The sequence below is a fragment of the Falsiroseomonas sp. E2-1-a4 genome, assembly GCF_051433165.1.
Classification (GTDB): domain Bacteria; phylum Pseudomonadota; class Alphaproteobacteria; order Acetobacterales; family Acetobacteraceae; genus Falsiroseomonas.
On record NZ_JBHMFS010000015.1, the window covers coordinates 57,499 to 111,404 of the forward strand.

General features: G+C 69.7%; 57 protein-coding genes and 1 pseudogene (2 of these 58 only partly in view). 36 read left to right on the forward strand and 22 right to left on the reverse strand.

Annotation, left to right across the window (positions count from 1 at the left end):
• From ACFHNC_RS16585 to ACFHNC_RS16600, 4 genes are all read left to right on the forward strand, one after another.
• On the forward strand, positions 1-994 hold the end of the coding sequence (locus tag ACFHNC_RS16585; protein WP_437170342.1) for an SDR family NAD(P)-dependent oxidoreductase. The gene continues 6,329 nt to the left of window position 1, outside the view; 994 of the gene's 7,323 nt are visible here — the last part of the coding sequence; the start codon falls outside the window, past its left edge; its stop codon occupies positions 992-994.
• 35 nt (positions 995-1,029) lie between these two features.
• The gene (locus ACFHNC_RS16590; protein ID WP_437170343.1) at positions 1,030-2,352 is read left to right on the forward strand and encodes an aminotransferase class I/II-fold pyridoxal phosphate-dependent enzyme; all 1,323 of its coding nucleotides are present in this window, start codon (positions 1,030-1,032) and stop codon (positions 2,350-2,352) included.
• On the forward strand, positions 2,349-3,464 hold the full coding sequence (locus ACFHNC_RS16595) for a hypothetical protein (RefSeq protein ID WP_437170344.1): 1,116 nt from the start codon (positions 2,349-2,351) through the stop codon (positions 3,462-3,464). The genes ACFHNC_RS16590 and ACFHNC_RS16595 overlap by 4 nt, the downstream gene beginning before the upstream one ends.
• Before the next feature lie 128 nt (positions 3,465-3,592).
• The gene (locus ACFHNC_RS16600) at positions 3,593-4,882 is read left to right on the forward strand and encodes a capsule biosynthesis protein (RefSeq protein ID WP_437170345.1); all 1,290 of its coding nucleotides are present in this window, start codon (positions 3,593-3,595) and stop codon (positions 4,880-4,882) included.
• Positions 4,883-5,114: 232 nt separating this feature from the next.
• Here the strand turns inward: ACFHNC_RS16600 and ACFHNC_RS16605 are convergent, their stop codons facing one another.
• Complete coding sequence (locus tag ACFHNC_RS16605; protein WP_437170346.1) at positions 5,115-5,900, reverse strand: SDR family NAD(P)-dependent oxidoreductase; 786 nt, start codon at positions 5,898-5,900, stop codon at positions 5,115-5,117.
• Complete coding sequence (locus ACFHNC_RS16610) at positions 5,897-7,537, reverse strand: capsular polysaccharide export protein, LipB/KpsS family (protein ID WP_437170347.1); 1,641 nt, start codon at positions 7,535-7,537, stop codon at positions 5,897-5,899. The genes ACFHNC_RS16605 and ACFHNC_RS16610 overlap by 4 nt, the downstream gene beginning before the upstream one ends.
• A gap of 183 nt (positions 7,538-7,720) precedes the next feature.
• Between ACFHNC_RS16610 and ACFHNC_RS16615 the strand changes: the two genes are divergently transcribed.
• From ACFHNC_RS16615 to ACFHNC_RS16650, 8 genes are all read left to right on the forward strand, one after another.
• The gene (locus tag ACFHNC_RS16615; protein WP_437170348.1) at positions 7,721-8,137 is read left to right on the forward strand and encodes a hypothetical protein; all 417 of its coding nucleotides are present in this window, start codon (positions 7,721-7,723) and stop codon (positions 8,135-8,137) included.
• Positions 8,134-8,985: an ABC transporter permease gene (locus ACFHNC_RS16620; RefSeq protein ID WP_437170349.1), complete on the forward strand. Its 852-nt coding sequence runs from the start codon at positions 8,134-8,136 to the stop codon at positions 8,983-8,985. Before ACFHNC_RS16615 ends, ACFHNC_RS16620 begins: the two co-directional genes overlap by 4 nt.
• Positions 8,985-9,635, forward strand: coding sequence for an ABC transporter ATP-binding protein (locus ACFHNC_RS16625; RefSeq protein ID WP_437170350.1), 651 nt, complete (start codon positions 8,985-8,987; stop codon positions 9,633-9,635). Before ACFHNC_RS16620 ends, ACFHNC_RS16625 begins: the two co-directional genes overlap by 1 nt.
• 19 nt (positions 9,636-9,654) lie before the next feature.
• A complete protein-coding gene (locus tag ACFHNC_RS16630; protein ID WP_437170351.1) occupies positions 9,655-10,818 on the forward strand; it encodes a capsule biosynthesis protein in 1,164 nt (387 codons plus the stop codon).
• A gap of 106 nt (positions 10,819-10,924) precedes the next feature.
• The gene (locus ACFHNC_RS16635) at positions 10,925-12,712 is read left to right on the forward strand and encodes a polysaccharide biosynthesis/export family protein (protein ID WP_437170352.1); all 1,788 of its coding nucleotides are present in this window, start codon (positions 10,925-10,927) and stop codon (positions 12,710-12,712) included.
• A 131-nt stretch (positions 12,713-12,843) separates the two neighbouring features.
• The gene (locus tag ACFHNC_RS16640) at positions 12,844-13,827 is read left to right on the forward strand and encodes a tripartite tricarboxylate transporter substrate binding protein (protein ID WP_437170353.1); all 984 of its coding nucleotides are present in this window, start codon (positions 12,844-12,846) and stop codon (positions 13,825-13,827) included.
• A gap of 60 nt (positions 13,828-13,887) precedes the next feature.
• Complete coding sequence (locus ACFHNC_RS16645) at positions 13,888-14,817, forward strand: hypothetical protein (protein WP_437170354.1); 930 nt, start codon at positions 13,888-13,890, stop codon at positions 14,815-14,817.
• Between the two features lie 53 nt (positions 14,818-14,870).
• Positions 14,871-15,863 carry a CorA family divalent cation transporter gene (locus ACFHNC_RS16650; RefSeq protein WP_437170355.1) on the forward strand — a complete coding sequence of 331 codons (993 nt, stop codon included), beginning with the start codon at positions 14,871-14,873 and terminating at the stop codon, positions 15,861-15,863.
• On the opposite strand, the gene ACFHNC_RS16655 is transcribed toward ACFHNC_RS16650, so the two are convergent.
• A complete protein-coding gene (locus ACFHNC_RS16655; RefSeq protein WP_437170443.1) occupies positions 15,864-16,289 on the reverse strand; it encodes a nucleoside deaminase in 426 nt (141 codons plus the stop codon).
• A 101-nt stretch (positions 16,290-16,390) separates the two neighbouring features.
• Between ACFHNC_RS16655 and ACFHNC_RS16660 the strand changes: the two genes are divergently transcribed.
• The 7 genes and pseudogenes from ACFHNC_RS16660 to ACFHNC_RS16690 all read left to right on the forward strand — a co-directional run bounded on the left by ACFHNC_RS16660 (position 16,391) and on the right by ACFHNC_RS16690 (position 23,315).
• Complete coding sequence (locus ACFHNC_RS16660; protein ID WP_437170356.1) at positions 16,391-17,107, forward strand: gamma-glutamyl-gamma-aminobutyrate hydrolase family protein; 717 nt, start codon at positions 16,391-16,393, stop codon at positions 17,105-17,107.
• A pseudogene (locus tag ACFHNC_RS16665) lies at positions 17,104-17,898 on the forward strand (pseudouridine synthase); the annotation flags it as partial. The gene ACFHNC_RS16660 and the pseudogene ACFHNC_RS16665, both read left to right, overlap by 4 nt.
• A gap of 136 nt (positions 17,899-18,034) precedes the next feature.
• On the forward strand, positions 18,035-18,655 hold the full coding sequence (rsmD, locus tag ACFHNC_RS16670; RefSeq protein WP_437170357.1) for a 16S rRNA (guanine(966)-N(2))-methyltransferase RsmD: 621 nt from the start codon (positions 18,035-18,037) through the stop codon (positions 18,653-18,655).
• 84 nt (positions 18,656-18,739) lie between these two features.
• Entirely contained in the window at positions 18,740-19,504 is a 765-nt protein-coding gene (locus tag ACFHNC_RS16675) for an EAL domain-containing protein (RefSeq protein ID WP_437170358.1), read from the forward strand.
• A 97-nt stretch (positions 19,505-19,601) separates the two neighbouring features.
• Positions 19,602-20,699 carry an ABC transporter ATP-binding protein gene (locus tag ACFHNC_RS16680; RefSeq protein WP_437170359.1) on the forward strand — a complete coding sequence of 366 codons (1,098 nt, stop codon included), beginning with the start codon at positions 19,602-19,604 and terminating at the stop codon, positions 20,697-20,699.
• 1 nt (position 20,700) lies between these two features.
• Positions 20,701-21,666, forward strand: coding sequence for an ABC transporter substrate-binding protein (locus ACFHNC_RS16685; protein ID WP_437170360.1), 966 nt, complete (start codon positions 20,701-20,703; stop codon positions 21,664-21,666).
• The gene (locus ACFHNC_RS16690; RefSeq protein WP_437170361.1) at positions 21,666-23,315 is read left to right on the forward strand and encodes an ABC transporter permease; all 1,650 of its coding nucleotides are present in this window, start codon (positions 21,666-21,668) and stop codon (positions 23,313-23,315) included. The genes ACFHNC_RS16685 and ACFHNC_RS16690 overlap by 1 nt, the downstream gene beginning before the upstream one ends.
• Positions 23,316-23,317: 2 nt before the next feature.
• On the opposite strand, the gene ACFHNC_RS16695 is transcribed toward ACFHNC_RS16690, so the two are convergent.
• From ACFHNC_RS16695 to ACFHNC_RS16715, 5 genes are read right to left on the reverse strand one after another with little or no spacing between them, the layout of a single operon-like run.
• Positions 23,318-24,115 carry a sulfite exporter TauE/SafE family protein gene (locus ACFHNC_RS16695; protein ID WP_437170362.1) on the reverse strand — a complete coding sequence of 266 codons (798 nt, stop codon included), beginning with the start codon at positions 24,113-24,115 and terminating at the stop codon, positions 23,318-23,320.
• 36 nt (positions 24,116-24,151) lie between these two features.
• Positions 24,152-25,045, reverse strand: a complete 894-nt coding sequence (locus ACFHNC_RS16700) for an MBL fold metallo-hydrolase (RefSeq protein WP_437170363.1) — start codon at positions 25,043-25,045, stop codon at positions 24,152-24,154.
• A 26-nt stretch (positions 25,046-25,071) separates the two neighbouring features.
• Positions 25,072-25,527 (reverse strand): DUF6691 family protein, encoded by a 456-nt coding sequence (locus tag ACFHNC_RS16705; protein WP_437170364.1) that lies wholly within the window; start codon positions 25,525-25,527, stop codon positions 25,072-25,074.
• A gap of 8 nt (positions 25,528-25,535) precedes the next feature.
• Positions 25,536-25,964, reverse strand: a complete 429-nt coding sequence (locus tag ACFHNC_RS16710; RefSeq protein ID WP_437170365.1) for a YeeE/YedE family protein — start codon at positions 25,962-25,964, stop codon at positions 25,536-25,538.
• Between the two features lies 1 nt (position 25,965).
• Complete coding sequence (locus ACFHNC_RS16715) at positions 25,966-26,184, reverse strand: YgaP family membrane protein (protein ID WP_437170366.1); 219 nt, start codon at positions 26,182-26,184, stop codon at positions 25,966-25,968.
• Between the two features lie 128 nt (positions 26,185-26,312).
• On the opposite strand from ACFHNC_RS16715, the gene ACFHNC_RS16720 reads away from it, so the two are divergent.
• A complete protein-coding gene (locus ACFHNC_RS16720; protein ID WP_437170367.1) occupies positions 26,313-26,756 on the forward strand; it encodes a hypothetical protein in 444 nt (147 codons plus the stop codon).
• A gap of 175 nt (positions 26,757-26,931) precedes the next feature.
• Here the strand turns inward: ACFHNC_RS16720 and ACFHNC_RS16725 are convergent, their stop codons facing one another.
• Complete coding sequence (locus ACFHNC_RS16725; RefSeq protein WP_437170368.1) at positions 26,932-27,918, reverse strand: NAD-dependent epimerase/dehydratase family protein; 987 nt, start codon at positions 27,916-27,918, stop codon at positions 26,932-26,934.
• Positions 27,919-27,920: 2 nt separating this feature from the next.
• Positions 27,921-28,694, reverse strand: a complete 774-nt coding sequence (locus ACFHNC_RS16730; protein ID WP_437170369.1) for an SDR family NAD(P)-dependent oxidoreductase — start codon at positions 28,692-28,694, stop codon at positions 27,921-27,923.
• A 354-nt stretch (positions 28,695-29,048) separates the two neighbouring features.
• Here ACFHNC_RS16730 and ACFHNC_RS16735 point away from each other — a divergent pair, with 354 nt between their 5' ends.
• Together ACFHNC_RS16735 and ACFHNC_RS16740 are read left to right on the forward strand one after the other, a co-directional pair.
• Positions 29,049-29,531, forward strand: a complete 483-nt coding sequence (locus ACFHNC_RS16735) for an ureidoglycolate lyase (protein WP_437170370.1) — start codon at positions 29,049-29,051, stop codon at positions 29,529-29,531.
• Positions 29,528-30,451 (forward strand): polysaccharide deacetylase family protein, encoded by a 924-nt coding sequence (locus ACFHNC_RS16740; protein WP_437170371.1) that lies wholly within the window; start codon positions 29,528-29,530, stop codon positions 30,449-30,451. Before ACFHNC_RS16735 ends, ACFHNC_RS16740 begins: the two co-directional genes overlap by 4 nt.
• Positions 30,452-30,466: 15 nt before the next feature.
• Here ACFHNC_RS16740 and ACFHNC_RS16745 read toward each other — a convergent pair whose 3' ends face one another.
• The 3 genes from ACFHNC_RS16745 to ACFHNC_RS16755 all read right to left on the reverse strand — a co-directional run bounded on the left by ACFHNC_RS16745 (position 30,467) and on the right by ACFHNC_RS16755 (position 34,760).
• Complete coding sequence (locus ACFHNC_RS16745; protein WP_437170372.1) at positions 30,467-32,461, reverse strand: TRAP transporter permease; 1,995 nt, start codon at positions 32,459-32,461, stop codon at positions 30,467-30,469.
• A gap of 27 nt (positions 32,462-32,488) precedes the next feature.
• Positions 32,489-33,466 (reverse strand): TAXI family TRAP transporter solute-binding subunit, encoded by a 978-nt coding sequence (locus tag ACFHNC_RS16750; protein WP_437170373.1) that lies wholly within the window; start codon positions 33,464-33,466, stop codon positions 32,489-32,491.
• 79 nt (positions 33,467-33,545) lie between these two features.
• Positions 33,546-34,760 (reverse strand): MFS transporter, encoded by a 1,215-nt coding sequence (locus ACFHNC_RS16755; protein WP_437170374.1) that lies wholly within the window; start codon positions 34,758-34,760, stop codon positions 33,546-33,548.
• Between the two features lie 205 nt (positions 34,761-34,965).
• Here ACFHNC_RS16755 and ACFHNC_RS16760 point away from each other — a divergent pair, with 205 nt between their 5' ends.
• From ACFHNC_RS16760 to arsB, 7 genes are all read left to right on the forward strand, one after another.
• Positions 34,966-36,597: a peptide chain release factor 3 gene (locus tag ACFHNC_RS16760; RefSeq protein WP_437170375.1), complete on the forward strand. Its 1,632-nt coding sequence runs from the start codon at positions 34,966-34,968 to the stop codon at positions 36,595-36,597.
• Positions 36,594-36,956, forward strand: coding sequence for a TraR/DksA family transcriptional regulator (locus ACFHNC_RS16765; RefSeq protein ID WP_437170376.1), 363 nt, complete (start codon positions 36,594-36,596; stop codon positions 36,954-36,956). Before ACFHNC_RS16760 ends, ACFHNC_RS16765 begins: the two co-directional genes overlap by 4 nt.
• Before the next feature lie 156 nt (positions 36,957-37,112).
• Complete coding sequence (locus ACFHNC_RS16770; RefSeq protein ID WP_437170377.1) at positions 37,113-37,496, forward strand: DUF6165 family protein; 384 nt, start codon at positions 37,113-37,115, stop codon at positions 37,494-37,496.
• Between the two features lie 15 nt (positions 37,497-37,511).
• Positions 37,512-38,474: a glycosyltransferase family 9 protein gene (locus tag ACFHNC_RS16775; protein ID WP_437170378.1), complete on the forward strand. Its 963-nt coding sequence runs from the start codon at positions 37,512-37,514 to the stop codon at positions 38,472-38,474.
• 4 nt (positions 38,475-38,478) lie between these two features.
• Positions 38,479-39,225 (forward strand): FkbM family methyltransferase, encoded by a 747-nt coding sequence (locus tag ACFHNC_RS16780; RefSeq protein WP_437170379.1) that lies wholly within the window; start codon positions 38,479-38,481, stop codon positions 39,223-39,225.
• 76 nt (positions 39,226-39,301) lie between these two features.
• On the forward strand, positions 39,302-39,664 hold the full coding sequence (locus tag ACFHNC_RS16785) for an ArsR/SmtB family transcription factor (protein ID WP_437170380.1): 363 nt from the start codon (positions 39,302-39,304) through the stop codon (positions 39,662-39,664).
• Positions 39,665-40,756, forward strand: coding sequence for an ACR3 family arsenite efflux transporter (gene arsB / locus ACFHNC_RS16790; protein ID WP_437170381.1), 1,092 nt, complete (start codon positions 39,665-39,667; stop codon positions 40,754-40,756). It abuts the gene before it with no gap.
• Here the strand turns inward: arsB and ACFHNC_RS16795 are convergent.
• From ACFHNC_RS16795 to ACFHNC_RS16815, 5 genes are read right to left on the reverse strand one after another with little or no spacing between them, the layout of a single operon-like run.
• On the reverse strand, positions 40,732-43,173 hold the full coding sequence (locus tag ACFHNC_RS16795) for a heavy metal translocating P-type ATPase (RefSeq protein ID WP_437170444.1): 2,442 nt from the start codon (positions 43,171-43,173) through the stop codon (positions 40,732-40,734). The two genes, arsB and ACFHNC_RS16795, sit on opposite strands and share 25 nt — an antisense overlap.
• A 43-nt stretch (positions 43,174-43,216) precedes the next feature.
• Entirely contained in the window at positions 43,217-43,453 is a 237-nt protein-coding gene (locus tag ACFHNC_RS16800) for a thioredoxin family protein (protein ID WP_437170382.1), read from the reverse strand.
• Between the two features lie 12 nt (positions 43,454-43,465).
• Complete coding sequence (locus tag ACFHNC_RS16805) at positions 43,466-44,155, reverse strand: permease (protein WP_437170383.1); 690 nt, start codon at positions 44,153-44,155, stop codon at positions 43,466-43,468.
• Entirely contained in the window at positions 44,092-44,508 is a 417-nt protein-coding gene (locus ACFHNC_RS16810; protein ID WP_437170384.1) for a permease, read from the reverse strand. Before ACFHNC_RS16810 ends, ACFHNC_RS16805 begins: the two co-directional genes overlap by 64 nt.
• Positions 44,505-44,801: an ArsR/SmtB family transcription factor gene (locus ACFHNC_RS16815; protein WP_437170385.1), complete on the reverse strand. Its 297-nt coding sequence runs from the start codon at positions 44,799-44,801 to the stop codon at positions 44,505-44,507. Before ACFHNC_RS16815 ends, ACFHNC_RS16810 begins: the two co-directional genes overlap by 4 nt.
• Positions 44,802-45,006: 205 nt before the next feature.
• On the opposite strand from ACFHNC_RS16815, the gene ACFHNC_RS16820 reads away from it, so the two are divergent.
• Together ACFHNC_RS16820 and ACFHNC_RS16825 are read left to right on the forward strand one after the other, a co-directional pair.
• Positions 45,007-45,825, forward strand: a complete 819-nt coding sequence (locus tag ACFHNC_RS16820) for a tellurite resistance TerB family protein (RefSeq protein WP_437170386.1) — start codon at positions 45,007-45,009, stop codon at positions 45,823-45,825.
• The gene (locus ACFHNC_RS16825; RefSeq protein ID WP_437170387.1) at positions 45,822-46,889 is read left to right on the forward strand and encodes a mandelate racemase/muconate lactonizing enzyme family protein; all 1,068 of its coding nucleotides are present in this window, start codon (positions 45,822-45,824) and stop codon (positions 46,887-46,889) included. The genes ACFHNC_RS16820 and ACFHNC_RS16825 overlap by 4 nt, the downstream gene beginning before the upstream one ends.
• Here ACFHNC_RS16825 and phnE (ACFHNC_RS16830) read toward each other — a convergent pair whose 3' ends face one another.
• Genes phnE (ACFHNC_RS16830) through phnD form a run of 4 tightly spaced genes read right to left on the reverse strand, consistent with a single transcriptional unit; the run spans position 46,890 to position 50,332 of the window.
• Positions 46,890-47,708 (reverse strand): phosphonate ABC transporter, permease protein PhnE, encoded by an 819-nt coding sequence (gene phnE, locus ACFHNC_RS16830; protein WP_437170388.1) that lies wholly within the window; start codon positions 47,706-47,708, stop codon positions 46,890-46,892.
• Positions 47,708-48,526, reverse strand: a complete 819-nt coding sequence (gene phnE / locus ACFHNC_RS16835; protein WP_437170389.1) for a phosphonate ABC transporter, permease protein PhnE — start codon at positions 48,524-48,526, stop codon at positions 47,708-47,710. Before phnE (ACFHNC_RS16835) ends, phnE (ACFHNC_RS16830) begins: the two co-directional genes overlap by 1 nt.
• Positions 48,523-49,323: a phosphonate ABC transporter ATP-binding protein gene (phnC, locus tag ACFHNC_RS16840; RefSeq protein WP_437170390.1), complete on the reverse strand. Its 801-nt coding sequence runs from the start codon at positions 49,321-49,323 to the stop codon at positions 48,523-48,525. Before phnC ends, phnE (ACFHNC_RS16835) begins: the two co-directional genes overlap by 4 nt.
• A 13-nt stretch (positions 49,324-49,336) precedes the next feature.
• The gene (phnD, locus tag ACFHNC_RS16845; RefSeq protein WP_437170391.1) at positions 49,337-50,332 is read right to left on the reverse strand and encodes a phosphate/phosphite/phosphonate ABC transporter substrate-binding protein; all 996 of its coding nucleotides are present in this window, start codon (positions 50,330-50,332) and stop codon (positions 49,337-49,339) included.
• A 183-nt stretch (positions 50,333-50,515) separates the two neighbouring features.
• On the opposite strand from phnD, the gene ACFHNC_RS16850 reads away from it, so the two are divergent.
• The 5 genes from ACFHNC_RS16850 to ACFHNC_RS16870 form a co-directional block, all read left to right on the forward strand.
• The gene (locus ACFHNC_RS16850) at positions 50,516-51,589 is read left to right on the forward strand and encodes an AI-2E family transporter (RefSeq protein WP_437170392.1); all 1,074 of its coding nucleotides are present in this window, start codon (positions 50,516-50,518) and stop codon (positions 51,587-51,589) included.
• Between the two features lie 212 nt (positions 51,590-51,801).
• Positions 51,802-52,302, forward strand: coding sequence for a hypothetical protein (locus ACFHNC_RS16855; protein WP_437170393.1), 501 nt, complete (start codon positions 51,802-51,804; stop codon positions 52,300-52,302).
• Between the two features lie 117 nt (positions 52,303-52,419).
• Complete coding sequence (locus ACFHNC_RS16860) at positions 52,420-52,605, forward strand: CsbD family protein (protein WP_437170394.1); 186 nt, start codon at positions 52,420-52,422, stop codon at positions 52,603-52,605.
• 90 nt (positions 52,606-52,695) lie between these two features.
• Positions 52,696-53,613, forward strand: a complete 918-nt coding sequence (locus ACFHNC_RS16865) for a PRC-barrel domain-containing protein (RefSeq protein WP_437170395.1) — start codon at positions 52,696-52,698, stop codon at positions 53,611-53,613.
• 78 nt (positions 53,614-53,691) lie between these two features.
• Positions 53,692-53,906, forward strand: the 5' portion of a protein-coding gene (locus ACFHNC_RS16870) for a hypothetical protein (protein WP_437170396.1). The gene runs 187 nt beyond the window's last position; the window shows 215 of its 402 coding nt (coding positions 1-215); its start codon is at positions 53,692-53,694; its stop codon lies beyond the right edge, outside the window.

Below are 53,906 nucleotides of genomic sequence, written 5' to 3' on the forward strand. Positions count from 1 at the left end.
GCTGCGCGAGCTTTCGGCGCTCGGCGCCCGCCCCGCATTGCATCTGTGCGATGCGGCGGATGCTGAGGGGCTTGGGGCGGCACTGACGAAAATACGGGCGGCGCGGCCGATTGGGGGCGTGGTGCATTGCGCGGCGGTGCTGGATGATGGCGCCGCCACGGCGATGAATGCCGCCCGGTTCCGCCAGGTTCTGGCGCCCAAGCTGCGGGCGGCGGAGAATCTGGACCGGCTGACCTCGGGCGATCCGCTCACGCTGTTCCTGCTGTTCAGCTCCGCCACCACCACCTTCGGCAATCCCGGCCAGGCCAATTATGTGGCCGCCAATGCGGCGCTGGAGGCGCTGGCCCGACGGCGCCGTGCCGCCGGCCGCCCGGCGCTGGCCATCGGCTGGGGCCCGATCGCCGATGTCGGCATGCTGGCCGCTGACCGGGAGAAGGCGGAGAAGCTGAACCGCCGCCTCGGCGTGACGGGCATGACCGCGGCCGAATCGCTGGCCGCGCTGCCGGCTTTGCTGGCCGCCGCCGATGCCGCGCCGCTGCTGGTGCGCCTGTCCAATGGCGAGGGCCGCATCGCCCTGCCGATCATGGCCGAGCCGATGCTGGGCGCGCTGGCCGGCGTGGAGGCGCCCGCCTCCTCCGACGATCTGCGCGCCCGCCTGCCCACCCTGCCACGGGCGGAGGCGGAGGCGCTGATCCTGCGCCTGGTGACGGAGGAGATCGCCCGCATCCTGCGGCTTCCGGCGGAAGCCGTGGCGGCGGATGCGGCGGTGACCGGGCTGGGCCTCGACAGCCTCGGCGCGCTGGAGTTGCGCGGCGGGCTGGAACAGCGCCTCGGCATGCAGGTGGCGCTCGCGGCGCTCACGGAGGAGTTGACGGTGGGGGGCCTGGCGCGGCAGATCGCGGAGGCGGCACTGGCGCCAGCGGGCGACGAGGCGACCATCTCCATGCTGATGGAATCCTTCGAACCCAGCGCCGGGGTGCGCGCGGCCGAATAGCGGCCGGCGAAGCAGTCAGGGATCAGCACCACAGCATGAGTCGCGGTCAGGGATTCGGTCTATCCAACGCCGCGCGACTTGCGCTGGTCCAACGCTTGGCACGGCGGCGGGAAGGGCAGGATGCCCAGGCGGCCTCGGACCAGAAGGGCTTCGGCGCCATCCAGGGCCTGCGCGATTTCGGCCTGATGCAGGAAGCGATGGGCGCGCTGTCCATCGAAAGCCCGTTCTTCCGCGCGCATGAGGGCAGGGCCGGCGCGCACAGCCTGATCGGCAACCGCGACACCATCAATTTCGGCTCCTACGATTATCTTGGGCTGAACGGCGATGCGCGGCTGCACAAGGCGGCTGCCGCTGCGATGGCGCGCTACGGCATTTCGGCCAGCGCATCCCGGCTGGTGTCCGGCGAAAGGCCGGTGCATGGGGAGCTGGAGCGGCGGCTGGCGGCGCATTACGGCCAGCAGGCGGCACTCGCCTTCGTCAGCGGCCATGCCACCAACGTAACTGTGATCGGCCATCTGATGGGGCCGCGCGACGTCATCGTGCACGACGCCGCCATCCACAATTCCTGCGTCGAGGGTGCCAAGCTGTCCGGCGCGCGGCGCGTCTCCTTCGCCCATAACGATGTTCGCGCGGCGGAGCGCGAGATGGCCGCCGTGCGACGCAGCGCCGGGCGGGCGCTGCTGCTGGTGGAGGGGCATTATTCCATGGATGGCGACGTGCCGGACCTGGCTGCGCTGGTCCGCATCGCCCGCAAGCATGATGCCTGGCTGATGGTGGATGACGCGCACGGCCTCGGCTGCGTCGGCGCCACCGGCAAGGGGGTGTTCGAGGCCGCCGGCGTCGATCCCGCCGAGGTCGATATCTGGATGGGCACCCTGTCCAAGACGCTCTGTGCCGCCGGCGGCTACATCGCCGCCCGCGCCGACCTGATCGACTGGATGCGCCATACCGTGCCGGGCTTCGTCTATTCGGTGGGCCTGTCGCCGATGCTGGCGGCCTCCGCCGCCGCGGCGATGGATGTGATGGCGGCGGAGCCTTGGCGGGTGACCAAGCTCCAGGCGAATTCGACGCTGTTCCGCGACCTGTGCCGGGCGCGCGGCTTCGATACCGGCACCTCGGAGGGCCTCGGCATCGTGCCGGTGGTGCTCGGCAGTTCCGTGCGCGCCATCCGGGTTTCGGCGGCCCTGCTGGACCATGGCGTGAACGCGCTGCCCATCGTCTTCCCGGCGGTGCCGGAAAAGCTGGCGCGGCTGCGCTTCTTCATCTCCGCCGAGCATTCCGAACAGGATGTGCGGGACGCCGTGGCCGCGCTGGTGGCGGCGACGGATGGCGTCGCGCCGGCCGACCTGGCCGGGTGAGCCTGCACACCCGACCCGTTTCCACGCCCGCGGAGGCGCGTGCCTTCCACGCCCTGCCGGCGCGGTTGCGCCACCTCGGCTGGTCCGTGCCGCTGCGGCGGGAGGAGGCGCGGATGTTCGATCCGGGTTTTTTCCAATTCCTGGCCGATCATCACGTGGCGCGCTTCCTGGCCTGGCGGGGCGGCACGCCAGTCGGGCGCATCGCCGCCTGCGTGCCCCATGATGCCACCGCGCCCGCCACCTTCGGGTTCCTATGCGCCGAGCGTGACCCGGCGGTGCTGGCGGCGCTGCTGGACGCTGCGCGCGGCTTCATCCGCGCGCAGGGCCGGGATGCCCTGACCGGGCCGCTCTCCTTCACCATCAACCACGAGGTCGGCGCCCAGGTCGGCTTCCATGACCGCCCGCCGATGCTCCGCATGCCCGGCACGCCGGATTGGCTGCCGGCGATGCTGGACGCTGCCGGGTTGGCCCCGGTGCAGGATGTGCTGGCCTGCACGCTGGCGGTGGCCGCCGAACGCCATTCGGCGCGCTTCGCCGCGCTGGCGCTGAGGCGCCCGCAGGACGTGGCGCGACTGCGCCTGCGGCTGATGGACCGGCGCGATTTCGCCGGCGAGGTCCGCCGGATCGCCGATCTCTACAACGATGCCTGGGGCGCCAATTGGGGCGCGGTGCCGCTGCGCCCGGCGGAGGTGGAAAGCCTCGGCCGGCTGCTGCGGCCACTGCTGTGGTCGGGCGAGGTGGTCTTCGCCGAGTGGGACCGCACGCCGGTCGGCCTCGTCGCCGTGGTACCGAACCTGGCCGCCGCCATGCCGGCGGATGGCAGGCTGCTGCCCTTCGGCTGGCTGCGCCTCGCGGGTGCGCTGGCCGGACGTGTGGGCTCGGCGCGGGTGCCGATGCTCGGTATCACCCAGGCCTTCCGCGGCCACCCGGCCAGCGCACTCGCCATGGGTGCCTTGCTGCGGGAAGCGATCAGCCTGGCCGGGCGGCGCGGCTGGGGGCAGCTTGAGATTTCCTGGATCCTCGAAGGCAATGCGGCGATGCGGAACGCCATGGCGCGGCTGCCCGCGCCGGTGACCGGGCGTTGGCGGCTGTGGCAGGGCACGGTGGTGTGAAGCAGGTTGAAACCGTCCCGGGTCCCGGCGGCATTGACAGTTTCGCCACTGGTGATGGCTATGGGACCCGCATGCTGCCGCCTCCCTCTCACGCAACCCCGCCGGACCGGACCGCGGACACCCACACCGTGGGCTCCCCACCGGGGCCGCGCACCGGACCCAGGCCAGGACCCCGTCGCTTCCTGTTCCTGCAAGGCCCGATCAGCCCGGTCTTCTTCGAGGTGGCGGGCGGGCTGGCGCGGCTTGGCCATGTTGTGCACCGCATCAACCTCTCGCTCGGCGACCGGCTGTTCTGGCGGCAGATGCCGGGCGTGCGGCAGGCCGTGAACTTTCAAGGCAGGCCTGCGGCCTGGCCGGATTTCATCGCCGCCTACCTGGATCAGCACGGCATCACCGACATCCTGCTGCTGGGCGAACAGCGCGCCTACCATCGCGCCGCGATCGCCGCGGCGCAGCGGCGCGGCGTTGCGGTGGCGGTGACGGATTTCGGCTATTTCCGGCCTGACTGGGTGACCCTGGAACGCGACGGCATGGGCGGGGACAGCCATTTCCCGCGCGACCCCGCGGCGATTCGCGCCCTGGCCGAGGGCCTGCCGCCAGCCGACCTGACGGAACGCTTCCGCGACGATTTCAGCCTGCAGGCGCGATGGGACGTGGCCTACCACCTGGCCAACCTCGCCCCCTGGCCGTTCCGCCACTACGCCAGCCACCAGCTTCATCACCCGATCTCCACCTATTTCGGCATCGCGCGCCGGCTGCTGCGGCGCCGCGCCGAACATGCGGAGGGGCTGCGCGCGCTGGAGGCCATCGGCACCGCGCCCTTTTGGCTGTTCGCCATGCAGATGGAGACGGATTTCTCCGTCCGGGCTTACTCTCCCTATCCGGACCTCGACACCCCGATCACGGAGGTGCTGGACAGCTTCGCCCGTCTGGCCCCGCCGGATGCGCATATGCTGGTGAAGGTCCATCCGCTGGACCCCTGCGTGAAAAGCTGGGGCCGCCGCGTCGGCGCCATGGCGCGGCGCGCCGGGGTGGAAGACCGGGTGCATGTGGCGCATCACGGACCACTGGATGCCATGCTGCTGCGCGCCCGCGGGCTGATCACGATCAACAGCACCGTGGGGCTGCGCGCCCTGGCGCTTGGCCGCCCCTCCAAGGCGTTGGGCCAGGCGGTGTGGGACGTGCCGGGCCTGGCCCACCAGGGACCGCTCGACCGCTTCTGGTCCGAGGCCGCGCTGCCGGACCTGGCGCTGCGCGACGCCTTCCTCGCGGCGCTGCAAGCCACCACCCAGCTCCGCGGCGTGTTCTACGCCATCGAAGGCCGCGCCGCCGCCGTGCAGGCCATCGTCGAAACCCTCCACGCGGACCGCGTCGGCCCGCGCCTGCCGGCGGCGGCTTGCCAGGTGTCGGCGGGGTAGGCGCTGGTGATTGCAGGGGGGCGTCGGCCCCCCTGCACCCCCGACCAGAGGCCTCGGGCCCCTGGACCGCGAGAACCTGAGTGAAGGTGGCGGAGGGGCCTTTGGTCGCTCGACGCCAGCGGTGGTTTTGGCCCCTCCGCCACCTTCACTTGACGACTCACCGGGGTCCAGGACCCGGGTCCTGGCGGGGAGGTGCAGGAGGGGCAGCGCCCCTCCTGCAAGCCACCAGCGCCTACCTCTCCGGACTCACCCGGAACCGCATCCGCCGGCTGGCCCAATCGCCGAGGCGGGGTGGCAGCAGGGCGAGCAGGCGCAGCGTCAGGGCCAGGGGCCAGGGGAAGGCGGCGCTGGGGCGGCCGGTGCGGAGGGCGTGGTGGACTCGGTCGGCGGCCTGGTCCTGGGTCAGCAGGAACAGGCGGGGGCCGTGGAAGCGCTCGCCCATGGCGCTTTCGAAGAAGCCGGGGGTGATGATCGTGACGCGCAGGCCGCGCGGGCCTTCGGCGGCGCGCAGGCCCTGGCCCCAGGCGATCAGCCCGGCCTTGCTGGCGCAGTAGGCGGGGAAGTCGGGCAGGCCGCGGAAGCCGGCGACGGAGGCGATGAGGCCGATGCGCCCGGCGCCGCGCGCCCGCATGCCGGGCAGCAGCGGGCCTATCAGGTTGATGGCGCCGATCAGGTTGACCGCGACCTGCCGGGCGGCGGCGGCCGCATCCTCCGGCGTGCCATCCGGCGCGGTGCCGGCGGAGGTGCCGGCATTGGCGATGACCAGGTCGACGGGGCCGGTGGCCTCGAAGGCGGCCAGGGCGGCGGCGATGCCGGGGGCGTCGGTGATGTCGCGTGGTGCGGTGGTCACGCTGGCGCCGCGCGCGCGGCACTCCTGTGCCACCGCCTCCAGCGCGGCGGCGGACCGCGCGGTCAGCAGCAGGCGGGTGCCGGGCGCGGCGAAGCGCCGGGCCAGCGCGGCGCCGAGGCCGCGGGAGGCGCCGCTGATGACGATGCTGTTGATGGAGGCGTCCGTCATCGCCAGCCGCGCAGCCAGGCGAGGCTGCGCGTGACCAGGCCCTGGAAGGCGCGCAGCCGGGCGCGGCGGCCGGGGGGGAACAGGTCGGGGCGGTCCATGCGCTCCAATAACACCTCCGGCGGGCAGGGCAGGCGGGTCAGCGGGTCGATGCAGCGCGGATAAAGGATCAGCGCGGCGGCGACCAGTTCGTCCAAGGTCAGATGGCGGGTGCGGGGCGGGGCGGCGGGCGGGCCGCGATCCTCCGTCAGGCCCCAGCCGGCATAGAAGGGCGTGCCCCAGCAGGTGACGGGCAGGCCGCGCAGCAGCGCCTCGAAGCCGGTGAGCGAGGTGATGGTGTGGACCTCATCGACCAGCCCGAACAGGGGCGCCATCGGCACGCCGCGCAGCACCTGGTCGGCCAGGCCTTCCAGTTCCGATTCGGCGATTCGGCCGCGGCGGAAGCCGGCCTCGATGTCCGGGTGCGGCTTGTACAGAATGAAGGCGTCCGGCGCGGCGGCTCGCACGGCGCGCAACAGATGCAGGTTGCGGCGGACCCGGCCGGCACCTTGGCGGATGGAGGCATCATCCTCCACCTGGCCCGGCACCAGGATGCGGCGGCGGCCCGGCGGCGCGGCGATCTCCGGCACGGTGCCGCCGAGGTTGTATTTGGTGACCCCGCGCGCGACCACGGCCAGGCGCAGCGCCCGCGCACGCTCCAGCAGGGCGGGTGGGAAATCGGCGGTGGCCAGCAGCCGGGCCAGGTCACTTTCCCGAGCCGGATCATAGTAGGGGCCGCGCGAATCCAGCGCGAAGGACGCCCCGGCCCGAAAGGCGGCGCCGAGACCGGCGGAGCGGATGAAGCCATCCTCCATCCAGCGCAGTTCCACGCCGGCGGCGGCGCAGCGGGCCGGCAGATCCTCCGGCGCGCTGGCGGACCAGGCGAGCAGCGCGCCGCCACGCCGGGCGGCCAGCGCCACGGCGCGGCCCGGACTGCCCGTGAAGGTCGGCTGCGGCGCGTCCGAGGCCAGCAATTCCCGCACCCTGTCCCGCTTGTAGGGGTGAATGCCGAGGCAGGTGGCGATGCCGCGCCCCTCCGCCTGCCGCGCCCACCACAGGGCCAGGATGTCCAGACCGTGCTCGATGCCGCAGGGCGTGTTGTGGAAGGGGTCGGTCGCGTGGGTGGCAGACAGGATCGCGGCCCAGGTCTCGGCGGCGTCGGCGCCGGCAAGCGGGCCGTCAGCGAGCGGCACGCCGGCGGCCAGCGCCAGCAGCGCAAGGTCGCGGCTGGCGCCGTGCAGCGTCAGGTCGAGGTCGAGCAGGCACCAGGGGTCGATCGGCGGCAGGCTGCCGGGCAGAACCGGAGCGCCCTCGGCAAACGGATCCTGCACCAGCAGCACCGGCGCACCCGCCGCCTCAAGCGCGCGCAGCGTGTCCAGCGCCGCGCCGCGCCGCGCCGGATCGCAGGGGTCGAGCATGATGTGGCGCGCGGCGCCGGCTGCGGGGGGGTGCCGGCGCATGTCGGGTGGCGCGCCGATCCGGCCGGCCGCCATCGCCGCCATCACGCGGCGCGCCAGCGGCAGGTCCGGCGCGCTCGGCGGCGTGGTGAGCGCGTTGCCCACCGGATCCGGACCGCTGCCCACAACCAGCAGCACCGGCACCTGGCGCGCGCCAAGCCGTGGTGGGCGAAACGGGCCTGGGGTGCCGTGGCACGCTGCCTGCGGCAGCCGAACGGGCGGCAGCGCGGGATCGGCCGGTGGGCGCGCGGGGCGCCCGGCTTGCATGGGTCGCTGCATACATTTGCATTTTGCCTAAGGCGGGGCCTTCGGCTAGTGTCCGGCGCCATGATGCATCGCACACAGGCGCCGGCCATGCCGGCTGGCTCGTCTTCCGGTCCCGTGCTCCTGCGTGCCACGGTTGTGCTGATCGGCGTACTTGCCTTGGCCGGTTGTGCCCGGCTGGGGCCGCAAGGCATGGCTGGCCGTGCGGCGCCGGCCGCAGGCCCCCCCGCCTCGGTGGACCCTTTGGTGGTCTGGGCCGGGCGGGCACAGCCCGGTGCGACGGACCGGCTGACGCTGGCGAATGGGCAGATGGCGCAGGTGCGCATGGTGCGCGCCTACAATGCGGCCAGCGGCCGCGAATGCCGCGAACTGTTGGTCGGCTCCGGCATGGTGGAGCGATCCCGGCTGGTCTGCGCGGTCCCCGGTGGCTGGGTTGAGGCCCGGCCGCTGCTGCGCGGTGGCGGGGCGCCCAGACCGTGAGTGCCGCGGCTGGCGGCCCAGGCGGCCTGCCCAAGGGGCTGCCGGATGGCCTGCCGGCGGCGCGGAGCCAGTTCGAGCAGACACTCGAGGGGTTTCGGGTCCAGGGGCGGGTCATTCACGCCCTGCTGCTGCGCGAATTGCAGACCCGCTTCGGCCGCGGCCATCTGGGCTTCCTGTGGCTGTTCCTGGAGCCGCTGCTGCTGGCCAGCGCGATCGGCCTCCTCAAGTCGCTGTTGAGCCCGGGTGGTACGGGCACGGTGCCGACCTTCCTGTTCGTTGTCGTCGGCTACGCGCCCTATTTCGCCTTCCGCGCCATCATCAACCGCGCCACCACCGCCTTCCAGGCCAATATGACGCTGATGTACCACCGCCAAGTGCGGCTGCTCGACATCATGCTGGCGCGCAACCTGCTTGAGATGGCAGCCGTCACCTGCGTGCTGCTGCTCGTGATCGCCGGTACGTCCTGGATCACGGGCTTTGCGCCGCATAACCTGCCGACGATGGTGTTCGGGCTGCTGCTGTTGTTCGGCTTCGCCAATGGCCTGGCGTTGCTGGTCGCTGCGGGTGCGGCGCGGTGGGAGGTGGTGGACCGTATCGTCCACCCGGTGACCTATATCTCACTGCCCTTTTCCGGCGCGCTGTTCGCGCTGCACTACATGCCTCGCCATTTCCGAGAATTGTTGCTGTGGAACCCGCAGGTCCATGTGCACGAGATGATGCGCGACGGAATGTTCGGCGACCTGATCCCTGCCTACTACAACGTGCCGTATCTGCTGGGTTGGGTGCTGGTGTTGAATCTGCTCGGCATGGCTGCGGTGCGTGCGGTCCGCACCCGGCTCGAATTCTGATGATCTATTTCGATAGGGTCTCCAAGCACTACGATGTGCGCGGCGGCGGCAAGAAGCATGTGCTGCGCAACGTCTCCGGCATCATTCGGCCCGGCGATGCGCTGGGCATCCTCGGTCGGAACGGTGCGGGCAAATCGACACTGGTGCGGATGCTGGCCGGGGTGGAACACCCGACATCCGGGCGAATCGAGCGCAGGATGACCGTGTCCTGGCCACTCGCGCATGGCGTCGGGCTGCAGAACTCGATGTCGGGTGCCGACAATGCCCGCTTCATCGCCCGCATCTACAACCAGCCGGTCAAGCGGGTGCTCGACTTCGTCGAGGATTTCGCCGAACTCGGCCCGTACATGAACATGCCGGCCAAGACCTATTCCGTCGGCATGATGGGGCGGTTGCTGCTCGGCCTGTCCTTCGCGGTCGATTTCGACTGCTACCTGATCGATGAGGTGACGGCGACCGGCGACCAGCGCTTCGTGCAGCGCGCGCAGGAATTGCTGGCGGAAAAGACCCGCGGCCGATCCCTCGTGCTGGTCAGCCATGTGCCGGAACACCTGAAAATTTATTGCCGCTCCGCCGCGGTGCTGAATGAAGGCAGCCTGACCTTCTTCGAGGATGTCGATGAAGCTGTCGCCACCTATAAGGCCCTCTGAGGCCGCAACCACCTCCGGCATGGATGCGCCGCTGGCGCAGGCGCGTGCGCGGCCGAAGCGCAGCCTGTTCGCGCGGTTGCGGCCGAAAAGCGTGCTGGGCTGGTATGTCGTGCTGGTGCTGCTGCCGACGGCCATCGTCGCGGGCTACTACATGACCTATGCGGCCGATCTGTACGAGGCGGAGGCCCGCATCCTGGTGCGCGGCCGCCCGGGCGCCAGCGGTGGCGGCGGGGCCGGCGGCATCGCCAGCATCCTCGGTGCTTCCGCCGGCGCGCTGCGGCCCGGGGCGGAGGAGGCACAGGCGGTCACATCCTTTGTCGACAGCCTGGACGCGGTGGCCGGGCTGAGCCGGCAGTTCAACCTGGCCGAGATCTGGCGCCGTCCGGAGGCCGATATCGTCTCCCGCCTCTGGTACGATGACCCGGAGGCCGAGCGGTTGCTGCGCTACTACCGTCGCCGCGTCACCGCCACCTATGACCTGGAGACCAGCATCGTCACCCTGAAGGTGCTGGCCTACCGGCCGGACGATGCGCGCGGGATCGCCGAGGCGCTGCTGGGGCTGTCCGAGGACCTGGTCAACCGCTTCTCCGCCCGCACCTCCGAGGACACGCTGCGCGTCGGGCGGGAGGAGGTTGCGATCGCGGAGCGGCGCGTGGTCGAGGCCCGGGCGGCCCTGACCGCCTTCCGGGAGCGGGAGCAGACGCTGGACCCGACGGCCGCCGTCGGCTCCGCGGTGCAGACCATTGGCCGGCTGGACGCAGCACTGTCCGCCACGCGGGCGGAGCTGCAGGAAAAACAGGCCTTCATGCGGCGCGACAATCCTCAGATCCAGGTGCTGAACAACCGTATCGCCGCGCTTCAGGCGCAGATCGCGACGGAACGGCAGCGACGGACCAGCGGCGACGAGACCTTGACCCAGCAGCTTTCAGGCTATGAGCGCCTGCAGCTCGAGCGGGAGTTTGCCGAGCGGGTGTATTCCTCGGCCATCGGGTCCATGGAGGCGGCGCGCGCCGATGCCCAGCGCCAGCAGGTCTTCCTGATGCGCGTGGTCGAGCCGAACATGCCGGAACGCTCCACCTTCCCGAAGGCGATGTTCAACACCATCACGTTGCTGGTGGGGTTGACGGTGCTGTTCGCGATTGGCTGGCTGATCATGGCGGGTGCCCGCGAACACGCGAGCTGAGACGGCTGCGGCGACAGGGCCTTGTCGCCGCAACCTGGACAACTCGACCACTGGGTTCAATCGCTGGCCGACCTCGCGCCGGCCCCATCCACGGATTTCGCCCGACATGTCAGACTTCGCCCGCCGCCTGACCCAACACAGCTTCCGCCGGATGGCACCCAGGCTGGCCCTGCTGCTGGGGCTGCTGCTGCCGGCGTTGCTGTTGCCAGGGCTGGCCGGCGCGCAGATCCAGGCGCCGGGGATGCCGAATGTGGGCCAGGCGATGCGCGGCCCCGCGGTGGGCAGCCTGCCCGCGCTGCTCGGCACGACCGGCGACACGATCAGCACGGCCCGTGCCGGCACCTCCACCGCGGCGGAGGGTGGGCCTGTGGCCGTCGGCCCGATCGGCGACCCGGCGCGTGCCGCCGGCCCGGCCACCGTGGTGTTCGGCGCGGCGCTGTTCACCCGCGCGCCGCCCTCCGCCACCGATACGCCCAATCCGAACTACGTGATCCGGCCAGGCGACCGCGTTTCCGTCACCATCTGGGGCTTCATCGAGGCCTCGGTCGTCGGTGTCGTGGACCCGGAGGGTAATCTGTTCCTGCCGCAGATCGGCCCGGTCCGGCTGGCTGGCAGCCGTGCGGGCGACGTGCAGCGCGTGGTGGAAGCCGAGGTGCGGCGCGTCTATTCGCAGCAGGTGCAGGTCTATGCCGTGCTGCTGAACGCCAGCCAGGTGGGCGTCTTCGTCACCGGCTATGTGCGCCTGCCGGGCCGCCATTTGGGCGCCGGTTCCGACAGCATCCTGGACTATCTGACCCGCGCCGGCGGCGTGGACCCCGGCCGCGGGTCCTATCGCGACATTGTCGTGAACCGCGGCGGCCGCACCGTGGCGCGGGTGGACCTGTATCGCTTCCTGCTGACCGGGCAGTTGCCCAACATCACGATGCAGGAGGGTGACACCGTGGTGGTGGCGCCGCAGGGCGCCATGGTCGGCGCCGATGGCGCGGTCCGCAACAATTTCCTGTTCGAGGTCAATGGTCGTTCGATGCCGGGGCGCGAATTGCTGGCCCTCGCCTCGCCCTTGCCGGCCGCGACCAATGTGGTGATCCGCGGCACCCGCGGTGGCCAGCCCTTCGCCCGCTACGTCACGGTGCGGGAATTGGGCGGCATGCAGGCGATGGACCAGGACACCGTCACCTTCATCACCGATTCCCCGGCACCCACCGTGCGCGTCTCCGTCGAGGGCAGCCGCATCGGTCCCTCCGTCCTGATCGCGGATCGGGACACCTCGCTCTGCACCATGCTCGACCATGTCGCGGTGGATCCGGTGCTGGCCAACCCGGCCGGCGTGTTCCTGCTGCGCCCCTCGGTCGCGGCGCAGCAGGTGCGCGTGATCAATGAGGCGCTGGACCGGCTTGAGCGCCAGCTGTTCATGACCGTCTCCTCCACCACCGGCGTGGCCGAGATTCGCGCGGTGGAGGCCAATCTGGTGGCCTCCTACATCCAGCGCGCCCGCCGCACCCGGCCGGAAGGCCGCCTGGTGGTGATGGACCGCACCGGCCGCTGCGCCGATGTGCGGCTGGAGGATGGCGATGTGATCGTCATCCCGGAACGGGTGCAGACGGTGCTGGTCTCGGGCGAGGTTTCGGTGCCGCAGGCGGTGGTCTGGCGCCCGGATATGCGGATTTCCGACTATGTGCGCGCGGCCGGCGGCTTCGCCGAACGCGGCACGGAAAGCCAGGTGATGATCCGCAAGGCCTCCGGCGAGCTGATCCTGGAGCCGACGGAAGGCCCGTCTCCGGGCGATGAGTTGATCGCCCTGCCGCGGCTTGATCCGAAGAACTTCCAGATCGCGCGCGACCTGTTGAACCTGATCTTTCAGTCCGCCCTGTCCGCGCGCGTTTTCATGAACTGAGAGCCCGCGCGGGCGTGATTTCACGGTGATGCCGCGCCGCGCGGCAGAGATTGCGGCGCGGCGCAGGGCGCGATACCTGTTCAGGCGATGACCGGCCGAAGGCCGGCACCTGGCAGGGAGGCCGCACCACAGTGACCAAGACCATGATTTCGTCCATCGGCCGCCGCAGCGCACTTGGCCTCGGTGCAGCGCTGCTTTCGGCCCCCACCGTCTGGGCGCAGGACCGCTTCCCGAGCCGGCCGATCCGCCTGCTGGTGCCCTGGGCGGCCGGCGGCACCACCGATATCCAGATGCGCGCCCTGGCCGACCAGGCCTCGAAGCGCTTCGGCCAGCCGGTTGTGGTTGAGAACCGCGCCGGTGCCGGCGGCATCCTGGCGCCGCAGCAATTGCTGAATGAACGGCCGGATGGCTACGTGCTGTCGCAGATGCCGATCAGCGTCTTCCGCCATCCGCAGATGGCCCAGCGGGCGCTGTTCAACCCGCTGGAGGATTTCACCTACGTCATCCACCTGACCGGCTACCTGTTCGGCATCGTGGTGAATGCGGAAAGCCCCTGGCAGACGCTGGAGGAGTTCCTGACTTATGCGAAGGCCAATCCGGGCAAGGTGAATTACGGCACGCCGGGCGTCGGCACCTCGCTGCACATCACCATGGAGCAGATCGCCGGCCAGCGTGGCGGCATTGACTGGACGCATGTGCCGTTCCGCGGCTGGGCGGAGAACAGCCAGGCGCTGCTCGGCAACCAGATCCAGGCGAGCGCCGATAGCTCCGGCTGGGCGGAACTGGTGCTGGCCGGCCGCCTGCGGCTGCTGACGACCTGGACGGCGGAGCGCGCCAAGCGCTTCCCCAACGTGCCGACGCTGAAGGAAAGCGGCATCGACATCGTCTCGGCCTCTCCCTACGGGCTGGCCGGGCCGAAGGGGATGAACCCGGACCATGTGAAGGTGCTGCACGATGCGTTCCGGGAGGCGCTGTTCGACCCGGCCCATATCGCCATCCTGGACCGCTTCGACATGGCGCCCTTCCACCTCGGCCCCGACGAATACGCCGCCTTCGCGCGCCAGCAATACGCCGAGGAAGGCGCGATGATCCGCCGCCTGGGCCTGCGCCTGTGATCTGAGACGTCCGCCCGGCCGGTCTGGCCGGGCGGGCGGGGCTGTGGCATCGGTGGGGGCATGACCTCCACCGCCCATATCCGCTGCGGCGATGATCTGCGGGATCTGCTGCCCCGCGCCGGCCATGACGGAGCCTATCTGCCGATTGCCGACCCGGTCTGCGTCGGGGCCGTCTCCGATGATGATCTGATGGCCTATCTCGGCCTGCGTGCCCGGGTGGTCGCCCTGCATGCCGGGGTGGATGGGCAGGAGGCGCGGCTGCGGCTGGGCCGGGACTACATGGCGCTGAACACCCTGGCGCAGTTCGACCGGGTGCTGCTGTGGTTCGAGCATGATCTGTGGGACCAGGCCTGTCTGATCCGGGTGCTGTCCCTGCTGGAGGATCGTGCGCTTGCAGAGGGGGCACCGCTGGCCGGCCGGCTGTTCCTGATGCCGGCCGATGGCAAGCGCCCCTTCGCGCTTCTGCCGCCCGAGGAACTGGCCACGCTGCAGCCGGTGCCGCTCGGCCTACTGCAATTGGCGGCCGGGGCCGAGGCCTGGGCCGCCTTCGCCAGCCCCAACCCGACGGCGCTGGACCGGCTGACCCGCCGCGCATCCCCCCTGCCGCATCTGGCCGCGGCGATGCGCCGGCACCTGCAGGACCTGCCCTGGCGCGCGGATGGGCTGGCGCTGACCGAAAGGCTGCTGCTGCGCGCCGTCGCCGATGGCGCGGCGGACCTTGTGGCAGTGCAGCGCGCCCTGCTGGCGGCCGACCCGGTCTTCCATGTGACCGACCTGATCGTGCGGGATGTGGCGCTGCGCCTGGCCACCGGCCCGCAGCGGCTGATCTCGCGCTCCGCGCCCTGGACCCTGACCGAACGCGGCGCGGCGGTTCTGGGTGGGCAGGCGAAGCACCGCCCGGCGCCGCGGTTCCAGGCTGGGGTGATGGTGGGGCCGGAGCCGATGTGGTGGTGGGACCCGCGCGCGGCGGGGGTGCATCAGGCGGCCTGACGCGGCGGGTTGCGTGGGTCTATAGAGCGGCGGCGCAGCACCAGAGGTTCCTGATGGCCGAAACCCCTGCGAGCCTGCCGCCCTGCCATGGCCTGATCGCGGCCTGGAGGCTGGGCGAGGTGCCGAAGCCGCTGGACCCGCAGGAGGTTGCCGCGATGGCCGCCGCGGGCGCGGCGCCGATCTGGCTGCATTTCGACCTGGTGGATGCCCGGGCGCGGCACTTCCTGCTGGCGCTGCCCGCGCTGCCGCCGGCGGCGCGCGCCGCGCTGGTCGAGGTCGAGGAGGCGACCCGGATCGACGTCTCCGGCGATGCGCTTTTCGGCTGCCTGCCGGATATTCACTTTGATGCCGACGCCGCGGCCGCGCCGCCGATCGGGCTGCTGCATTTTGCGCTGACGGCCAGGCTGCTGGTCACCGCCCGGCGGCACCCGCTGCGCGGCGTGCACCAGGCGCTGCTGGCGCCACAGGTCGCGACACCGGCGGAGGCGCTGGGCAGCGCGTCGCGGCACGCCATGCTCGAATTCGCCCATGTCATTGCCCTGCTCGGCCGGCAGATGGCGCAGATCGAGGATCAGCTTCTGCGCCCTGGCGGCGTCCCGCCACGCGACACGCTGGCCCCGCTGCGGCGGGAGGCGCTGCGCCTGTCGCGCCACCTGGACCCGCTGGCGGAGGCGCTGGAGGATCTGGCAGAGGATCTGGAGGAAGGGCAATTCGTGCCCATGGCACCGCTGCTGGCGCCGCTGCTGGTGGAATCGCGGCGTGTGCGGGCGGCGGTGCGGGGGCTGGCCGCGGTGCTGGAACGCGGCCGCATCGCCCAGGACCAGACCGCATCCCGCGCGGCCGAGGAAACCAACCGCCGGCTGCTGGTGCTGTCCGTGATTTCCGCCGCCATGCTGCCGGCGAGCCTGGTGGCCGGCATCTTCGGCATGAATGTCGGGGGCCTGCCTTGGCTGGAGCATTCCGGCGGCTTCGTGCTGGCACTGGCGCTGATCGGCACCTCCGTCGCCGGGGTGCTGGTGGCGCTGCGGCTTGGACGGATGCTTTGATTATCGAAGCCCCGCAAAAAACCCCCGCAGCAGCGCCGCGGCCTCCGTCTCCCGCACCCCGCCGATCACCTCCGGCGCGTGGTGGCAGGTGGGCTGGGTGAAGATGCGCGGGCCGTGTTCCACGCCGCCGCCCTTCGGGTCATAGGCGCCGAAGACCAGGCGCTTCACGCGAAAGAAGGCGATGGCCTGGGCGCACATGGCGCAGGGCTCCAGCGTCACCCACAGTGTCGCCTGGGGCAGCAGCTTGCTGCTGGCGGCGGCGGCGCGCAGCGCCAGCATTTCGGCATGCGCCGAGGGGTCGCGGCGAGCCTCCACCTCATTGCCCGCCCGGGCCAGCACCTGGCCGGCGGCGTCCGTCACCACGGCGCCCACTGGCACCTCGCCGCGCGCGGCGGCGGCGCGGGCTTCCTCGAAGGCGATCTCCATGGGCGACATGGCGCCTGCTTTGCCCCGGCGGGTGCGGCCGGTCGAGCGGTATTTCGTCGTCGCGGGCGTGGCGGGCGGCGTGGAAGTGCTATAGCGGGGCGATGAACAGACGCCCGGTCATCGGCGTGACCCTGGATGCAGAACCGGCCGGCGGCTGGTCCAAACTGCCCTGGTACGCGCTCCGCCAAAACTATTTCTCCTCCATCATCGCGGCCGGCGGATTGCCCGTCGCGCTGCCGCACCATCCTGAGCTGGCGGTCGAGTATCTCGATGTCCTCGACGGGCTGCTGGTGACCGGCGGGGCGTTCGATGTGGACCCGGCGCTGTGGGGCGGCGGCGCGCCGCATCCGAAGGTGACGCTGAAGCCCGGCCGCACGGATTTCGAACTGGCCGTGACGCGCGCGGCATTGAACCGGGACCTGCCCGTGCTCGGCATCTGTGGTGGCCAGCAATTGCTGGCGGTGGCGCTCGGCGGGACGTTGATCCAGCACATCCCGGACGAGGTGCCCGGCGCGCTGGCGCATGAACAGCCCAACCCGCGTACGGAGCCGGGGCATGAGGTGGCGATCACGCCGGATACGCTGCTGGCCCGCATCGTCGGCAATGGCCGCATGGCGGTGAATTCCGCGCATCACCAGGCGGTGGCCACGCCTGGCGCCGGCGCCGTGATCAACGCGATGGCGCCGGATGGCGTGGTGGAGGGCATCGAGCTGCCCGGCCACCGCTTCGCGCTGGGCGTGCAATGGCACCCGGAATATGGTGTGGACCCGCGCGACCCGGATATTCTTTCGGCCTTTGTCGAGGCAGCCCGCCGATGAGCGACGAACCCGAAGACCTCATCCCCGAGGCTCCCGAAAGCGCCGAGGACACGGCCGAGCGCGGCGAGCGCATCGCGAAGTATCTGGCGCGCGCCGGCATCGCCTCCCGCCGTGATGCGGAAAAGCTGATCGCCGAGGGCGTGGTCAAGCTGAACGGCAAGAAGGTGGACGGCCCCGCCACCTTCGTGAAGCCGGGCGACCGCGTTTCCGTCTCCGGCAAGGCGGTGGCGACGGCGGAACGCACCCGGCTGTTCCGCCACCACAAGCCGGATGGCGTGGTCACCACCCACAAGGACCCGCAGGGCCGCCCAACGGTGTTCGAGCGCCTGCCGCCGGCCATCGGCCGCGTCGTCTCCATCGGCCGGCTGGATCTCACCAGCGAAGGGCTGCTGCTGCTGACCAATGACGGCGCCCTGGCCCGCAAGCTGGAACTGCCGAGCAATGGCTGGCTGCGCCGCTACCGCGTGCGGGTCTTCGGCCATGTCGATGAACGCGCCTTCGCGGCGCTGTCGCGCGGCGTGACGATCGAGGGTGTCGCCTATGGCCCGATCGAATGCGGGCTGGACAGCCGCCAGGGCGGCATCGCCTGGCTCACCGTCAGCCTGAAGGAGGGCAAGAACCGGGAGATCCGCCGCGTGATGGCGCATCTTGGCCTGCAGGTCACCCGGCTGATCCGCACCGCCTATGGCCCCTTCCAGCTCGGCACCCTGCCCAAGGGGGCGGTGGAGGAGGTGCATCCGAAGGTGATGCGCGAACAGCTCGGCATCGGCGAGGCCCCCGCCAAGCGCCGGCGGCGGGAGGAAGTGGCGGCCGAGGCGGCCGCGGCCGCCGCCCCGCCGGTTGAGCCGGCCGAGCCGGTCAGCAAGCGCCCGCCCCGCCCGGGCAATATCCCGCGCGCCCGCAACGCCGAACCGAAGAGGCACCCGCGTGCTCCGACTCGTCGCCGGACTCCACCGCGGACGTAGGCTGGCCGCGCCGCCGGGGGAGACCACGCGGCCGACCAGCGACCGGGTGCGCCAGGCGGTGTTCGACATGCTGCTGCATGCCCCCTCGGCCCAGGGGGCGGGCGGCGAGAGCGCCGTGGAAGGCCAGCGCGTGCTGGACGCCTTCGCTGGGTCCGGCGCGCTGGGGCTGGAGGCGCTGTCCCGCGGTGCCGTCCATGCCTGCTTCCTGGAACAGGACCGCGTGGCGCTCGCGGTGCTGCGGCAGAATGTCGCGACCTTGAAGGAGGAAGGCCGCTGCACCGTGCTGGGCGGCGATGTGCTGCGCCCCCGCGCCGCGCCCGCCCCCTGCGGCCTGGTACTGCTCGACCCGCCCTATGGACGGAACCTGGTGCCGAAGGCCCTGGTGGCGCTGTCCGCCGCCGGCTGGATCGCGCCCGGCGCGCTGGTGGTGGCGGAGACGGGGCGGGAGGAGGCGCTGGAGGCGCCCGGCTTCACTGAGGTGGCGTCGCGCGAGCACGGCGCGGCGCGGGTGATATTCCTGCGCGCCCAGACGGCGCCGCTGCCGCAGCGCCTCAACCCGGAAGCGTCGAACCTGCCGCGCTGAGCCAGGGATTCGGCGGCCGCGTTAACGCGTTTGATGCGACTCTCGCGTATTCAACGGTCAACCAGCGAGAGATTGGCGCGTCCCATGCGTTCCACTTCCACAGCCTGTTTTGCCTGCCGGACAGAGGTTGACCTGTTTCCCTTCACCATGGCCTTCCAGCCGGTAGTGGATGTGGTGGCGGGCCGGATCGTTGCGCATGAGGCGCTGGTGCGTGGGCCGGCCGGGCAGTCGGCGGGCCAGGTGCTGAGCCAGCTCGATGACCAGAACCTCTATGCCTTCGACCAGGCCTGCCGGGTGCGCGCCATCGAGATGGCGGCACGGCTTGGGGTGGACTGCGACCTCAACATCAATTTCCTGCCCTATGCGGTGTATGAGCCGCGCGCCTGCATCCGCCGCACCCTGGAAGCCGCGCGCCGCACTGGCTTCCCGTTGGACCGCCTGACCTTCGAAATCGTCGAGAGCGAGCGCATCGCCGACCTCGACCACATCCAGACCATCATCCAGGAGTACCGCCGTCACGGCTTCCGGATTGCGCTGGACGATTTCTCCACCGGCTATTCCGGCCTGGCGCGATTGGCCGATCTGCGGCCGGACATCATCAAGATCGACCGCGCTTTGGTGCAGGGCTGCGACCAGGACCGTGTGCGCCTGGCCATCATTGCGGCCCTGGTCGGGCTGGGGGCCGAGTTGGGCATCAAGGTGGTGGCCGAAGGCGTGGAACGGGTGGGAGAGGCGGCGGCGCTGCGCGGCACCGGCCTGCGCTTCATGCAGGGCTTCCTGTTCTCGCCCCCGGTGCTGGAGGGGCTGGCCGACCCGGCCCGGGCGCTCGCCCCGCTCCGCCGGGGCTGAAACGCGGCGGCCAGCCTGCATCATGCCGGGTCTGTCATGAAACTATAACCTCCGGGAGTCTCCCTTCAGCCAGGGCCGGCATGGCAATCCCCGGCCCATGCCAGACCGTACCGACCGGACCGGGGAGCCAGACGCGCTCACCCTGACAGACATCGTCCGATCCTTCGGCTCGCGGATTGTGCTGTCAGGCATCTCGCTCTCCCTGGCGAGGGGGGAGGTCGTGGCGCTGCTGGGCGCCTCGGGCTGCGGCAAGACCACGCTGTTGCGGCTGGTGGCCGGGCTGTTGGCGCCAAGCGCCGGCGCGATCGAGATCGCGGGAACCCGCGTCGCATCCGGCGGGCACAGCCTGCCGCCCGAGGCGCGAGGGCTTGGCATGGTGTTCCAGGACTATGCGCTCTGGCCGCATCTGAGCGTCGCCCGCAATGTCGCTTTCCCGCTCGAGATGCGCGGCGTGCAGCGGGCGGAGCGCGACCGCCGGGTGGCGGAGGCGCTGGCGCGGGTGGGGCTTGCAGATCTGGCGGCGCGGCAGCCGGGCACCCTGTCCGGCGGCCAGCAGCAGCGGGTGGCGCTGGCCCGTGCGCTTGTCGCCCGGCCGCCGCTGGTGCTGTTCGATGAGCCGCTGTCGAATCTCGACAAGGAATTGCGCGAAAGCCTGGCGCAGGAAATCGCCACGCTGCTGCGGGAGGAGGGGCTTTCCGCGCTTTACGTCACGCATGACCAGGCCGAGGCCTTCACGGTGGCGGACCGGGTGGTGGTGATGGCCGGCGGGCGCGTCCTGCAGGATGCGACGCCGGAGATGCTGGTGGCGCGCCCGGCCTCCGCCGAGGTGGCGCGCTTTCTCAATCTTGGCGCGCTGCTGCCGGGCGAGGTCCGGGGTGGCCGATTCCGCCATGCCGGGAGCGGCCTGGTGCTGGCGGTGGCAGCCCCCGATGGTCCGGCCGATGCCCTGCTGCCACGCCGCGGGCTGCGCCTCGACCCGCATGGGCCGATCACGGGCGAGGTGGTGGAGCAGCGGTTTCGTGGTGACGACCTGCTGGTGTCCGTGCGGCTGGCCGATGGGGCGCTGCTGTCGCTCAGCGCCGCCGCGCGGCTGCCGCAGGGCGCCGTCCGCCTCACTGTCGATCCCGGCCTGGCGACAGTGTTCGCCGCCGGCGCCGCCCATGCCGTGCTGAACCTGGTTCCCGAGGAGGCCTGATATGCTCGCCCGCCGCACGCTTCTGCTGTCTGCCCTGGCCACCCCCGCGCTGGTCGCATCCGCCCGCGCGCAGACGCCGCTGACGATCTACACGGCAGGGCCGCAGAACCTGATCAACAGCCTGGTCGAGGGCTTCGTCGCCGCCGGCGGCCCGGCCGCCAATGTGTTCCAGGCGACCACCGGCCGCGTGATGGCGCGGCTGGAGGCAGAGCGGGCGAATCCGGTCGCCGATGTGGTGATCTCGGCCTCCTGGTCCTCGGCGCGCGACATGAAGGCGCAGAACCTGCTGCTGCCGCATCTGCCGGCCGGCGCCGCGACGGTGCCGGACAGCCTGAAGGACAGCCATTACGTGGCGCAGGCCATCAGCGGCCTCGGCATCGTCTGGAACACCCGCTCCGGCACGCCGCGCCCGGCGGAATGGGACGACCTGGCCCGGCCAGAATTCCGCAACCTGGTGACGCTGCCCGATCCGGCGCAATCCGGCTCCAACTTCGACCTGATCGCCGGCATGCTGGCGGCACGCGGGGAGGCGGCGTGGGCGCTGTTCGCCGCGCTGAAGCGTAACGGCGCGATCGTCGCCGGCGCCAACCAGCAGGCGTTGAACCCGGTGTTGCAGGGCGCCAAGGCGGCGGTGTTCGGCGCGGTGGACTACATCGCGATGGGCGCCGCGGCGCGCGGTGAGAGCGTGGAGGTGATCTTCCCGGCATCCGGCACCGTGGTCGCGCCGCGCCCGGCGATGATCCTTGCCTCCGCCCGCAACCCGGATGCGGCGCGGCGCTTCATGGATCACATGCTGTCGGAGGATGGGCAGCAGCGCGTGGCACGGCTGTTCCTGATGCCGGCGCGGCCCGAGATTCCGGCGACGCGCCCGACCATCGCGCAGATCAAGATCCTGCCCTTCGATGAGGCCGCGGTGGAGGCCCAGCGCGCCGCGATCCTCGCCCGCTTCCGGCAGGTAATGGCCTGATGCGCGGCGGGGCGGCGATCTCGCTCTGCGCGGTCGCCGCCCTGCTGCTGCTGATCGGCCTGCCGGTCGGCGCCATACTGACGCAGGCCGTGTTTCCGGGGCTGACGCGGGGGGATTTGTCGGCGCCCTTCTCCGGCGTTGCGGCGGCGCTGTCGGAGCCACGGATGCTGGCGCTGATCGGCAATACCTTGGCGCTCGGTGTTTCGGTTTCGCTGGGGTGCCTGCTGATCTCGGCGCCGCTCGGGCTGATTCGCGGGCTGTGCCGCGTGCCGGGGGCGGCGGTGTGGGATGTCCTGTTCCTGATCCCCTTCATGATCCCGCCCTATATCGCCGCACTCGCCTGGATCATGACGCTGCAGCCGCGCGGCTACCTGGCGCAGCTTCTGGGTCTTGACCTCGGCTTCTTCCTGTTCTCCTTCCCCGGCATCGTCTTCGTCATGGTGCTGAACCTGTATCCGCTGACCTATTTCGCCGTGGCCCGGACGGTGGAGGCGGCGGGCGGGCGGCTGGCCGATGCGGCGCGGGTGTTCGGTGCGACGCCGGCGCGCGCGGTGTGGCGCATCACCTTGCCGCTGGCGACGCCGGGGATCGTCGCCAGCCTGCTGCTGGTCTTCGCCATGTCGATCGAGGAATTCGGCACGCCGGCGACGCTGGCGGCGCGCACCGGCTTTCATGTGCTGGTCACCGGCATCTACACGCGCTTCTCCGACTGGCCGATCGACCTGCCGGGGGCGGCGGTGCTGTCGATGGTGCTGATCCTGCTGGCCGGCGGCGCCTATTTGGTGCAACTGCTGATCCTGGCCCGGCGGTCTTTCGTCAGCGTGTCCGGCAAGCCGGTCGATACGGTGAAGGTGCCGCTCGGGCCGTGGACCTGGCCGGTGCTGGCGGCCTTTGGCGGGGTGACTTTGCTGGGGGTCGGCGTGCCGGTAGCGGCGGTGCTGGCCACGGCGCTGACGCGCACCATCTCGGGCGGCTTGGCCTGGGACAATGTTTCGTTCGAGCATTTCGCGGCAGTGTTCGGCAACAGCGCGGGTGCGCTGACGGCACTCGGCAATTCGCTGTCGCTGGCGGCAGGCGCGGCGCTGCTGACCGGGGTGATCGGGGCGCTGGTGGCCTATGTGCTGAACCGGACGGAGTTGCCGGGGCGCCGGCTGCTCGATGTGCTGTCGCTGCTGCCGAATGCGATTCCGGGGATCGTCGTCGCGGTCGGGCTGATCCTGGCGTGGAACCAGGCCTTCTGGCCGGTGGCCATCTACAACACGCCCTGGATGCTGCTGATCGCCTATTGCGCGCTGCTACTGCCCTACCCGATCCGCTATGCCGGGGCGGCGTTCCAGCAGATTGGCCGCAGCCTGGATGATGCGGCGCGCGTGGCGGGGGCGGGTGTGGGGGCGCTGTTGTGGCGGATTTTGCTGCCGCTGCTGCTGCCCTCGCTCGGTGTGGCGATGGTACTGGTGTTTGCCATTGCGACGCGGGAGTTAGTTGCTTCCATCATGGTGGCGCCGGCGGGCTTCTCCACCGTCTCCACCTTCGTCTTCGCGCAGTTCGAACAGGGCTCGGCGGGGGTGGGGATGGCGATGAGCGTAGTCGCGATCTTCACCTCGACCGCGATCCTGGTTGCGCTGTCGGCGGCGACGCGGCGGGTTTAGGCCTACAGGTAGCCCAGCGTCACCAGCCCCTTGTACACCACATAGACGCCGACGACGGCCACGATGGCGGCGAAGACCTGCGACAGGATCTGCTTCTTCCCGGCCAGGAACCCGGCGAGCCGGCTGCCGAACACGCCCCCCACCAGCCCGCCAGCCACGAACAGCCCGACCAGCGGCCAATCCACCAGCCCCGACAGCGCATAATTGGCCGCCGTGGTGATCCCGAAGGCGGTGACGGCGACGAGGGAGGAGCCGATCGCGAAGATCAGCGACATGCCGGTTGCCGCCATCAGCCCCGGCACGATGAGGAAACCGCCGCCGATGCCGAAGAAGCCGGACATCACGCCGGCACCGAAGCCGATGCCCAGCAGCCGGGGCAGCAGGTGCCGCGCGCTCGCCCAGGTCAGCACCACCTCCGGATTTCCCGGGTCGCGCTTCGGCCGCAGCATCAGCAAGGCGATGACGATCATCAGGATGCCAAACAGCACCAGCAGCTTCTGCCCATCCATCTGCTTGCCGAGGGTGGAGCCGAGGGCGGCGCCGGCGATTCCCGCCGCCGCGAAGACCAGGGCGCAGCGCCATTTGATGTTGCCGGCGCGCGCATGGCCGACAACGTTGCCGAGCGCGCTGACCGCCACCGCCACGGCACTCGTGCCGATTGCGATATGCGGCGAGCTGACGCCGACCACATACATCAGCAGCGGCACGGCGAGGATCGAGCCGCCACCGCCGATCAGGCCCAGCACGAAGCCGACCAGCCCGCCCGAGCCGGTGGCCAGCGCCGCGACGTCATAGGTCATGGCGTCAGCCCCGGGCGCGCCGTGCCTGGCGATCTGTCATAGCGCATTTACGGGCAGCTTCAGGAAGACGCGGCCATTGGGTTCCGGGGGCGGCAGCGCGCCGGCTCGCATATTGACCTGGAGCGAGGGCAGGATGAGGCGCGGCATGTCCAGCGTGCGGTCGCGCGCCTCCCGCATCGCGACGAAATCATCCTCCGTGACGCCGTCCCGCACATGGATGTTGTGGGCGCGTTCCTCGGCGACGGTGGTTTCCCAGCGGATCTCGCGGCCGTTGGGGCCGTAGTCGTGGCACATGAACAGCCGGGTCTCCGGCGACAAATCCAGCACGCGGCGGATGGAGCGGTACAGCGTGCGCGCATCGCCGCCCGGGAAATCGGCGCGGGCGGAGCCGCCATCGGGCATGAACAGCGTATCGCCGACGAAGGCTGCGTTACCGATCACATGCGTCATGCAGGCCGGCGTGTGGCCGGGCGTATGCATCGCAAACGCCTGCAGCCCGCCGATGGCGTAGCTGTCGGCATCCTGGAACAACCGGTCGAACTGGCTGCCGTCGCGGCGGAACTCGGTACCTTCGTTGAAGACCTTGCCGAAGACCTCCTGCACCACGGTGATCTTCTCACCGATGCCGATCTTGCCGCCGAGCTGGTTCTGGATGTAGGGCGCGGCCGAGAGATGGTCGGCATGCACATGCGTCTCGATCAGCCATTCCAGCTTCAGGCCGTGGGCGCGGATATGGGCGATGATGGCGTCCGCGCCCTGATGGCTGATGCGGCCGGCGGCGTAGTCGATATCCATCACGGAATCGACCACGGCGCAGGCGGTGGAGGCCGGATCCTTGACCACATAGCTGATGGTGTTGGTGGGCGCGTCGAAGAAGGCCGTAACCTCCGGCTTCACAGACAGGTCCACGCGATGCGGAATGGCGTTCATGGGGCGTCTCCGTCTGCTGGTGCGGATTACGTGCGGGGCAGCGCAGGGCTGGGCGCGGTGTTGCGCCCGGCGAGCCAGCGCGCGCCGGCCATGCCGGCGAACATGGTGGCGAGGAACAGCCAGGCCGGCGTGCCGCCCGTGGTCAGCGCGGTCAGTGCCGGGCCCGGGCAGAAGCCGGCCAGGCCCCAGCCGATGCCGAAGATCGCCGGGCCGGCCAGGATCCGCGCATCGATGACGGTGGCGGTGGGCAGGTGGAAGCGCGTGTCGAAGATTGGCCGGTCGCGGCGCAGCACCAGGCGGTAGCCGATGAAGGTCACCGCAATGGCACCGGCCATCACGAAGGCCAGGCTGGCATCCCAACCGCCGGAGGGAATGGCGGCGAGGTCGAGGAAGTTCAGCACCTTCGCCGGATCGGACATGCCGGCGATGACCAGGCCGAGGCCGAGCAGCAGGCCGATGGCGAATTGCGCGAGGATGACCATGGGGCGCCTCAGATCAGGTGGCGGGTGACGAAGACGGTGGCGAAGGCCGCCGCCATGAAAACCGCGGTGGCGACCACCGAGCGCATCGAAAGCCGCGAGATCCCGCAGACGCCATGGCCCGAGGTGCAGCCATTGCCCCACACCGCGCCGAAGCCGACCAGCAGCCCGGCCAGCAGCAGCACGGGCGTTGAGGCCTCGATCTGCGGCAGCGGCAGCGTGCCGGTGGCCAGCCCCACCAGCAACGGCGCCAGGATGATGCCGAGCACGAAGGCGAAACGGCCGGCCAGGCCAGGCTCCGCATAGGGCGGCAGCAGGCGGGAGGCGAAGCCGCTGATCCCCGCAATGCGCCCGGTGGCCACCATCAGCGCCACGGCGGCGGCGCCGATCAGCGCGCCGCCGAACAGCGAGGCGACCGGTGTGAAGTCCGTCGCGATCATGTCAGGCCTTGCCTGCCGCGCAGGTGCGGATGCCGAACAGCATGTAGGCCGGGCAGATGCGGAAGGCGGCGGTGGCCACCAGCACCACGCCCACCGCGACCACGACGAAGCGCCAGGCGCCGAGCGGTGCGAAACTATCCGCCAGCAGCAAGGGCGCCAACACCAGCACCGCGCCGAAGACGAAGCGAAGGGTGCGATCGAGCGATCCGACATTGATCATGATGAGTGTCCTCCGGCCTGTACGTCTTGGGTTTGTATCTGCGCAGTTTCTAAGATACAAGGCTTGCAGCCAGTTGCAAGGCGGGGCTGCCCGCTTTCCATCCTGCCTCACATGAGAAGCACACTGTCATGACCCGTTCCAATCTGGCTGGCGCCGCCATGCTGCTGCTGGGTGGCCTTGCCCTCGCACCGCCGGCCCAGGCGCAGGACACGCCGCGCATCCTCGCCCTGGTGACCACGGCGGAGACGCAGGTGCAGGGTATGGCCTTCGTGCTGCTCAACGCCATGCGCGCGCAGGGCGCCACCGTGGAAGTGATGCTGTGCGGCCCGGCCGCCGATCTCGCACGGCGCGAGCCGGCCGCCGCCGCCATGCCGCTGCGCCCGATGAATGCGACGCCCGCGCAGATGCTGGCCGGCATGGTCAGTGCCGGCGTGCGGACCGAGGTCTGCGCCCTGTACCTGCCCAATGCCGTCATTGGGCCCGAGGCGCTGGTGGAGGGTGTGCGCCCGGCGCAGCCGCCGGAGATGGCACGCCGCATGATCGCGCCTGGCACCACCGTCCTGCCGTTCTGAAGGGACCCCGCCGGCTTGCGCGCCGCCCGTATACGCGTTCATGGCGCGTGCCGCGCTTCACCGAGCGGGAAATAGGCGCCGCCGGTCGGGCCGCTGACGAAGCGCAGCGTGCCGACGAGGCGGCTGGTATCGACCTACGCGGCGGCGCCGGCGGTCAGCAGGAAGCGACGGGTGGTCATGGCGTGTCGCCTTCGAAGGACGAGCGTTGCAGCCAGTCGAGATAGTCGGTCAGGGCTTCCTCCATGCCGAAGCGGGCGCGGAACCCAAGGTCCTGCAGGGCACGGGTGGTGGACAGGGGCGGCCGGTCATCCGGGCCGTGGAAATCGATCGTCGCGGCCTCGCCGGGCTGGGCAAGGCGCCAGTCGATCTTTTGCCGCAGGGCCAGCGCGGCGCACCATTCGGCGACGGCCCAGATGACGGGGGAGGAGACGTTGTAGACCGGTGAGGCGGGCGCCTCGGCCAGCAGGATCGCGGCCACGCCTTCCGCGATGTCGGGCGCATAGATCCAGTCGCGCGCCCCAGGGCGTGGCAGGATGATGGGGCGGCCCTCGCGCGCCGCCTGCATCACCTGGTGCATCGGGCTGAGCGTATCGCGCAGCCCGCTGTCACGCTCGAACCGTCCGAAGACGCCGCCGAGGCGTGCGGCGAACACCTGCACGCCGCGCAGAGGCCCGGCGCGCAGCAGCAGACGCTCCGCGGCCAGCTTGGTGAGGCCATAGACGGCGCCGGGTTGTGGCAGGCTCAGCACCTCATCCAGCAGGCCCTCCGCGGGTGTGGCGGCGCCATAGACGGAGGCGGAGCTGAGGACGACCAGGCGCTGCACGCCCTGCGCCACCGCGGCATCCAGCACGTTCAGCGAACCCATGATGTTGACGGCGGCGGTTGCGGTCGCTGCCTCCCCATCGCGGCCGGCGGCGGTGGTGACGGCGGCGCCATGCACCACGCGATCCGGCTTCGCCTCCGCGAACAGCGCCTGCACGGCGGGGGCATCGCGCAGATCGGTGATGCGCCAGGTGACGCGCTGATGCCCGGGCAGAGCGGCGAGCGCCCCAGCGGGTGGCGGCGCATGGCCGACGCCCACCACCTCCTGCCCCTGCGCCAGCAGCGCGGAGACGATGTTCAGGCCGACGAAGCCGGTGGCGCCTGTGACGAGGATTTTCACGGTCAGTATGCCATCCAGCCGCCATCGACCATCAGGTTGTGGCCGGTGATGTAGGTTGCGTCGTCGCTCGCCAGGAACAGCGCGGCGCTGGCGATATCGCCGGGCCGGCCGAGGCGCGGCATCGGCGTGCGGGACTTCGAGTAGTCGAGCGAATCCGAACCTGGCCCGCCCGTCGGCTTCCCGGTCAGGATGCGGCCGGGGGCCACTGCGTTGCAGATGATGTGATCCTCCGCGTAGTCCACCGCGACCTGGCGCGTGATGTAGACGGCGGCGGCCTTGCCGGTGCCATAGGCGATCTTGCCCGGCGCGCAGACCATGCCGTGCTGGGAGGAGATGTTGACGATGCGGCCGCGCGCATCGCCGACCACGGGCTGCGTCAGGAATTGCTGGATCGCGCGCTTGCAGCCGAAGAACACGCCCTTTGCGTTCACCGCCATCACATGGTCCCAATCCGCCTCGGTGGTCTCCAGCAGCTTGGTGCCGCTGCCGAGCGTCGCGGCGTTGTTGACGATGACGTCGAGCTTGCCGAATTCCGCGACGGTCTTCGTCACCAGCGCGTCGATATCATCCCATTTCGAGACGTCGCAGATATGGAAGCGCGCCGTGCCGCCGGCGTCCTCGATCAGCTTGCGCGTGGGCTCCCCGCCTTCCTTCACATCCTCCGTCACGTCGCCGATCGCGACGATGGCGCCTTCCTTGGCGAACAGCATGGATATGGCGCGACCGATGCCTGAGGCCCCGCCCGTGACGACGACGACCTTGCCCTTGAGGCGCATGGTGCTTTTTCCCTTGTACAGTCATGCCTCCGGCACGCGCCGGGCCTGGGCGATCAGGCCCAGGTCAATGTCAGGATGGCGCGGCGGTCGCTTGCGGCACGGCACATCAGCATGGAATCCTCGGAGAGGATGGCGGATCTTGGACGCCGTCGGAATACCAGAGTATCTCTACTGCCGTTTTCCCGTAAGGATAGCCGGGTATTTCGGCAGAGTGGCCGCCGTTAGATTTTTCTGCCTGTTCATCGGACAATGCCGGCCGCGGGATGCGTCCATATTGGGCAATCGTCTCGGCTGGCTGTCTCGCACCTGCTCCGCCATCATCCGACGTGACTCTCCAGCAAGCGAGGCCCCTGCATGCGCCTGATCGCCAAACCCCTGACCAGCGAGGCCTTCGCCGCATTTGGCGAGGTGCTGAGCGCGCCGCAGGACCCGGGGCGGGTCTACACGGAAGGCGCGCTGTCCAGCCGCCGCGCGCAGGCTGCCCCCAGCCTTTCCTTCACCTGCAAGGCGCCGTCCACGCTGCCGCTGTCCTCCACCACGATGGAGCGGCACCAGTTCTCCTCGCAATCCTTCGTGCCGATGGGTGGCGGGCGCTGGATTGCGGTGGTTGCGCCGCATGGCGCGGATGGTGGGCCGGACATGGCCCGCGCGCAGGCCTTCGTCGCGCAGCCGGACCAGGGCGTCACCTACGGCGCCGATGTCTGGCACCACCCCTTCACCGTCATAGACCGGCCCGGCCGCTTTGCGGTGTTCATGTGGAAGGACGGCACCAAGACGGATGAGGAGTTCGTCGAGGTGGCGCCCTTCGAAGTCGATCTGGATGGAGGCGCGGCATGACCTATCAGGTGAAGCGCGACTACATCGGCTATGGCGGCAATCCGCCGGATCCGAAGTGGCCGGGTGGCGCGCGGCTCGCAGTGAATTTCGTCATCAACTACGAGGAAGGCTCCGAGCCATCGGTGCAGGATGGCGAGGGCTACACCGAAAACGGCCACACCGAATCGCACGGGACCACACCGATCCCGAAGGGCCGCGATCTGGCGGCGGAGGGGATGTTTGAATATGGCAGCCGCGTCGGCTTCTGGCGGCTGCACCGGCTGTTCCAGGAACGTGGCCTGCCGGTGACGATCTTCGCCTGCGCGCTGGCGCTGGAACGCAACCCGGAAGCCGCCGCCGCCATCCGGGATGCGGGCTACGACATCTGCTGCCATGGCTGGCGTTGGGTGAAGCATTACGAGCTGACCGAGGCGGAGGAACGCGAGCACATCGCGCGTGCCGTCACCAGCCTGGAACGCACGCTCGGCCAGAAGCCGGATGGCTGGTACTGCCGCTACGGACCCTCGGTGAACACGCGCCGCCTGGTCACCGAGCATGGCGGCTTCCTGTATGACAGCGACTATTATGGGGAGGAACTGCCCTTCTGGGTCACGGTGGAAGGGCAGGGGCGGCTGGTGGTGCCGTATTCGCTGACCAACAATGACGGCAAGTACAACGGCCCGACCGGCACCGCGGACCAGTGGTTCGCCTTCGTGCGCGATGCCTTCGACATGCTGTATGCGGAAGGCGCGCGCACGCCGAAGATGATGTCGGTGGGGCTGCATATGCGGCTGATCGGTCACCCGGCGCGGGCGGCCGGCTTGCAGCGTTTGCTGGATTACATGATGCAGCGCCGCGACGTGTGGATCGCGAAGCGGGTGGATATCGCCAGGCACTGGACGGCGACGCACCCCTACAGCGGCAAGGGCCTCAATGAGTAGCCGCTGGCGCGGCCCTCACGCAGCGCGCAGGCGCTGCGCTTCGGGCCGTGCCAGATACTCCGTGATGCCGACGAACAGCGCGATGGCAACAGCCGCGAAATTGGCGATGCCGGCGGGGTGCATCACCAGCACGATTGCCACCGCCAGCAGGCCCATCTTCCAGATGGGCAGTGGGCGCGTCAGGTAGCGCTCACCCAGCGCGCCCATGCAGAACACGCCGACCAGCCCGCCCATCACCGCCAGCAGCACGGACAGCACCGGCATCTCGTGCCACAGCACCAGTGCGGGCCAATAGACGAAGATGAAGGGCACGAGATACGCCGCCATGCCGAGCCGCATGGCGGTGAAGCCGGTTTTCATCACCGGCGCATTGGCGATGCCCGCGGCCACATAGGCTGCGAGTGCGACCGGCGGCGTGATGGCGGAAACGCCGCCCCAATAATAGCAGAACAGGTGCGCCACCAGCGGCGGCACGCCGAGCTGGATGAGGCTCGGCGCCACCAGCGTCGCGGTGATGATGTAGACCGAGGTGGTGGGCAGGCCGAAGCTGAGGAACAGCGAACAGGCCGCCGCCAGCAGCAGCGCCGGCAGCAGCATGCCCGCCGCCAGGCCGATGATGGATTGCGTGAACAGCAGCCCCACGCCGGTCAGTCCGACGCTGCCGACGATGAAGCCCACCGCGGCGCAGGCAATGGCGGTGGAGATGCTGTTGCGCGCGCCGATCTCCAGCGCCTCCAGGATGTCGCGCAGGCTCATGCGGGAGGATTTGCGGAAGGAGCTGACCACGATGACGGCAACGATGGAGAAGAAGGCGGCGAACAGCGCCGTGTAGCCCATCATCAACATGCCGATCAGCACGAAGATCGGCAGCACCAGATGGCCCTGCTCCAGCAGGACGGCCTTGACCTTCGGCAGGCGGTGCCGCGGCAGCCCCTCCATGCCCACCTTGCGGGCGCGCAGATGCACCTGCAGGTAGACCGCGCCGTAATACAGCAGCGCCGGCAGCAGCGCGCCGGCGGCGACAGCGGCGTAGGGCATCTGCAGGTATTCGGCCATGATGAAGGCGGAGGCGCCCATCACCGGCGGCAGGAACTGCCCGCCGCAGGAGGCCACGGCCTCCACCGCGCCGGCGTAGTAGCCGCTGAAGCCGAGCCGCTTCATCAGCGGAATGGTGAAGACGCCGGTGGAGGCGACATTGGCGGCGGATGAGCCCTGGATGGTGCCCATCAGCGCGCTCGCCAGCACGCCGACCTTGGCCGGGCCGCCCGGGGAATGGCCCGCGGCGGCGAAGGCGATGTTGGTGAAGAAGGTCGTGGTGCCGGATTTCTGCAGGAAGGCGCCGAACAGGATGAACAGATAGACGTAGGTGGCGGAGACACCGACGGCGATGCCGAAGACACCTTCCGTCGTCATGTACATCTGCCGGATCACCCGGTCATAGGTGAAGCCGCCATGGCCCAATATGCCCGGCATCCAGGGGCCGACGAACAGATAGCCCAGGAATATCGCCGCCAGCACGATCAGGAACATGCCCATGGTGCGCCGGGCCGCTTCCAGGATCATCAGGCAGAAGATGCTGCCGACGATGATGTCCGTCTGCGTCGGGAAGCCGCCGCGATCGACGATGTCCTGGTAGGTGTAGGCGACATAGAAGGCGGAGGCGCCGCCGAGGATGCTCAGCACCAGATCCACCACGCCGGGCTGGCGGCTGCGGCCTGATTTCGTGGCCGGGTAGATCAGGAAGCAGAGGAACAGCATCAGCGCGACATGCACCGGCCGCTGCTCCATCGCGGGCAGCGGCCGATAGCCGGCCGTGTAGAAGTGGAAGATGGAGGAACCGATGGCCACCACGGCAAACAGCAGCGCCCAGCGGCCAACCAGGCGGCGCGTGTCGCTGTGAACTTCCGACTCGGCGCTGATGGCGTTGACGTCGATGATGCCCTCGCCTTCCAGCGTCGGGCGCCGCCATTCTGTTTCCCGTTCCCGCCGGGCACCAGGCGTCACAGCCATCCTCTTGGTTCCTCAATCAGCCTGCGTTCAGGTGCGGCCGGATTCCGCGTAGAAACGCTCGGCGCCCGGATGCAGCGGGAAGGGCAGGCCGTCACGCGCATTCGCCAGCGTCATGAAATCCGCCAGCGGATGCACCTGAAGCAGGCGCGGCTTGTTCTCGAACATCGTTTTCACCAGCGCATGCGCCACGTCATCCGGCACGCGGTCATGCACGGCGAGCGTGGTCGGCGCGGCGAAGGTCTTGAAGGGGCGATTGCTGCCCGGCACGTGCCGCGCTTCCACCGTGTAGGGGTAGTCCAGCCCCTGGGCTGCCATGAAGGCAACGACATCCTCGTCGATGTCGATGATGCGGGCGAAGCCGGTATCCATCATCTGCTGGACGGAGGATGAGCCAGGTGCATCCGGCCAGACCACGGCATCGATCTGCCGGTTGCGAACCTGGTCGATGGTGGCGCCATGCACGGTGAATTCGGCGCGGATGTCACGATAGGTCCAGCCCATATGGCCCATCATGATGCGCCACCAGGCCTCGCCCTGGCTGCCCTGCGTGCCGACCGACACGCGCTTGCCCTTCAGGTCGCGCAGCGTCTTGATCTCGGGCGCCCAGTTCATCGCCAGGAACCATTGCGGGTTGGGATAGACCGTGGCCAGCGAACGCAGCCCCTGGTAGCGGCCGCGCGGGCGGTTGGCGAAGACGCCTGAGTTCTTGTAGGCCAGTTCACCGATGCTGCCGGCCAGGTAGGCGACCTCCACTTCCCGGTCCGCCAGCAGATCCAGGTTCTGCACGGTGCCGCCCGTGGCCTGGATGGAGGCGCGAACGCCCGGGACGGTGTCGTTCCAGATGGCGGCGAGACCGCTGCCGAGGCGGTAGTAGTTGCCGCCTGAACCGGCGGTGGCGATCCGCACGAAGCGGGTCTGTGCGATGGCGGGCGAAGCCAGGCCCGCCAGGGCGGAAACGCCAAGCGGCGCCGTTGCAGCCAGGCGCACCAGATTTCTGCGACGCATTGCATCCTCCCATTCTTGGCTTGTTACCCGTGAGCGCAGCATGCGTTGAGATGGCCGTCAAGCAACCCCGGCGCAACAATCAGTCTGGCGGGCGGCGCGACCCGCGGTGCCTGCGCGTCACCGGCAGGGTCAGCAGGGAGGCGACGAGCATGCCGGCCAGGCACCAGGCCGCCTGCGTGTGCAGCGTGATGCCAAGGTCCAGCAGCCAGCCAAAAGCGGCCGGCGCGAGGGCGGAGGCGATGACGCCGGCGCCGGCCACCGTGGCCCGCACCGAACCCAGGCGCTCAACGCCGTAGAAATCGGTCCACAAGGCGGTCGCCATGGTGGTCGAGACGCCGGAGGTGAGGCCGGCCAGCAGCAAGTAGATCACCGCCGCCGGCTGGCTGTCGCGGCCGAGCAGGATGACTCCCATGGCCAGCACCAGCGGCAGCAGGAACAGCGGCAGCAGCGGTGTGGCGCCGATCCGGTCGATCACCGGCCCCGCGCGCAGCACCGCACCAGCGCGGGCCACGGCGTAGCCCGCGAAAGCCGCCGCCACCACGCGCAGATCCCAGCCGATTTCCGCGGCCAGGCGAAGCTGATGGAAGAAGAAGCCCGTGACGACGAAGGAGGGGGCGAGGATGGCCGGCAGCACCAGCCAGAACCGCGCATCGCGCCACAGCGAGGGCGCGCGCGGGCCGGGCTGCTGGCCCGGGCGAGAAGCGGCCGTGGCCTCCGCGCGCGGCAGCAGGCGCAGCGCCGCCCAGCCCGCCAGCAGCACCGCCGCCGCCGCACCCCACCAGAGGCCGCGCCAGCCGACCCAGGGCAGCAGCCCGATGGCGATGGGCGGCAGCACGGCCTCCCCCAGCGCGAAGCCCAGCGCCACCAGCGCCAGCGCCTTGCCGCGATCATGCTGGAAGCGCCGGGCCGTGGCGGTCATCGCCGTGTGGGTCAGCAGCCCCTGGCCTGCCATGCGCAGCAGGAAGAAGGCCAGCACCAGCAGCAGCGGCCCCTGCACGGTGGCCATGGCGAGGCAGCCCACCACCAGCAGCAGCGTCGAGAACATGGTGTAGCGGCGAAGGGAAACACGATCGATCCAGCGCCCAGCCCAGCCCAATGCGAAGCCGGAGGCGAGGGTGGCCACGGCGTAGCCCAGGCCGAGCTGTCCATCCGAGATGGCGAACTCCTCCGCGATGCCGGTGCCCGACAGCGCGATGAAGAAGGTCTGGCCGAAGCTGGACAGGGCGGCGAGGAGGAAGCCGAAGGCCAGGGGCCGCGGATGCGCGCGCGCGAAGGACAGGTATTCCGCAAGCATCCTGTCTGACTAGCCGCAGGATGCCCGGGCCGGAACCCCGCAATCGGGGCTGGCATGCCGCGGCTGATGACCTTAAGTGTGGGTGGCAATGGAAACCGATCCGCGCGCCGCGCCCGCGAAACAACGAAACGCCAGCGCCACCCCACCCTGAAACAGGTCGCCTTCCCCACGTGCCGCCCAACGCCGCACCGAGGAGACCTGCCACTTGGACCATGTCCCGACCGAAGCCGCTCGCGCGGAGACGCCTAATCCTGCCGCGGAGGCGCTGCGCCGGCGCAGCTTCGCCATCATCGCCCATCCGGATGCCGGCAAGACCACGCTGACGGAAAAACTGCTGCTGAAGGGCGGCGCCATCCAGCTTGCGGGCCAGGTTCGCGCCAAGGGCAACCGCCGTCGCACGCGGTCCGACTGGATGAAGATCGAACAAGATCGCGGCATCTCCGTCGCCACGTCCGTGATGACCTTCGAGCGTGACGGGCTGGTGTTCAACCTGCTCGACACGCCGGGGCACGAGGATTTCTCGGAGGATACCTACCGCACATTGTCGGCGGTGGATGCGGCGGTGATGGTGCTGGACGCGGCGAAAGGCATCGAAAGCCAGACGCGAAAGCTGTTCGAGGTGTGCCGCCTGCGCGACATTCCCATCATCACCTTCATCAACAAGATGGACCGCGATGGGCGGGACCCGCTGGAGCTGATCGACGAGATCGAGAAGACCCTCGCCTTGGATGTGTCCCCGGCGGCCTGGCCGATCGGGCAGGGGCGCGACTTCATCGGCGTGTACGATATCCTGGACCCGGCGCTGCGGATGCTGCTGGATGGCGGCGACAACCACATCCGACTGCGCGGGCTTGATGATCCGGAGCTGGAATTGTTGCTGCCGCCGGATTTGCTGACGGAGCTGCGCGCACAGGCCGGCCTGGTCATGGCGGGCTGCCCCAAATTCGATCGCGAACAGTTCCTGCGAGGCACCATGACGCCGGTGTTCTTCGGCAGCGCCTTGCGGGATTTTGGTGTCGGGCATCTTCTGGACGGCCTCGCCCGTCTCGCGCCACCGCCGCGGCCACGCGCCGCCGATACCCGCCTGGTGGTGCCGGGGGAGGATCGGCTGACCGGCTTCGTGTTCAAGGTGCAGGCCAACATGGACCCGAACCACCGCGACCGTGTCGCCTTCCTGCGTGTCTGTTCCGGGCGGCTGGAGAAGGGCGCACGGCTGACACAGGTGCGGACGGGCAAGGCCATCCCCGTCAACGCGCCGCTGTTTTTTTTCGCCAAGGAACGGCAGGTGGCAGAGGAAGCCTGGGCGGGCGATGTGGTCGGCATCGCCAATCACGGCACGCTGCGGATCGGCGATACGCTGACGGAGGGAGAGGCGCTGCATTTCCGCGGCGTGCCATCCTTCGCGCCGGAGCATCTGCGCCGGGCGCGGCTGGAGGACCCGATGCTGGCCAAGAAGCTGAAGAAGGCGCTGGAACAGTTGGCGGATGAGGGGGTGGTGCAGTTGTTCAAGCCGCTCGATGGCTCCGCCCCCGTGGTCGGGGTCTTCGGCCTGCTCCAGCTTGATGTCCTGGCCAGCCGGCTGCGGGTGGAATACGGCATTCCGGCCAGCTTCGAGGCCGCGCCATGGAACCAGCTTCGCTGGATCGAAGCCTTGGACCGCGAGGCGATGGCCCGCTTCACCCGCGGCAACATCAACGACCTCGCCGAGGATCATGACGGGCAGATGGTGGCGATGTTCGCCTCCGACTGGCGGCGCCGGCGGGTTCAGGAGGAATGGAAGAACATCGCCTTCCACACCATCCGCGAACAGCACGGCCTGCCCGGTGCCGCCGCATGAGCAGACCCACTGATGATGTGCCGTCCGGTATTGATCTCGATGCGATGCGGGCGCGGCTTCTGGCGGATCGTGCGGCGCTGACAGGCATCAGCACGGCGTCGCTCGAAAGCCGAGGACCGGTGGAGCTGGACCACACCAGCGTTGGCCGCCTGTCCCGCATGGATGCGATCCAGCAGCAGGCCATGGCGCTGGCCACCGAACGGCGCCGCGCCGAGTCCTTGCAGCGCATCGACGCGGCACTTGCCCGGATCGAGGCCGGTGAGTTCGGCTGGTGCGGCCAGTGTGGAGAGCCTGTCGCACCGGGCCGCCTGGCGCTGGACCCTGCCACCCTGAATTGCGTTTCCTGTGCCGCCGGCTGATGGCCACACGCATTCGGCGCTGGTTGCGCCTGATTCGCGGATCGGTTATGCCCTGCCAATGATCGAGGCCGGTCTCACTCCGCCCTGACGCGCCCCCCACCCGCCACGCCTGTGGCGGTGAAGTTGGGATTGATGCGACAATTGGGGAGATTGCGGATGAGGCTGTGTATCGAGGTATCGCCCGGCGAGGCGGTCGACAAATCCACGATCCTGGCGATCAAGCTGGCGAAGCTGGCGGATGCGGCGAAGCTCGCGCATGTAAAACGGGAAGCCGCGACGCTGCACCAGGTGGTGGACCCGCTGCTGCACGCCACCCCCGTCTTGCGGCAGATCCAGGCCTCCCTGCAGGCGGTGAACGAGAAGCTCTGGGACACGGAAGACAGGCTGCGCATGCTGGAAGCGCGCGGCGATTTCGGCGCCGATTTCGTGCGGCTGGCACGCGATGTCTACATCACCAACGACCAGCGGGCGGCGCTGAAGGCGGAGATCAACGCGCTGCTCGGCTCCGACATCGCCGAACAGAAATCCTACGCCGCCTGATCGAAGGATAGCCGCATGGCCATCCTGTTCATCGGGCCGACCCGGCTGGGCGACGGCATCCTGGTCAGCGGGCTGCTGCATTGGCTGCATGAAACACATCCGGCAGAGGAGATCACGCTCGCCTGCGGCCGTTGGGCCGCGCTGGCGCTGCGCGATGCGCCGGGGGTGACCTCGATCCACATCATGGAAAAGCGCTCGCTTGGCCGGCATTGGCTGGCGCTGTGGAATGCCGCGCGGAAGCGCCGCTGGCGGCTGGTGCTGGATCTGCGGCGCTCCGCCATGCCCTGGCTGATCCGCGCCGAGGCCCGGCACAGCGTGCCGCCCGCGGTGCCGGGTGAGCATCGGGTGGTGCAGGCCGCCCGCGCGCTCGGCCTGCCGCCGCAGGCGCCGCGGGCGTGGCTTGGCACGGTGCAGCGGGACGCGGCGGCACGTTTGCTGCCGCCGGGCCGCCCGGTGCTGGCGCTCGGCACCGGCTCCAACTGGATCTGCAAGACCTGGCCGGCGGAACGGTTCGCGGTGCTTGCCCGGCGCCTGACCGCGCCGGATGGCGCGCTGCCCGGCGCCACCATCCTGCTGGTCGGCGGCGCGGGGGAACGCGGCTCGGCCGATGCCATCATCGCCGGCCTGGCGCCAGACCGCTTCGTCGATGCCTTCGGGCAGGATGTTCCGGCCACGGCGGCGCTGCTGGAACGCGCCAGCCTTTTCATCGGCAATGATTCCGCGATGATGCACCTGGCCGCGGCCGTCGGGGCGCGCACCATCGGCCTGTTCGGCCCGACGCCGGATGCGAATTACGGCCCCTGGGGGCCGGAGGCGCTGGTGGTGCGGACACCGGAAAGCGCAGCGGCGCTTCAGGCGCAGCGGGATGCGGACCCGGCCATCGCCACAAGCAGCCAGATGACCAACCTGCAGGTCGCGGCGGTGGCGCAGGCGATCCAGCGGCGATGGCCGGAACTCGCGGCGGCAGAGGAGGCCTGACCCCATGGCATGGGAACCCCCGATGAACATGGAGGAGCGGCTGAAGGCCCTTCTCCTGCCGGCGCGGCTGCAACTGCACTATCAGGTGGCGCGGGAGAAGGTGCGCGGCGAGGCGGAACTTCGCCTGGTGCCGTTCCTGGCCGACCGGCGCCGCGCCTCCCTGGATATCGGGGCCAATCGGGGCGTCTGGTCCGAGGTGCTGCGGCACCACTCCCTGTGCGTCCATGCCTTCGAACCGAACCCGAAAATGTACCGGCTGCTGCGGCGTGGCGTGGCAAGGGGCGTCACCCCGCACCCGATCGCGCTGTCCGACCGGGCCGGCCACTCGGCGCTGATGGTGCCGAAGGGCACGCGTGGCTATTCCAACCAGGGCGCCTCCCTCAGCGCCGAGAAGATCGGCAGCGCCGAGCATCGCAGCGTGGCGGTGGAAACCACGCGGCTGGACGATCTCGATCTCGGCCCGATCGGCTTCATCAAGATCGATGTCGAGGGGCATGAGATGGCGGTGATCGCCGGCGCCACCGAAACCCTCGCGCGCCACCGCCCCAACCTGATCGTGGAGATCGAGGAGAAACACGCGCATCGCCCGATCGCGGAGCTGCTCGGCGCCGTCTGCGCGCATGGGTATGAGGCCTTCGCGCTGGATCGCGGCGGGCTGCGGCGGGTGGCGCAGCTCGACCTGGCGGCGCGACATGCCCGGGACGCCGCGCGGGGGGACTACATCTTCAACTGGATCTTCCTGCCGCGCTGAGCGCCCGTGGCGGGCCTTGCGCCGTCGCCTATCGGTCCGCTATATCGTTGTTCGACGATAGACGAAGGCGCGTGACGTGGCCGATCTTGCCGAGCCGACGCTGATGCCCGCCGCGGAGGCCGATGCCATCGCCGCACTGGCCAAGGCGCTGGCGCATCCGGCACGGGTTCGGATCATCGCCTTCCTGCTCTCGCGGCCGGGCTGCATCGGCGGGGACATCGTGGACGAGGTCGGCCTCGCCCAATCCACCGTCTCCGAGCATCTGCGGATCCTCAAGGCCTCGGGCCTGGTGGTCGGCACCTTCGAGCATCCGCGCATCTGCTACGCGCTCGACCCCGCCGCGCTGGCCCCGTTGCAGGGGATGATCGGCGCCATTGCGGCGCGTGCCGCGGGGGATGGGGCCGCGAATTGCTACACGCCGGCAGGGAGGACAAGATAGATGTCCGCATTCGAACGCTATCTCTCCCTCTGGGTCGCGCTGGCCATCCTGGTTGGCGTGGTGCTCGGCCAGATCGCGCCAGGGTTTGTCGGGGTGCTGGCCGGGCTGGAATACGGCTCGGTCAATTTCGTCGTCGCCGTGCTGATCTGGTTCATGGTCTATCCGATGATGGTGGCGGTGGATTTCCGCGCCCTCGCCCGGGTGCATGAGCGCCCCAAGGGGATGATCATCACGCTTGCGGTGAATTGGCTGATCAAGCCCTTCACCATGGCGGCCCTCGGCCTGGTCTTCTTCGAGTGGATCTTCGCGCCCTTCATCGAACCGGGCACCGCCGGACAGTACATTGCCGGCATGATCCTGCTGGGCACGGCGCCCTGCACGGCGATGGTGTTCGTCTGGTCGCAGATGACCAAGGGCGATCCGAACTACACGCTGGCGCAGGTCTCGCTGAATGATGCGGTGATGGTCTTCGCCTATGCGCCCATCGTGGCGCTGCTGCTGGGCGTGACCGACATCGTCGTGCCGTGGGAAACGCTGGTGCTGTCCGTGGTGCTCTATGTCGTGATCCCGCTGGCGGCGGGGGTGCTGACGCGGATGCTGATGACGCGCGGCGCCGGCCCCGCTGAGGCGGAGGCCGCGGTCGGTGCCTTCACGGCCAGGGTCAAGCCATTCTCCGTGGTGGGGCTGCTGGCGACGGTGGCGATGCTGTTCGCCTTCCAGGGCGAGGTGATCCTGACTCAGCCGCTTGTGATCGCGATGATCGCCGTGCCGCTGCTGATCCAGTCCTACGGCATGTTCGCGGTGGCCTACTGGGCCGCCAAGGCGTGGCGCGTGCCGCACAAAGTGGCCGCGCCCTGCGCCATGATCGGCACCTCCAACTTCTTCGAACTGGCGGTCGCGGTGGCGATCGGGCTGTTCGGGCTGAACTCGATCGCGGCGCTCGTCACCGTGGTGGGCGTGCTGGTGGAGGTGCCGGTGATGCTGTCACTCGTCTGGTTCGCGAACCGTACAACCCACTGGTTCCCGCCAGAGGGGTTGCCGGCCGATGAGCCTGCCGCAGGCGCGGATCAGGCCGCGGTCCGGTCCCGATAGGCCAGAAGCCGCAGGGCGTTCGCCACCACCAGCAGCGTCGATCCTTCATGGAACACCACCGCCACGCCGAGTTGCAGGCCGGCCAGCGTGGCCGGCACCAGCACGGCCACCATGCCCAGGCTGATCCACAGATTCTGCCGGATGATCCGGTTGGTGGCTCGGCTCAGCCCGATGACGAAGGGCAGGTGGTTCAGGTCGTCGCCCATCAGCGCCACATCGGCGGTCTCCAGCGCCACCGCGGACCCCGCGGCACCCATGGCGATGCCCACCGTCGCATGGGCCATGGCGGGCGCGTCGTTCACGCCGTCGCCCACCATGGCCACCTCCTGCTCCGCGCGGAAGCGCTGGATGGCCGCGACCTTGTCCTCCGGCATCAGATCGCCCCAGGCCTCGTCCAGCCCGACCTGCTGCGCCACCGCCTGCGCGACGCGGCTGTTGTCGCCGGACATCATGACCATGCGGGTAACGCCGAGCTGGCGCAGACGGCGGATCACCCCGGCGGCGGCTTCGCGGGGCGTATCCATCAGGCCGATGGCGCCGAGGTAGTCCTCACCCCGCCGCACCACCATGATGGTGCGGCCACGCGCTTCCAGGTCTGAGATCGAGGCTTGGACGGCGGCCGGTATCGGCGGCCCCTCGATCTCCGCGAACAGCGCGGCCTTGCCGACAAAGACGGGATCCTCGCCGATCCGCGCCGCCAGGCCGCGGCCGGTGAGGCTCCGCACATCCGCCGCCTCCGGCACCGCCACCCCGGCCCCGAGCCTGGCTTGTCCATCACGGACGACAGCCGCTGCGAGCGGATGGTCGCTGAGCGTCTCCACGGCGATGGCGACCGTCAGCAGGGCGTCTTCGACAACGCCGGGCGCCGGCAGCACATCCGTCATCCGCGGCTTGCCTTCGGTGAGCGTGCCGGTCTTGTCGAAGGCGATGGCGCCCAGCTTCCCCAGATTCTCCAGCGGCCCGCCGCCCTTCACCAGCACGCCGCCGCGTGCCGCCCGCGCGACACCGGACAGCACCGCGCTCGGGGTCGAGATGGCCAGCGCGCAGGGGCTGGCGGCGACCAGCACCGCCATGGCGCGGTAGAAGCTCTCGCCGAAGCTTTCGTCGATCACCACCCAGGCGAACAGCAGGATAACGACGAAGACCAGGACGATCGGCACGAAGATGCGCTCGAAGTTGTCGGTGAAACGCTGCGTCGGGGATTTCTGGGCCTCGGCCTCATTTACCATGCGGACGAGCCGCGCGAGGGAGGTGTCCGCCGCCAGCCGGGTGACCTGCATCTCCAGCGCGCCGCTGCCATTGATGGTGCCGGCATAGACGCGGTTTTCCGCCGGCAGACCCTCCGGCCGTGCCGCGGCGCGCGCCGCATCCGCCACTGCGCGCTTGTCCACCGGCACGCTTTCCCCGGTGATCGGCGCCTGGTCGACGCTGCTTTCGCCGAGGGTGACGAAGCCATCGGAGGGGATGCGCGTATTCGGGCGCAGGATGAGGGTGTCGCCGATCAGCAGCTCGGCGACGGGCACCTTCTCCGTTGCGCCGTCCCGGCGGCGTTCGGCGGTGGGCGGCGCGAGGTCGGCCAGGGCCTCGATCGCCCGCCGCGCGCGCCCCATGGCGTAATGCTCCAGCGCATGGCCGATGCTGAACAGGAACAGCAGCAGCGCGCCCTCGGCCCATTTGTCGAGCGCCGCCGCACCGGCCGCGGCGACCAGCATCAGCGTGTCGATCTCGAAGCGGCCGAGGCGCAGGCTGTCCATCGCCTGCCGCAGCGCGAAGTAGCCGCCGAAGCCATAGGCGCCGAGATACAGCACCAGGGGCAGCCAGGCCGGCACGGCGGACAGCCAGGAGGCCAGAAAGCCCACCACCAGCAGCACGCCGCCGAGCAGCGCGAAGATCAGCTCCGAATTGGCGCCGAAAGGCCCGCCATGCGTGTGCTCGTGCTCGTGCGCCTGTGCGGGTGCGGGCGTTTCGTCCCGTGCCGCGACTCCCATGCCGCCCAGCGCATGCCGCAGCGTGGCCTCGGAGGTGACGCTGCGGTCGAATTCGATCCGCACCGGCCCGGCCGACGAGGCATCCGCCTCCAGCACCCCCGGAAGGCGGGACAGCAGGCCGGTGACGGTGCGGGCGCGGCGGGCATTCGGCAGGCCCTGCACCTCCCACAGCACATGGCCGAAGCGCTGCGTCAGCTCGGCGCCAGTGCTGCTCGCAGTCTCCCGCACCCGGGCCAGGCTTGCCAACTGGGGGTCGTAGTGGATGCATAATTGGGCGGGCTGCCCGCCCACCGGCGGAAGCACATGGGCCTGGTCAATACCCTTATGGGCCATCAGGAGGTTGATCAGCCGGCCAACGCAGGCATCGGCCTCCCCGGCCACATCCGGCAGCAGGATGCCGAGGTCGAGCCGCAGGCGTTGCGGGTGCATCCTGCTCACGGGCGTGCGGCCTGTGCGCGGCGCCGCGCCCCGGTCACGCCGCGATCCAGCGGGCGATGTCCGCGGCCTTCGGCAGGCCGCTGGCATGCACCACCTTGCCATCCACCACCAGGCCGGGGGTGGAGGCGATGCCATAGCCCGCGATCTCGGCGTAATCCGTCACCTTCTCGATAGTGACCTCCACGCCGGCCTGCGCTGCCGCATCCTTCACCATCTGCACGGCCGCATCGCAGCGCTTGCAGCCCGGGCCGAGTACCTTGACGTTCCGCATGGTCGTTGTCCTTCAGGCGAAGAGCAGGTTGAACAGGAAGCCCACGGCCAGAATGCCGGTGGCGACCACGCCGACGAAGACGGCGATGAGCTTCACCGACAGCACCTTGCGGAGGATGATCATCTCCGGCAGCGACAGCGCGATCACCGACATCATGAAGGCCAGCACGGTGCCCAGCGCCGCGCCCTTGCCAAGCAACGCATCGACCACGGGAATGATGCCCGCGGCGTTGGAATACATCGGTATGCCCACCACCACGGCGGCCGGCACGGACCACCAGGCATCCTTGCCCATGATGGAAGCGAGCAGTTCCTCCGGCGCATAACCGTGGATCAGCGCGCCCATGGCGATGCCGGCGATGATCCAGTACCAGACGCGGCCGACGATTTCCTTCACCGAATCCAGGCCGGCGCGGATGCGATCGGGCCAGGTGACGACGACCTCCGGCAGGTTCGCGGTACCGGCATGGATCTTCAGCACCCAGGGCTCCAGCCAGGATTCCAGCTTGAGCTTGCCGATGATCCAACCCGCCGTGATGGCGATGCCCAGGCCGAAGACCAAGTAGGTCAGCGCCACCTTCCAGCCGAGCAGCGCGAACAGCAGGCCAAGCGCCACCTCATTCACCATCGGCGCGGCGATCAGGAAGGAGAAGGTGACGCCGAGCGGCACGCCGGCGGAGACGAAGCCGATGAACAGCGGCACCGCGGAGCGGAGCAGAACGGCGTCACGATGCCGAGCGACGCGGCCATGGCATTGCCCACACCCTCTCGCCGCCCCGCCAGCAGGGCGCGGGTGCGTTCCGGGGAGAAGAAGGATCGCACCACGCCCATGGCGAAGACCACCAGCGCCAGCAGGAGCAGCACCTTCGGCGTGTCATACAGAAAGAAGGCGATCGCCTGGCCGAGATGGCTCGCCGGATCCACAGGCAGCAACGACATCGCCCGTTCGGAGAAGGGGATCAACTGGCTGTAGAGGGCGGCCCAGACAACCAAGGCGGCCAGGGTGCCGGCCAGCCACGGCACCACCGATGGCGGGCGGATGGTGGTGGCGCTCATGCGGCGAGACTTTCCGGGTGCGGGGGAAGTTCCAGCGCGGCTTCGACAAGGCGTCGAAGAGGAGCCGGCATGGCGGGGTTGAGCCGGTAGCGGACCCATTGGGCATCGCGCCGGTCCACCACCAGTCCGGCTTGGCGCAGGACCAGCATGTGGCGGGACATGCGGGACTGGCTGGCGCCGAGCAAAGCCATGAGCTCGCAGACACAATGTTCACGCCCGTCGCGCAGGTGGCGCAGCGCTGCCAGGCGGGTGGGCTCCGCCAGGGCGGCCAGCAGGGTGACCGGGTCATGCATGGCGTAATCAATGCGCCTATTCGAATATGCGGTATGACGCATTTACAGAATGGCCGCCATGCGCCGCGCGCCGGTCGGTACGCGTTGGCATGGGGCGCCGTGCCGGCTGCCCTTCGGGGCCGCCGAAACAGCCCGCCGCGCTAGCTGCCGGAATGATGACCGTTGGGCGCTTGCAGCGGGCATCTGCCATCGCAACATCCGCTGCATGATCGACGCCAAATCCCTCCTCGACCGTTTCCTCGGCTCCAGCCAGGGCGCCGCGCCCTCGCCCTGGGGCACCAACCCGGGCCAGGCGCAGCCGCAGGGCACCGTCCAGCCCGGCGGGCAGCCGCCGGCGCAGGGCATGGGTGGTCTGGCCGACATGGCGCGGCAGGCACTGCAACGCGCCGGCGGTGGGTCCATGGGGGGTGGCTCCGGCATGGGCGGCTTTGCCGGCGGCGCGGCGGCGGGCGGCATCCTGGGCCTGCTGCTGGGCGGCAAGGGGATGCGGCGCGGCGGTGGGCTGATCAGCCATGGTGGCGCCGCGGTGCTCGGCGCGCTGGCGCATCGGGCCTGGCAGAACTGGCAGGCCGGCCAGGCCGCCGCGACCGCCCCCGTCGCCACTCCGCAGGACGCCGCCGCGGTCGATCCGCGCTTCCTGCCCGGCGCCAACCCGGCGGCGGGCGGCGAGGCCTTCGAGCTCGCCCTGATCCGCGCCATGATCGGCGCCGCCCGGGCCGATGGGCATATCGATGCCGAGGAACGCGCCCGCATTTTTGCGCAGGTGGACAAGACCGGCATGGACGCCGAGGCCAAGGCTTTCGTCTTCGACGCGCTGGACTCCCCGATCGGTGTCAGCGAAGTGGCCGCCGCGGCGCAGACCCAGGAGCAGGCCAGCGAGCTCTACCTGGTCTCCCGCCTCGCCGTGGATCCGGACCATCCGGCGGAACGCGCCTATCTACAGGCGCTGGCACACCGGCTGAAGCTGCCGGACGGGCTGGTCGCGCATCTCGACCGGCAGATCGACGCCGCCCCCGCATCGTGAAGATCACCCGCGTCGAGACGCATCTGCACCGCAGCGATTTCACCTATGGCGCTGGCGCCTCCAGCGGCGGCGGCAACCTTCGCCTGGCGCGGATCGACACGCTGCTGGTGCGGGTGGAGACGGAGAACGGCCTGCATGGATGGGGGGAGGGCTTCGGCTTCACCCTGGCGCAGACCACGCAGGATGCGGTGGACCGGCTGATCGGCCCCGCCTGCCTCGGCCAGGATGCGCGCGACATCGCCGGCATCGGCCGCATGCTGGCGCGGCGCTTCCACAATTTTGGGCGCAACGGGCCGGTGAGCTTCGGCATCTCGGCCATCGACATCGCGCTGTGGGACATTGCCGGCAAGGCGGCCGGCGTGCCGCTGCATGTGCTGCTCGGCAATGGCAGGCGGGCGCAGGTGCCCGCCTATGCCAGCCTGCTGCGCTACGGCGTGGCCGAGGATGTGGCGCGCAACGCGGCGGAGGCGCGGCGCCGCGGCTACCACGAGATCAAGCTGCATGAGGTGGATCTGGACTGCATCCGCGCGGCGCGCGCGGCGGCGGGCGATCTGCCGCTGATGCTCGACATCAACTGCGCCTGGGATGGCGTGGCGCCGGCGCTGGAGTTCTGTGCGGCGGTGCGCGGGATGAACATCGGCTGGGTCGAGGAACCGCTCTGGCCGCCCGAGGACTTTTCCGATTTTGCGGCGGTGCGGGCCGAGGCGGGCGTGCCGATCGCGGCGGGCGAGAATCTGGGCGGTGCGGAGGATTTCGCGCGGCTGTTCGCCGCCGGCGCGGTGGATGTGGCGCAGCCGAGTGCCACCAAGCACGGCGGCGTCTCCGGCCTGCTTCGGGTCGCGGCCCTGGCGGAGGCGGCGGGGGTGCGGATGGTGCCGCATTCGCCCTATTTCGGCCCGGGCCTGCTGGCGACGCTGCATGTGCTGGCCGCGGCGGACCAGCCGGCGCCGATCGAGATCTATTTTGCGGACCTCGCCACGCCGGTGTTTCCGGCGCTGGTGGCGAAGGACGGGAAGGTCGCGGTGCCCAGCGGGCCAGGGCTGGGGATGGAACCCAGCCTGTAGTCAGATCACCGCGTGACGCACCCGCGCGGAAAGCCATTCGCTGACCAGCACGGTGCCGAGGATCAGCACGAAAATCGTCGTCACCTGCGGCCAGGCCAGCACATTGATGCTGGCCTGCATCTGCATGCCGATGCCGCCGGCGCCGACCAGCCCCAGCACCGTCGCCTCCCGGATGTTGATGTCCCAGCGGAACACCGTGAGGCCGGCAAAGGCGGGCATGATCTGCGGCACGATGGCCCAGCCGAGCACCTGGGGGCGCGAGGCGCCGGTGGCGGTTACGGCTTCGACCTGGGTGGTGTCGATCTCCTCGATCGCCTCATACAGCAGCTTGGCGATGAAGCCGACGCTGCGCAGCGCGATGGCGATGATGCCGGCCAGCATGCCGGGCCCCAGGATGATCACCAGGATCAGCGCCCAGATCAGCGAGTTGATGGAGCGGCTGGCGACGATGATGAACAGCACGACGGGCCGCACGAGCAGCCGGCTCGGCGTGGTGTTGTGCGCGGCCAGGAAGGCCAGCGGCACGCCGATCACCACCGCCAGCGCGGTGCCAATGGTGGCGATGTTGATCGTGTCCCACAGCGGCTTCCAGAGCTGGCTGGCATAGGACCAGCGCGGCGGGAACATGCGCGCGATCAGGTCGCCGCCCTGCCGCGGCGCATCCCAGACGAAGGGCCAGATGGTGCGGTCCGAGATGAAGCTGAAGCAGTACACGCACAGCGCCACCCCGGCGAACCAGCCGCCCCAGACCAGCAGGTCGGCGCGCGGCGTTCGGCGGCGCCAATCCGGCGTGCCGTCGGGTCGAGCGAGAATGGCCATTACTGCACCTTCCGGCGGATCCAGCCGCTGCTGTATTCGCAGACCAGCACGATCGCGATGATCACCAGCAGCACCGCCGCCGCGGTGTCGAATTCATAGCGGTCGAAGGAGGTGTTCAGCGTGTCGCCGATGCCGCCCGCGCCGACCAGGCCGAGCACCGCACTCTCCCGGAAATTGATGTCGAGCCGGTAGGCGGAAAGCCCGATGATCCGCGGCTTCACCTGCGGCAGCACGCCCCAGGCCAGAAGCTGGAACCAGGACCCGCCGGTGGCGCGCACTGCCTCCGCCTGGCTCGCCTGGATATCCTCGATATCCTCCGCGATCAGCTTCGCCATGAAGCCGATGGTGGCAAAGGCCAGGGTCAGCGTGCCGGCCAACGGCCCGAAGCCCACCATGGCGACGAAGACGATGGCGATGATGATTTCCTGGAAGGTGCGGCTGACGGCGATGATGCCGCGGCAGAACAGGTAGATCGGCAGCGGCGCCAGGTTGCGCGCGGCACCGAGCGCCACCGGAATGGACAGCGCGATGCCGACGGCGGTGGAGACCACCGTCATGGTGAGGCTTTCCAGCAGCCCGGCCAGGATGTCATCGCCCTTCGAGGTGAAGTCGGGCGGGAAGAAGCCGCTGAGGAAGCGCCCGGCGCGTTCCACACCTTCGGCCGCGCGGGTCCAGTTCACCTCGATCGTGCCGATCGCCAGCAGCGCGTAGACCAGCGCGCCGAGATAGACGGCGTAGCGCAGCCAGGGCGTGTCGATCAGCGGCGGCGGGCGCCAGGCGCGCGCGGCGGCGGCGGCGTTAAAGGTACTCGCGCTCATGCCACCGCCTCGGCGGCCTCTTCCTCATCCTCGGCCTTGCGGATGGTCTGCGACCAATCCTCCTCGCCATAGATGTCGGTCAGCGCCTGGGTCTGCAGCTCCTCCGCCGGGCCGTCGAAGACGATGCGGCCGGCGCGGAGACCGACGATGCGCCGGGCGAATTGCTGGGCGAGCGCCACGTCATGGATGTTGATGATCGCAGCGAGCCCGCGTTCGGTACACAGTTCGACGATCAGGCGCATGATCTGGCGGCTGGTCTTGGGGTCCAGGCTGGCGGTGGGTTCATCCACCAGCAGCAGCTTCGGGTCCTGCATCAGCGCGCGCACGATGCCGACGCGCTGGCGTTGGCCACCCGAGAGCGCATCCGCGCGCTTGTCGGCCATATGCGCCAGGCCGACGCGGTCCAGCAACCGAAAGGCTTCCTCGATATCCTTGCGCGGAAAGCGACGGAACCAGGAGGACCAGAAGCCGACATAGCCGAGCCGGCCGGACAGCACGTTCTCCATGACCGTCAGCCGCTCGACCAGGGCGTATTCCTGGAAGATCATCCCCATCCGTCGCCGCGCCCGGCGCAGCGCGCCGGAGCCCAGCGCGGTGAGGTTCTCGCCGTCGAGCATCACCCGGCCGGTGGAGGGTTCCACCAGCCGGTTGACGCAACGGATCAGCGTGGATTTGCCGGCACCCGAGGGGCCGATCAGCGCCATCACCTGGCCCGCCGGAATCCGCAGATCGACATTGTCGAGCGCGAGATCCCCGGTCGGGTAGCGCTTGGTCAGTCCCTCGATGTTCAGCAGCACTGTGTATCGATCCTCAGCGGCAGGCGTAGGAGACGCTCATGGCCGCATCGATTTCCCGGATCACGTTCCAATGCTGCTGGTAGGTGATCGGGATGAACTTCTCCGCCGGCGGCTGGCTCTTGCCGAATTCGGCCTGCATCGGCGTGCCTTCCCAGTTGAAGTTGAAGAAGGCGGCGCGGATGCGCTCCACCAGCGCCGGGTTCAGATTGTGCGCGGTGCCGTAGCCGGTGGTGGGGAAGCTGTCGCTGCGATAGATCGTGCGGATCTGCTCGGCCCGCACGACATTGCGCGCCACCATGCGCGTCATCACCGAATTGGCGATGGCGGCGGCGTCGTAGTCGCGATTGGCGACGCCGAGGATCGAATTGTCATGCCGGCCGGAGAAGGCAGGCGTGAAATCCGTGCCGGCGCGCATGTTGAACTGGCTGGCCAGCAGCGCGGACGGCGCCTTGAATCCGGAATTGGAGGTCTCGGAGGTGAAGGCGATGGTCCGGCCGCGCAGATCCTCGATCCGCTGGGCGGTGGAGGACGCCGGGACGATGAATTCCATCTCGTAGCCGAAGGCGCCCGTGTTGCTCGCCATCATGGCGAAGGGCACGAAGCCGGCACAGTTGACGGCCAGCGGGTTGGAGCCGGTGTTGAAGCCCGCAATGTGCAAGCGGCCGGCGCGCATCGCCTCGATCTGCGCGGCATTGGACTGCACCGCGAAGAACTGCACGCGCTTGCCGGTCTCACGCGCCAGGTGGTCCATGAAGGGCTGCCAGACGGTGCGATAGACGGCGGGGTCCTCGACCGGGGTGTAGGCGAAGATCAGCGTCGCGGGGTCGACCAGTTCGCGCGGGTTGGTGGGCGTATCGGCCACCAGGTCCCCGTCGCGATCGCAATAGCGGGCATCGAGCGCGCCGCGCGGGCAATCCTGGGCGGCGGCCTGGCGCGGCTGCCCGGCGAACAGGCCGAGGGCCAGGGCCGAGGTGGCCAGGACACTGGTTGCGAAAAGGCGGCGCAGCATGGCTGAAACTCCCTGGGGTGCAGATGCGGGTGCCTTCTATGGGACACTCCGAGACGGTTCGACGTCAGATTTATGAAGATTGCCGGCGCATGACGCGCTCGGCAAGGATTGTTGCGGGTGTTCGTGATGCAACCCCTTCGCAGCCAGACCGCTTCTCCGGCCACGAGGATGGAGGCGGGTTGCATGGATCGGGGCAGTTCTTGGCAGACGGCACGGCAGGGCGAGGTGGCCTTCCTGCGTCGGGTGCTGATCGTCGCGGCGGTGGTGATCCTGCTGCTGCTGCTGTGGCAGGTGCGGATGGCGCTGCTGATCGCCTTCGCCGGGGTGGTGGTGGCGGTGCTGCTGCTGGCCGCGGCACGACCGGCGGAACGCTATCTCGGGCTGTCGCGAAGCTGGTCGCTGCTGCTGGTGGGCGTGCTGCTGGCGCTCGGCCTCGGCCTGGCCGGCATGCTGGTCGGCAACGAGGTGATGGCGCAGTTCAGCCAGCTTTTGGAACGCCTGCCCGCAGCGGTGTCGGCCTTCGAGGATCGCTTCCGTGTAGAGTTGCCGGGGGTGGAGGAGACGGTGGCCAGTGGCGCGGTCGATACCTCGATGCTCGGCACCCTGGCGGGCCATGCAGCGACGCTGGGCAGCCTGGCGATCGGGGCGGGCACGGCGCTGGTGGTGGCCGTGGTTGGCGCCTTCTTCCTGGCGGTTAATCCGGGCATGTACCGGCGCGGCATCCTGAAGCTGTTGCCGCGGGCACAGCACAGCCGCGCCGATGAGGCGATGGTGGCGAGCGGCAATGCGCTGCGGCTGTGGATCGGCGCGCAGCTGGTCTCGATGACCATTGTCGGCGGACTGGCAGGGCTCGGCACCTGGTGGCTTGGCCTGCCCTCGCCACTGGCATTGGGGCTATTCGCCGGGCTGATGAACTTCGTGCCGCTGATCGGCGCCTTTGCCGGGGCGGTGCCGGCGCTGTTCCTGGCGCTGGCGGAAGGGGGCAACGCGGTGCTGTGGACCGGGCTGCTGTTCATCGCGATCCAGCAGCTTGAATCCAACATGATCCTGCCGCTGGTGGAAAAGCACATGGTCAGCATGCCGCCGGCGCTGCTGCTGTTTTCCGTGGTGGGGGTGGGGCTGTTGTTCGGTGTGCCAGGGGTGATCCTGGCGGCGCCGCTCACCGTCGTGGCCTATGTGCTGGTGAAGAAACTGTATGTCAGTGAAACGCTAGGCCAGCCGACGGAGGTGCCGGGTGAGGTGAAGGATGCAGAATGAAAATCGAGACATGATCCGACTACGGTAAAAGCAGGTCCTTGGTGAGGCGGAAAGGGATCGAACGCTGCCGCGGTTGAGGTGTTCTACACCACAGCCGGACAGCAATCCTTGAAAATGTTGCAGTATATCGCGCCCCCGCTGAAGAAAGACTGTCCGGAAGCGGAAAGGGGCGGGTTGACATGCAACATATCTGTCAACTGGAGGCCAGCCTCATGAAGAATATCCTGAACACCACCGCTCTTGCCGCCACCCTGGTTCTCGGCGGCTACGGCGTTGCACTCGCCCAGGGCAGCGGCACGGCGCCGCACGCCACCGGCACCAGCCAGCAGGGCGCACAGGACCGCGTCGGCACCGCTGAGGCGACGCGCATGAACGAGGCGCAGATCCGCACCCTCCTTGGCGCCCGCGGCTATTCGGATTTCGACGACATGGAGCGTGACGGCGACACCTTCCGCATCGGCACCGCCGAGCGCTACGGCAAGAAGGTCGAGGATCTCCGCGTCGATGCCCGCACCGGCCGAGTGAAGGATGAGGCGCGGCTGACCGAGGACCAGGCCAAGCGCCTGCTGGAGGATCGCGGCTATTCCGATGTCAGCGATGTGAACCGCGACGACAACATGATCTCGGCCACCGCGAAGCGGAACGACCGCGAGCTGCGGCTGCGGATCGACGCCGAGACCGGCGTGGTGACGCAGCAGCAGGCCAGCAACTGAGCATTGGCACGCGCAAGCCGCCTGGCAACTGAGGCGGGCGGCAGCCGTTAACGACCCAGGCGCCCTTCGACAGCAATCGCCGGGGGGCGTCGCCTCAACTCGGAAGGAATCTTCAGAATGGACAAGGATCGCATCGAAGGCGCCGGCAAGCAGGCCAAGGGTGCCGTGAAGGAAGGCGCCGGCAAGGTGACCGGCGACACCTCCATGCAGGTCGAGGGCAAGGCGGATAAGGCGGAGGGCAAGGTCCAGAGCGCCGTCGGTGGCGCCAAGGACAAGGCCCGCGAAGTTCGCGACGGCGACTGAGCCGGACCACCGCCAGAGCACTGCCGCGCCGCGCCGGCGAGCCCATCGGCTCCCGGCGCGGCGTCTTGCGTTGAAAATCAGGAGGATATGATGGCCAATCAGCTTTCGGCCCGGCCGAGCCTGTTCACAACGGCGGCGACCGCAGCGGTGCTCGCCTTCACCTTCGCCGGCGCCGCCCAGGGACAGGGGGTGCCGGTTCCAGCTTCGCCGTTCCCCGCGCCGCAAGCCACGGCACCTGAAACCTTGGCGCCCCAATCCGTGACGCCCCAGTCGGCAGCCCAGCACCGCGCCGTGCCGGGATCGCTTGAGGAGGCGGGGCTGGAACTGCGCGTCGCGCATCAGCAGATGGGCACGGCCCAGGTGGATATCGCACCGCAGGCCATCCAGCGGGCACGCCTCGCCCTGGAGGGCATCAGCCGCAACATCGATCTGGCGGCGCCCGAACGGCTGACGCAGGGCGCAACCGAGGCGTTGCAGCAGCGGGTCGATCAGGCGCGGCGCCTGCTCGCCGCCGAATCGCCCAATGCGTTGCAGGCACGCCTCGCGATTGACGAAGTACTGGCCGCGCTGCCGCCGGTGCAGGCCGCGGTGCAGCAGGTAGCGCCAGCGACCGGTGCCAGCGCCGCCGCGCGCCCGGCCCAATCGGGTGGCATGGGCCAGCAGGCGGTAGCGCCTTCTTCTGGTGGCATGGAATTGTCCCGTCTCACCAACCTGGTCGGCACCAACGTGGTCTCCAGCACCGGCCGCGATGCCGGGGAGATCGAGAACCTGCTGATCGACAGCAGCGGACAGGTGCGCGCGGCGGTGGTGCAGTGGGGCGGGTTCCTCGGCATCGGCACCCGCAGTGCGGTTGTCCCGATCGAGCAGCTTGCCTTCGGCGCGCCGAATGAGCGGGTGCGGATGGATCTGACGCGCGACCAGCTCGAAAGACTGCCGCGCTACGACGCCGACAATTTGGGCGAGTATGGCCGTGCGGAGGGCTGGGGCGCGCTCCGCACCTATCGCTGAGCGGCAAAACGGGCACGGGCGGGGCAACCTGCCCGGTCCTGGGGCGCTGGTATGGGCATGCAAAGAAGGATGCCTCTCATGACCCGAACCCTCTATGTGCCGGCTCTCGTGGGCTTCCTGGCCCTGGGGCTTGTTGCCTGCGACGACAACACCAGCACATCCGAATCGCAGAACGTGCCGGCCGAGACGCGCACCGGCCAGTCCGGCGGCACCGTGGCTCCCACCGCGGCGGGCAGCGGCACCACGAACAGCCCCGGCATGAGCGTGCCCGGTGCCAGCGGCACCGCCCCGAT

Coding starts and splice junctions, on each gene's coding strand:
- ACFHNC_RS16775 (WP_437170378.1), top strand. CDS start 37,512: ATGGCCATCCTGTTCATCGGGCCGACCCGGCTGGGCGACGGCATCCTG.
- phnE (WP_437170388.1), bottom strand. CDS start 47,708: ATGGCCATTCTCGCTCGACCCGACGGCACGCCGGATTGGCGCCGCCGA.
- ACFHNC_RS16645 (WP_437170354.1), top strand. CDS start 13,888: ATGACCTCCACCGCCCATATCCGCTGCGGCGATGATCTGCGGGATCTG.
- ACFHNC_RS16650 (WP_437170355.1), top strand. CDS start 14,871: ATGGCCGAAACCCCTGCGAGCCTGCCGCCCTGCCATGGCCTGATCGCG.
- ACFHNC_RS16740 (WP_437170371.1), top strand. CDS start 29,528: ATGACCTATCAGGTGAAGCGCGACTACATCGGCTATGGCGGCAATCCG.
- ACFHNC_RS16730 (WP_437170369.1), bottom strand. CDS start 28,694: ATGCGCCTCAAGGGCAAGGTCGTCGTCGTCACGGGCGGGGCCTCAGGC.
- ACFHNC_RS16690 (WP_437170361.1), top strand. CDS start 21,666: ATGCGCGGCGGGGCGGCGATCTCGCTCTGCGCGGTCGCCGCCCTGCTG.
- ACFHNC_RS16635 (WP_437170352.1), top strand. CDS start 10,925: ATGTCAGACTTCGCCCGCCGCCTGACCCAACACAGCTTCCGCCGGATG.
- ACFHNC_RS16865 (WP_437170395.1), top strand. CDS start 52,696: ATGGCCAATCAGCTTTCGGCCCGGCCGAGCCTGTTCACAACGGCGGCG.
- ACFHNC_RS16815 (WP_437170385.1), bottom strand. CDS start 44,801: ATGCATGACCCGGTCACCCTGCTGGCCGCCCTGGCGGAGCCCACCCGC.
- arsB (WP_437170381.1), top strand. CDS start 39,665: ATGTCCGCATTCGAACGCTATCTCTCCCTCTGGGTCGCGCTGGCCATC.
- ACFHNC_RS16590 (WP_437170343.1), top strand. CDS start 1,030: ATGAGTCGCGGTCAGGGATTCGGTCTATCCAACGCCGCGCGACTTGCG.
- ACFHNC_RS16750 (WP_437170373.1), bottom strand. CDS start 33,466: ATGCGTCGCAGAAATCTGGTGCGCCTGGCTGCAACGGCGCCGCTTGGC.
- ACFHNC_RS16810 (WP_437170384.1), bottom strand. CDS start 44,508: ATGAGCGCCACCACCATCCGCCCGCCATCGGTGGTGCCGTGGCTGGCC.
- ACFHNC_RS16660 (WP_437170356.1), top strand. CDS start 16,391: ATGAACAGACGCCCGGTCATCGGCGTGACCCTGGATGCAGAACCGGCC.
- ACFHNC_RS16615 (WP_437170348.1), top strand. CDS start 7,721: ATGATGCATCGCACACAGGCGCCGGCCATGCCGGCTGGCTCGTCTTCC.
- ACFHNC_RS16675 (WP_437170358.1), top strand. CDS start 18,740: ATGCGTTCCACTTCCACAGCCTGTTTTGCCTGCCGGACAGAGGTTGAC.
- ACFHNC_RS16630 (WP_437170351.1), top strand. CDS start 9,655: ATGGATGCGCCGCTGGCGCAGGCGCGTGCGCGGCCGAAGCGCAGCCTG.
- phnD (WP_437170391.1), bottom strand. CDS start 50,332: ATGCTGCGCCGCCTTTTCGCAACCAGTGTCCTGGCCACCTCGGCCCTG.
- ACFHNC_RS16765 (WP_437170376.1), top strand. CDS start 36,594: ATGAGCAGACCCACTGATGATGTGCCGTCCGGTATTGATCTCGATGCG.
- ACFHNC_RS16605 (WP_437170346.1), bottom strand. CDS start 5,900: ATGACGGACGCCTCCATCAACAGCATCGTCATCAGCGGCGCCTCCCGC.
- ACFHNC_RS16795 (WP_437170444.1), bottom strand. CDS start 43,173: ATGCACCCGCAACGCCTGCGGCTCGACCTCGGCATCCTGCTGCCGGAT.
- ACFHNC_RS16860 (WP_437170394.1), top strand. CDS start 52,420: ATGGACAAGGATCGCATCGAAGGCGCCGGCAAGCAGGCCAAGGGTGCC.
- ACFHNC_RS16850 (WP_437170392.1), top strand. CDS start 50,516: ATGGATCGGGGCAGTTCTTGGCAGACGGCACGGCAGGGCGAGGTGGCC.
- ACFHNC_RS16680 (WP_437170359.1), top strand. CDS start 19,602: ATGCCAGACCGTACCGACCGGACCGGGGAGCCAGACGCGCTCACCCTG.
- ACFHNC_RS16820 (WP_437170386.1), top strand. CDS start 45,007: ATGATCGACGCCAAATCCCTCCTCGACCGTTTCCTCGGCTCCAGCCAG.
- ACFHNC_RS16780 (WP_437170379.1), top strand. CDS start 38,479: ATGGCATGGGAACCCCCGATGAACATGGAGGAGCGGCTGAAGGCCCTT.
- ACFHNC_RS16625 (WP_437170350.1), top strand. CDS start 8,985: ATGATCTATTTCGATAGGGTCTCCAAGCACTACGATGTGCGCGGCGGC.
- ACFHNC_RS16655 (WP_437170443.1), bottom strand. CDS start 16,289: ATGGAGATCGCCTTCGAGGAAGCCCGCGCCGCCGCCGCGCGCGGCGAG.
- phnE (WP_437170389.1), bottom strand. CDS start 48,526: ATGAGCGCGAGTACCTTTAACGCCGCCGCCGCCGCGCGCGCCTGGCGC.
- ACFHNC_RS16745 (WP_437170372.1), bottom strand. CDS start 32,461: ATGGCTGTGACGCCTGGTGCCCGGCGGGAACGGGAAACAGAATGGCGG.
- ACFHNC_RS16800 (WP_437170382.1), bottom strand. CDS start 43,453: ATGCGGAACGTCAAGGTACTCGGCCCGGGCTGCAAGCGCTGCGATGCG.
- ACFHNC_RS16705 (WP_437170364.1), bottom strand. CDS start 25,527: ATGGTCATCCTCGCGCAATTCGCCATCGGCCTGCTGCTCGGCCTCGGC.
- ACFHNC_RS16710 (WP_437170365.1), bottom strand. CDS start 25,964: ATGATCGCGACGGACTTCACACCGGTCGCCTCGCTGTTCGGCGGCGCG.
- ACFHNC_RS16735 (WP_437170370.1), top strand. CDS start 29,049: ATGCGCCTGATCGCCAAACCCCTGACCAGCGAGGCCTTCGCCGCATTT.
- ACFHNC_RS16720 (WP_437170367.1), top strand. CDS start 26,313: ATGACCCGTTCCAATCTGGCTGGCGCCGCCATGCTGCTGCTGGGTGGC.
- ACFHNC_RS16695 (WP_437170362.1), bottom strand. CDS start 24,115: ATGACCTATGACGTCGCGGCGCTGGCCACCGGCTCGGGCGGGCTGGTC.
- ACFHNC_RS16770 (WP_437170377.1), top strand. CDS start 37,113: ATGAGGCTGTGTATCGAGGTATCGCCCGGCGAGGCGGTCGACAAATCC.
- ACFHNC_RS16755 (WP_437170374.1), bottom strand. CDS start 34,760: ATGCTTGCGGAATACCTGTCCTTCGCGCGCGCGCATCCGCGGCCCCTG.
- ACFHNC_RS16715 (WP_437170366.1), bottom strand. CDS start 26,184: ATGATCAATGTCGGATCGCTCGATCGCACCCTTCGCTTCGTCTTCGGC.
- ACFHNC_RS16855 (WP_437170393.1), top strand. CDS start 51,802: ATGAAGAATATCCTGAACACCACCGCTCTTGCCGCCACCCTGGTTCTC.
- ACFHNC_RS16685 (WP_437170360.1), top strand. CDS start 20,701: ATGCTCGCCCGCCGCACGCTTCTGCTGTCTGCCCTGGCCACCCCCGCG.
- ACFHNC_RS16700 (WP_437170363.1), bottom strand. CDS start 25,045: ATGAACGCCATTCCGCATCGCGTGGACCTGTCTGTGAAGCCGGAGGTT.